Here is a 57,317-nt window from a genome sequence, read left to right as displayed (position 1 = left end):
GGTCCGCAGAGCCGCGTGCTCAAGGTCGGCGGCCTCACTTATAACCTCGATACGCTCACGGTCACCCGCGAGGGCAAGAGCATCCAGCTCAACCCCATCGGCCTGAAGCTCCTGCAGGCGTTGATGGAGGCGAGTCCGTCGGTGGTCACCCGGCAGGACCTCGAACAGCGCGTGTGGGGCGAAGAGCTCCCCGATTCCGACTCGCTGCGCGTGCACATCCACGGGCTGCGCGCGGCCATCGACAAGCCGTTCGACAAGCCGCTGATCCACACGCGTCACGGTATCGGATACCGCATGGTCGAGCCGGATGCGGTCCAGGCGTAAGCTCCGTTTCCGCCTGGTCGTCACGTTCACGCTGTTCGGCCTCGGGCTGAGCGCCCTGTTCGCGTTCGCGGCGATCAACATCCGCGCACGCGTCGAAGAGCAGCTGATCAACTCGGCCCTTCAGGACGAAGTCGACGCGCTCAACGAAAAGGTGCGCACGCGGCCGAATGAGGCGCCGCAGTTCGACATCCTCAAGGCCGCCACCTTCAGCGACCGCACGATATACAAAGCTCCGCTGGCGTGGCAGCCGCTCGATTCGGGCGTGCACGACATCTACGACACCGATCGTGACGGCAAGAGCCGGCACTACAAGGTGGCGGTGCGGCGTACCGACGGCATCATCAGCTTCCTGCAGTTCGACGTATCGCGCGACGAACTGGGCAAGCGCCAACTGCTGACCAGCGTGATCGCCGCGGTGTTTCTCTTCGGCCTGTTTTCGTTGGTGCTGGGCGTGTGGCTGTCGTCGCGCGTGCTGCGGCCGGTCACGGACCTGGCCCGGCGCCTGCGCGATTTCCGCCGGCTGGGCAAGGCGGAAACGCTGGCCCCGCATTTCGCCGACGACGAAGTGGGCGAACTGGCCGTGGCGCTCGACGAATACGCCACGCGTCTGACCTCGGTGGTGGAGCGCGATCGCGAATTCAACTCCGACGTGAGCCACGAACTGCGCACGCCGCTCGCGGTCATCGCCAGCACCACCGAGCTTCTGCAGGGCTCGCCCGACCTTACCGACAAGCTGCGCGAGCGACTGAAACGCATCGAACGCGCGTCGCGACAGGCCACCGAACTGATCGAAGCGCTGTTGCTGCTGTCGCGTGCGGAGCGTCGCGGGCCCACGCGCGGCGAGACCACCGATGTGGCGAAGGTGGCGGCCGACGTCATCGAGAGCCAGCGGCCGCAGATGGGCGGAAAGCCGATCGAGATCGAGCTGGTGTCGGACGGTAAGGTGACGGTCAACGCGCCCGCATCGGTGCTGTCGGTGGCGTTGACCAACCTGATCGGCAACGCCATTAAGTACACGATGGAAGGCAGCGTGACGGTACGTGTCGCCGACGGCCGCGTGGAAGTGATCGACACCGGCCCCGGCATCAAGCCGGAAGACGCCGAGAAGCTGTTCCAGCGGGGTATCCGCGGCGAGAGCGCCACCGGCGGCGGCGCCGGCCTTGGCCTGGCGATCGTCCGGCGCCTGTGCGACCTCTACGAATGGGACGTCGCCCTGCGTCCCCGCCCCGACATGGCCGGCGCGATCTCCACCATCGATTTCCGCTAGCAGTCTCCGACCGCGCTGTCGCTACCGAAGGGATGGGAGCCGACCGCATCGGCGATCGGGTGGCCGCCGGCATGGCTGCGATGACGTTCATGGCCTGGTTCGCCCGATGCCTCCTGAGGGTCCGTGGACACGGTCTGCTCCTGCCTCGCGATGGGACTGTGTCATCTGACCTGTCATGAAGCTTTCATTCTTGCCCCCGACCATGGGCCGCTTCCACGGCGCGTGATGGGCGGGACTCAGGGGAGTGTCGCCGCGGCGCGCCAGCGAACGTAAGGATGCACGCCCGTGCTCAAGCACACCGTTCTGGCCGCCGCCCTCGGCATGGCCATCGCTTCGTCTGCCTATGCGGACGACACCGGCAGCCCCGCCGTCGCCGATACCACGAACGCCAAGCGCGACAAGGCCCAGGATCTCGACGCCGTGTCCGTCATCGGCACCGGCGAAACCCGCCAGGTGCAGCGTCTGCGCACCGCGGACCAAAAGGTGCTGCCCCCGGGCACGAGCCTGCAGAAGGTGCTCAACCTGCTGCCGGGCGTGAACGCGCAATCGGTCGACGCGCTGGGCGCGAACGAGCAGTCCATGACGCTGAGCCTGCGTGGCTTCAGCGGCACGCGCCTGGGCTACACCCTCGACGGCATGCCGCTCGGTGACAGCGCCTACAACAACTACAATGGCCTCTCGATCAACCGTGCCCTTATCTCCGAAAACTTCGGCGGTGCCGAACTCTCCGAGGGCATCGGCAACCTCGGCACGCCGTCCACCAGCAACCTCGGCGGCACCATCGCCTACACCTCGAACGATCCGCTGAAGACGATGGGTGGCCGCGTCACCCAGAGCGTGGGCAGCGACGACAACCGGCGCACCTACGCGCGCTTCGACACGGGCCAGTACCACGGCTTCTCGATGTACCTCTCCGGCGCGCGCACCACGTCCGGGTTGTTCAACGACCAGCAGGCCTACGGCAAGTCGACCACCAAGCAGTTCAACGGCAAGGCCGTGTGGGACGGTGACTGGGCTCGCGTCACCGCGTTCGCCGACACCTCGCGCACCTCGCAGGCCGACTATTTCTACTTGTCGAAGGACGAACTGCGCCGCGGCCTCGGCTGGGACTGGGGCGGCTACGCGCCGGACTGGAACAAGGCCCTCTCGCGCGCCTACTGCAACGCCAACACGTTCAACGCGAAGCGCTGCGACAAGAGCGGTCCGGACCAGGATGCCGACGGTGCGTTCACCGGTGGACAGATCCTGCGCGACGACGATCTCTACTACCTCGCCGGTGACTTTTTTCCCAGCGACGCGGTGACGATCCACGCCCAGGTCTACCACCACGAGGATGCGGGCGAGGGTCACAACTGGAACAGCGGCACCTATTCGTACCCGGGCACGCCGCAGCAGTTGCCGATCATCTTCCGCAACACGCTGTACACCATCAACCGGACGGGCGCGATTCTCTCGGCGAGCTGGGAGATCGACAACCAGCGCATCGAAGGCGGTGTCTGGTACGAGCACAACATCTCCAGCGCCTCGCGCTACAGCAGCTACGTCACCGGCCCGCGTGACCTCAGCGGACGGATCGACACGCAGCCCGACCTGGGCGTGTTCGACCAGCGCACGGTGTGGAACACGCGCCAGGCCTATCTCCAGGACACGATCCGCTTTTTCGACGATCGCCTCACGGTGGACGTGGGCGTGAAGAGCCCGCACGTGACCTCGCAGGCCCAGGCCCTGCCGGGCGTGGCGGTGAAGCCAATCGCGGCCAACTCGAACAACCAGTTCGCCACCGGCAGCCTCAGCGCGAGCAAGGCCCTGCTGCCGCAGTTCGGCGTGCGCTACAAGATCGACAGCGCGCAGGAAGTGTTTACCAGCTTCGCCAAGAACATCGCGATGTTCCAGGGCGGCTTCAAGCTCGGGCCGCAGGCCGTCAGTCAGGCGGTGTGGAATTCGCAATCGACGCTGAAACCCGAGAAGTCGCGTAGCCTTGAAGCCGGCTATCGCATCGAGACCGGCGACATCGCCGCGTCGGCCGCGGTCTACGACGTTCGCTTCGACAACCGCCTGCTTCAGTACAACCCCTGCGACTCGCGCCAGCCCGTGGGTCCCACGTGCGGCAACCGCTTCTACAACGTGGGCGGCGTGAACAGCCACGGCGTGGAACTGACGCTCGTCTGGACGCCGGTCGAGGGCCTGCGCTGGTACAACTCCGCCTCGTTCAATCGCTCCACGTACGCCAGCGACTACGTGCAGGGCGGCAAGGTGGTGCCGACCGAAGGCAAGATCCAGACCGATACCCCGAAGAAACTCTTCGCGACGCAGCTGGACTGGACGCAGGGCCCGTGGTTCGCCTCGTTGCGCGGTAAGTACACCGGCAAGCGCTTCTATACCTACACCAACGACCAGGGCTTTGGCGGTTACACCACGTGGGACGTCTCGGCCGGATATGACTTCGGTGGGTTTGGCCTGGTGAAGGACGTTCGTCTGTCGCTCAACGTGACCAACCTCGGCGACAAGCGCTACGCGAGCAACCTCGACGCCAGCGCATTCCTCGCGAGTGACCCCTCCGGCACCGCGTATGTCTTCCACGCGTCGGCGCCTCGCCAGTACTTCGCTAACCTGGACGTGCGGTTCTGATGCGCGCGCTCGTCGGTGGACTGATGGCGCTGTGCCTGGTGGGCGGCGCCGCGGCGCAGTCCCTCGAGGTGCGCCGACCCGCCATCGCGACCTCGCCGCTGCCGCGCAGCGTCAAGGATGGCGACGTCACTTACGTCGATCACGGCCTGGTCGCCGCCGGGTCGGTGCCGGCAGGCACGGTGGATTTCCTTGGCGACACGCTCGGTTCGTTTTCGTCGTTGCAGATCGAGCCGGGCACGTGGAAACGCGAAGGCGATACCTACAGCGGCGTGCTGTGGACCCTGCCCGATCGCGGCCGCAACGACCCCGAACACCATCTGTTCTACGACTACCGGGGACGCCTGCACCGCTTCCGCTTCACGATGACACCGTCGTCGTCCGCCGGGCGCGCGGGCACCGTGACCCTGACGCCCGACGGCGGCCGTGCGCTGAGTGACTTCGACGGCAAGCCTTTCACGGGCGCGGAGCCGGGGCAGGGCACGCGTACCGAGCGGGGCATCGTGCTGCCGTCGCCCGGGAAGGGCATCGGTGCCGGCAAGATCTCGCTCGACGCGGAGTCGCTGCAGTTCACGCGCGATGGCGGGTTCTACATTGGCGACGAATACGCCGCCAACGTCTATCGTTTCGACCAGGATGGCCGGCTCATCGGCGTCGTGGTGCCCCCCAAGGCGGTGCGGCCGCTGACCCGGGATGGACAGCCCGATTTCACCTCGCTGCGTCCCCCGGCCACGGGCCGGCGCAACAACCAGGGCGTGGAGGGCATGGCGTTGTCGCCCGACGGTACACGGCTGTTCGTGGCGCTGCAGAGCGCGCTCCTGCAGGACAGCGTGCCCGGCGACGCGTCGGGGCGTACGCTGACCCGCGTGCTGGTCTACGACGTGAGCCGTGACGCCACCCCGGCGACCCCGGTGGGTGACTTCGTGGTGCCCTTGCCCGCCTACACGGGGGACGGTGCCGGCGGCTCGCCGGATCGTACGGCGGCGCAGAGCGAGATCCGCGTGCTGGACGGCCATCGCTTCCTCATGCTCGCCCGGGACGGTGCCGGCTGGGGCGCGGACAATGACCGTCCGATCGTGTTCAAGCAGGTGATGCTCGTGGATACCGATGGCGCGACCAACCTCGCCGGTACACCGTACGAGACCGACGTGCGTTCCATCCTCGACGGCCGGCATCTTCGTGCCGACATCCGTCCGGCCACCTCGGTGCCGTTCGTCAACCTGCTCGATCCGACCGACCTGGCCCGTGTCGGCCTCGCCCTGAAGGCGGGCGACAAGGGCCGGGCCGGTCTGTCGGAAAAATGGGAGGCGATGGATCTGCTGCCGGTACGGGATCCTGCCCATCCCGACGATTGGTTCCTGCTGGTAGGCAACGACAACGACTTTGTCGCGAAGCATTGCGTGATGGACGGCACGCGCTGCGACTCGCCGATCGACAACGACAACCGCGTGCTCGTCTACCGGCTTACCCTGCCGGGCATGCGTCCGGATTCCGCTTCCTCACCCTGAAGGGCCTTGCGCATGATGAAACGTACGATGCTTTCGCTGTTCACCGCGTCGCTGCTGTTCGGTGCCGCCGCCGCTAACGCCAATTCGCCGGCCTATGTCGACAGCAAGGAATACAAGGCGCTGATCGATCCCTCGCGTTTCGCCAGCAATCCCTCGTCGGCCGCCGCGACCCTGCTCAACGACCTGGGCACGCGCCTGTCGGCGCTGCAGTTCGACAAGACCGTGACGGGCAACTTCAGCGCGGGCGACCGCGACGTGCTGACCTACGTCGACACGCCGCACACGTGCCAGCTGATGGCGCGTGGCTATTCGGTGCGCGTGCGCAGCGGCGACGATAACGACATCCAGTTCAAGTTCCGTCACCCGGACGAAGAGCTGTCGTACTGGACCGATGTCTCGGGCGCCGGCAAGAACGCGTCGACCAAGCTGGAAACGGACGTGACCCCGGGAAGCCTCGTGCTGGCGCACTCGACCAGCCAGGATGCGACCACCACGCCGGGCACCGTCGCGGCGCTGATCAAGCAGTTCCCCGGTGCATCGGCGCTGTCGGACATCTCCAGCGCGTCGCTGTCGAATGTGGCGGGCGTGACGATCACCCAGCAGGAATACGATGGCCCGTCCGCCGACCTGGGCAAATCGGAAGCCGACTTCACGCTGACGCTGTGGTACGTCAACGGTGCCTCGACCCCGGCGCTTGCCGAGCTGTCGTTCCGCGTCAAGGCCGACTCGAGCGCCTACTTCACCACGCCGGTGCTGCAGCGTTCGCAGGTGCTGAACAAGGCGATCGGTTCGATCGGCAACAACTGGAACATCGCCAACGACGGGGGCAAGACCGCGTGGCTGTACAACTACCGTTCGTCGAGCTATCCGAACGGGTTCTGCAACTGATGGCATGACCCGTCGCAAGGCGCACTCCACCCTGGCGGGGTGGAGTGCGCCTTGCGCGCGATAGGTCATCGGTCAGACCGGCTCGAGCCAGCCCCAGCGATCCGCCGTCTTGCCATCGAACAGGCCGAAGAACAGCTCCTGCAGTCGGCGCGTCACTGGGCCGGCCTTGCCGCTGCCGATCTTCTTGCCGTCCACCGAGCGGATCGGCGTGACTTCCGCCGCCGTGCCGCACATGAGGATTTCGTCGGCGAGGTAGAGGTACTCGCGCGGCAGGTCGCGCTCGATCACTTCGATGCCGTCTTCGCGGGCCAGGGTGATGAGCGTGTGGCGCGTGATGCCGGTGAGGATCGATGCGCTCGCGGGCGTGGTATGCAGCGCACCGTCGAACACGAGGAACAGGTTCTCGCCCGCGCCTTCGCTCAGCAGGCCGGTGGAGGCCAGGGCGATGCCTTCGCCGAAGCCGAGGCGACGCGCCTCGCGGGCGATGAGCTGGCCCGAGAGGTAGTTGCCGCCGGCCTTGGCGCCGGCCGGGATCGTGTTGGGCGCGAAGCGCTGCCAGCTCGACACGCAGGCATCGATGCCGTTTTCCAGCGCCTCGGGGCCGAGGTAGGGGCCCATCTGCCACGCGGCCACGGCCGTGCTGATCGGGCATTCGGCCGAGAGGCCGAAACCGCCGAGGTCGCGGAACGACACCGGACGCAGGTAGGCTGCTTTCAGCCCATTTTTCTTGACCACCGCGCGGCAGGCTTCGGCCAGCTCGTCCACCGAGTAGCCGATGTCCATGTCGTAGATTTTCGCGGACAGGTAGAGGCGCTTGAGGTGGTCGGTGAGGCGGAAGATCGCCGCGCCGTCAGGCGTCTCGTAGCTGCGGATGCCCTCGAAGACCGAGGAGCCGTAGTGCAACGCGTGCGCCATCACGTGGACGGTGGCTTCGCGCCAGTGCTTGATCTGGCCGTTCTGCCAGATCCATTCGGGGTAGTTCTGCGACATGGGGACGCTCCACAAAGGACCGCCCATGATAACGGCTGGCGCCGGAGGGGACATGGCGCGTCGCGTCAGTACGGTGGCGGAGGGTCAGCCCGGCGGCCGCAGCCAGAGGCACCCGGATTCGCGCGTGACCCCGAAATGCGTCTGCTGCGTGGCTCCGGTGGTGCCAGCGACCACCTCGATGCCGGAGCGTTCGTCGCCGTCGACGGACAGCAGGGGCTGTTTTACGAGGCTCTCCATGCGCTTGAGGGTGTCGACCGCGCCGTTACGTCCGTAGCCGTTCCACAGCACCAGGGCGCCGACGCGATTGGCGTCGTGCGTGGCGAAGGCGCGAGAGAGCCCCACGCGGAGGTCTTCCAGATCGCTCGCGCAGAGCACGCCGGCGGGTGGCTCGGCCGCGGTCGCCACCGGCGAGGGCACGGCCGGCGTGGCGCCGAGCGCGGCGCAGGGCTGGTCGGTGAAGATCGGGTTGCCGTCCGCGCCGACGCAGCGATGGATCGCGTCCTGCGCCCAGGCGGGCAGCGGTGCGGCGAGCAGCAGGGCGAGGAGAAGAGGTTTCACGCGATGGCACGCGGGGCGACGACGGGGCGCCATCATCGCCGCCGCCGTGCCTGCGCCAGGTGACGGCCGCTCAGGAGGCGAGCCGCTCCAGCACCGCGGTGGTCGCGCGGGCACGGTTGATCGTATAGAAGTGCAGCCCCGGCGCCCCGCCGTCGAGCAGGCGGCGGCACAGTTCGGCCACCACGTCGGCGCCGAGTTCGCGGATCGAGGCGGCGTCGTCGCCGTGGGCCTGCATGCGCTTGACGATCCAACGCGGGATTTCGGCGCCGCACTGGTCGGAGAAACGGCGCAGCTGGCTGAAGTTCGCGATGGGCATGACGCCCGGCACGATCGGCAGGCTGACGCCGAGCCGGGTCACGTCGTCGACGAAGCGGAAGTAGGCATCGGAGTTGAAGAAATACTGGGTGATGGCTCCGTTCGCGCCGGCATCGCACTTGGCCTTGAAGTGGCGCAGGTCGGCGAGGGCGTTGTCGGCCTGGGGATGCGTTTCGGGGTAGGCCGCGACTTCGATGTGGAAGTGGTCGCCGCTATGTTCGCGGATGAACGCCACCAGTTCGGCCGCGTAACGGAAGTCGCCCGGCGAGGCCATGCCGGAGGGCAGGTCACCGCGCAGCGCCACGATCCGCCGGCAGCCGCGCTCGCGGTATTCGTCGAGCAGGGCCCGGATCTCGGCCTTGGTGCCGCCCATGCAGGAGAGGTGCGGCGCTACCGACAGCCCGTGTTCGTTGCGCAGCCTTTTGACCGTCTCGCCGGTGTAGCTGAGGGTAGATCCGCCGGCGCCGAAGGTGACCGAGACGTAGTCGGGCGCGTGCGCCTTGAGGCGCTCGGCGGCCTTGTCGAGCTGGTCGCGCTGTTCGTCGGTCTTGGGCGGAAAGAACTCGAAGCTGATGGCGGGCATGCGGGCATCTCGGCGAGGTTGTCCGCAGTATATATCTTTCCATCCAGATGGAAAGATGGGTAAAGTGGGCGATGCGGGTATCGGGGGCTTAGGTGTTCCTGCACGAAAAAGCGGTGGGCACTGAGGCGACGCCCCGGCCGCGTGGCCGGTCGGCCGCACGGTGCCCGGCCCCTCCGGGGCGCGGACCCCGGTGCGGGATGCTTCGACTCGGCATCCTGCCTCGGCGAAGCACGCCGGCCTTCCATGGCCGGCGCCCCTTCGGGGTCGTTTTCCGCACCGGGATCCTCGGGCACCTACCGCGGCCGACCGGCCACGCGGCCGGGGCGCATGAGCGACTCGGGGCCGTGTGGGGAAGAGCCGGGGTGCGGCGTCGCTCGCGCGGGTGCCTCGCCGTGGGCACCGGCCTGCGCCGGTGCGACGTTTCGTAGGAGTGTCGATGCATCGGGTCACGGTGCCGAACGGCGCGCGTTATTCGCTGCCGCGTGAGCCCAGGCGCATGCCGGTGCCCACGGCGAAGCGTACGACCGTCGCCTTGGTCCCCGGCGTCGCTTCTCTGCTCCAACACGTTGGCTTGTCGAAGGAACGTCCGCTACGAGGCGGGCGAGCGCGAGGATTGGGCGGCTCGCCTTCGCGCGGCCCTGCGATAAAAGAAAGGCGCCACGAAGGCGCCTCTCTCATAAACCACTAACGCAGCCGATCAATAACGATAATGGTCCGGCTTGTACGGACCTTCCACCGGCACGCCGATGTAGTCGGCCTGATCCTTCGTGAGGGTGGTGAGCTTCACGCCGATCTGGGCGAGGTGCAGGCGGGCGACTTCCTCGTCGAGCTTCTTCGGCAGGCGGTACACGGTCTTTTCGTATTTATCCTTGTTCGCCCACAGGTCGAGCTGGGCGAGCGTCTGGTTCGAGAAGCTGTTGGACATCACGAAGCTCGGATGGCCGTGGGCGCAACCGAGGTTCACCAGGCGGCCCTCGGCGAGCATGTAGATGCTGTGGCCGGTCGAGGTGAAGGTGTAGCGGTCGACCTGCGGCTTGATGGTTTCGCGGGTCGCGTCCTTCGAGGCATTCAGGCGGTCGATCTGGATCTCGTTGTCGAAGTGGCCGATGTTGCAGACGAGGGCGTTGTTCTTCATCTTCGCCATGTGCTCCAGCGTGATGATGTCCTTGTTGCCCGTGGTGGTGACATAAATGTCGGCCATGCCCAGGGTGTCTTCCACGGTGGTGACCTGGAAACCTTCCATCGCCGCCTGCAGGGCGTTGATCGGGTCGATTTCGGTCACGATCACGCGGGCGCCGAAGCCCTTGAGCGAATGCGCGCAGCCCTTGCCCACGTCACCGTAGCCGCAGACCACGGCGACCTTGCCGGCGACCATGAGATCGGTGGCGCGCTTGATGCCGTCAGCCAGCGATTCGCGGCAGCCGTAGAGGTTGTCGAATTTGCTCTTGGTGACCGAGTCGTTGACGTTGATCGCCGGCACGAGCAGCTTGCCGGCTTCGGCGAGCTGGTAGAGGCGGTGCACGCCGGTGGTGGTCTCTTCGGAGACGCCCTTCCACTCGGCGGCCACCTTCTTGAACCAGCCCGGACGGGCGGCGGCGGTCTTCTTTACGAGGTCCTTGATGACCTGCTCTTCGTGGTTGCCGCTGGGGGTGTTGACCCAGTCGCTGCCGTCTTCGAGTTCGACGCCCTTGTGGATGAACAGGGTGGCGTCGCCGCCGTCATCGACGATCAGCTGCGGGCCGAGATCGCCCGGGTGGCTGAGCATGTCGAGCGTGCACTCCCAGTACTCCTCCAGCGACTCGCCCTTCCAGGCGAACACCGGCAGCTCGCCCGCGGCGAGGGCGGCGGCGACGTCGTCCTGGGTCGAGAAGATGTTGCACGAGGCCCAGCGCACCGACGCGCCCAGCTCACGCAGGGTCTCGGCGAGCACGGCGGTTTCCTTGGTCACGTGCAGCGATCCGGACAGGCGCACGCCCTTGAGGGGCTTGTCCTTGGCGTAGCGGGCGCGGATCTGCATCAGGCCCGGCATTTCCTCTTCGGCCATGCGAATGCGGCGGCGGCCGAGATCGGCGAGCGAGATGTCGCGGACCTTGTAGTCCTGGAAAGCGGGATCTTTGGTGACGGCGTTCATGGCGTAGCTCCGGATATTCACGGGGGCGCCGTTGTGCGGAAAGCCGCGCCGAGCCTGGCCTTTGGGGCGAAACCCCTCCGGTCGCAGCGCCCCTCGGCGGGCGAAACGGATCGGCATTGTATCGCGGAATCGGGATGGGGAGATGAATGGGGCTGGGGGCGGGGTTGGGAGTTGGGACGTGGGGGCGCCATTCCGGCGGGCGTCTGAGGGGACGGGAAGCGCGACAAATACCGCGCGCCCGCGTGACGCATCCCGCCCCCTCGCGCCACCGCCGCGCCCCACGCCCCCACTTCCCACCCCCCGCCCCCGCTTTTTTCGCTACCCTCGACCTCCCCCCTGTCCCACACCGAGAGGCACGATGGACCCCGCCCAGTCACGCGATCCCGAATTCCTCCCCCACGATGGCCCCCTTCGCGAAGACGTGCGCCGGCTCGGCGCCCTCGTGGGCCAGATGCTGGCCGAGCAGGGCGGGCAGGCCTTTTTCGAGCGCGTGGAGAACGTGCGTACCACCGCCATCCAGCGCCGTCGTACCGGTGCGGCCGTGGACGCGCTGGCCGGGCACCTGACCGGACTCGACGCCACTGACGCCGAGGCGCTGGCGAGGGCGTTCGCCACCTACTTCCAGGCAGTGAACGTCGCCGAGCGGGTGCATCGCATCCGCCGTCGCCGCGACTACCAGCGAGAGGGTGGCGCGGCGCAACCGGAGTCCCTGGCGGCCGTGCTGGCGGAGCTCAAGCGGGAGGGCGTGACGCGCGACGAGATCGTCGCCCTGTTGCGCCGTCTCGACGTGGAGCCGGTGTTTACCGCGCACCCCACCGAGGCCGTGCGCCGCTCGCTGCTGGAGAAAGAGCAGGAGATCGTGCGTGCCCTGGTGGACGAGTTCGATCCCTCCCGCACGCCCCAGGAGCGGCGTGACGACGACGCGCGCATCCTGATGGCGTTGTCCGCGGGCTGGCAGACGGCCGAGGCTTCGCCCGTGCGGCCGAGCGTCTCCGACGAATTCGATCACGTGGGCTTTTACGTGTCGCGGCCGATCTACCGGGTGTTGCCCGCGCTGTACGAATCGCTGCAGCAGGCGCTCGACGAAACCTACGGCGACGGCGTGGCGCCGCCACGCGTGCTGCGCTTCGCGACCTGGGTGGGCGGCGACATGGACGGCAACCCCAACGTCAATGCGCAGACCATCGCATCGACGCTAAGTGCGCAGCGCAGCCTGGTACTGGAGCGCTATATCGAGGACGTGGATGCGCTCGGCCGTCTGCTCAGCCAGACCGACGATCGCGTGACGCTGGATGCGGACCTCCGGGCGCGCCTGGCGGCGTATCGGGACGCGCTGCCGGAGGCGGCGCAGCGGATTCGTCCGCGCCACGCCGACATGCCGTATCGCGCTTTCCTGGTTTTCGTCGCTGCCCGGCTGGAGGCCACGCTGACCGACGCGTCCAACGGCTACCGTTCGGCGGACGAGTTCATCGACGACCTGGCGAAGGTCGAGGCGAGCCTGCTCGGCCACGGCGGACGTCACGCCGGTGCCTATGCCGTGACGCGCCTGCTCTGGCGTGCGCGCACGTTCGGTTTCCATCTCGCGCGCCTTGACGTGCGCCAGGATGCACGCGTGCACGACGAGGCACTGGCGGCGTTGCTCGGCGATCCGGGTTGGGCCGATCGCGACGCGGCGTCGCGGGTGAAAACCTTGCGTCCCTATGCGGCGGGCGAGCGCAGCTTCGTGTCGGGCGACGACCACGACGCGGCGGGCCTGTTGCGCGAGGTGTTCGCGACGCTGGCGGATTCGCGCAAGCGCTACGGTGCCGAGGCGACCGGTCTCTACATCATCAGCATGGCGGAAACCGCCGCCGACGTGCTTGCCGTGCTGGCGCTGGCGCGGCGGGGCGGCCTGCTGGACGACGGGCGCGTACCGCTCGACGTCGCACCGCTGTTCGAGACCATCGACGACCTCAAGGGCGGCGCGGAGACGTTGCGCCAGCTGCTCGACGATCCGGTCTATCGGGCGCACCTTGCCTCGCGCGGCGACCGCCAGTGGATCATGCTGGGCTATTCAGACAGCGGCAAGGATGGCGGTACGGTGGCGTCCAAGTGGAGTCTCCAGCGGGCGCAGGTCGAACTGCTGGAGGTCGCGTCGACCGCGGGCATCCGGGTGGCGTTCTTCCACGGCCGCGGCGGGTCGGCGAGCCGTGGCGGGTCGCGGATCACGCCCGCGCTGATGGCCTCGCCCCGCGGCTCGGTGGCCGGCGTGCTGCGGGTGACCGAGCAGGGCGAGGTGATCCATCGCAAATACGGTATTCGTGCGCTCGCCGTGCGCAACCTCGAGCAGACACTGGGCGCGGCGATGCGCGCGTCGCTGCGTCCCCGCGTGGCGGAAGCGCGCGAGTCGGGCTGGAAAGACGTGATGGCGCGGTTGTCCGACGAGAGCCGCAAGGCGTATCGGGGCCTGGTCGATCGCGAAGGTTTCGTCGACTACTTCCGGGGGGCGACACCGATCGACGTGATCGAGCGGATGACGCTGGGCTCCCGACCCGCGCGCCGTCGCAGCATGAAGGGGGTGGAAGACCTGCGCGCGATTCCCTGGGTGTTCTCGTGGACGCAATGCCGCGCGGTGCTCACCGGCTGGTACGGGCTCGGGGCCGGGCTGGACGTGCTGGCGACGGAAGGGCGGGAAGACGTGGTGTTGCAGATGGCGCGCGACTGGCCGTTCTTCGCCACGATGCTCGACGACGTGGAAATGGTGCTCGCCAAGGCCGACATCCATATCGCGGAAGCGTTTTCGCGACTGGCTGGGCCGTTGCACGAACGCTTCTTTCCCCTGGTGCGCGACGAGTTCGAGCGCACGGTACGTTGGGTGCTCAAGCTCAAGGGCGCCACCGAACTGCTGGCCGGCGAACCGCGCCTGGCGACGTCGATCCGCCTGCGCAATCCGTACGTCGATCCGATGAGCCTGCTGCAAGTCGACCTGTTGCGGCGCTGGCGCGCGTCGGGTGGCAAGGACGACACGCTGCTTCGCGCCCTGGTGGCGTGCGTAAACGGCGTATCGCAGGGCCTGCAGAACACCGGTTGACTCACCCAAGCGCCTGGCGATGGACACCGGCCTAGGCCGGTGCCTACGGCGAGGCATGCGGTTTTCGCGGGGTGTCCACAGCGCGCACTGCGCCGGACCGCTCACCCCTCCAGCGATTCCCATCGGGCGAACGCCGCGTCCAGCTCGGCCTGCAACCGCGCGAGTTCTTCGTTGGCTTTCGTCATCGTCGCGGCGTCCTGCTGGAAATACTTCGGGTCGGTCATCGCCGCGGTGCGCCTGGCGATCTCGTTTTCGAGTTCTTCCAGCTTCGCCGGTAGCAGTTCGAGTTCGCGCTGTTCCTTGAACGACAGTTTCTTCTTCGCCGGCGCCGGCGCGGCCACCACCGCGGGTGCCGCCGGTTTGCCCGGCGTGGCTGCCGCGCGGGGCTGGACGGCGGGTTTCTGCCGCAACCAGTCGCTATACCCACCGACATACTCGCCGATGGCTCCGTCGCCTTCGAGCACCAGCGTGCTGGTAACAACGTTGTCGATGAAGTCGCGATCGTGCGAAACGAGCAGCAGCGTGCCGGTGTATTCGCCGAGCAGTTCTTCCAGCAGCTCCAGCGTCTCGACGTCGAGATCGTTCGTCGGTTCGTCCATCACCAGCAGGTTGGATGGCTGGGCGAACAGCTTGGCAAGAAGCAGGCGGTTGCGCTCGCCGCCGGACAGGCGGGTGATCGGCGCGCGGGCACGTTCTGGCGAGAACAGGAAGTCCTGAAGGTAGCCGATGATGTGTTTGCGCTGTCCGTTGAGCTCGATGTATTCGCGGCCCTCGGCCACGTTGTCCAGCGCATTCATCGAATCGTCGAGCGCGATGCGGTGCTGGTCGAAATACGCCACCTGCAGGCCGGTACCGAGGGTGACCTCGCCCTCCTGCGGCGGCAACTGGCCGAGCAGGATCTTCAGCAGCGTCGACTTGCCCGCACCGTTGGGCCCCATGATGCCGACGCGGTCGCCGCGCATGATCGTGGTGGTGAAGTCGCGGATCAGCGTGCGGCCGCCATACGCCTGGGTGATGTGCTCGGCATCGATCACCTTGCGTCCCGACGCCTGCGCGTTCGCCAGGTTCATCTTTGCGTTGCCGGACACCTCGCGCCGTTCCGAACGTTCGTTGCGCATGGCCTTGAGCGCGCGCACGCGGCCTTCGTTGCGCGTGCGCCGGGCCTTGATGCCCTGGCGGATCCACACTTCTTCCTGGGCGAGCTTGCGGTCGAAGTGCGCGTTGGCCTGGGCTTCGGCGTGCAGGCGTTCTTCGCGGCGGCGCAGGTAGTTGTCGTAGTCCCCGGGCCAACTGGTGAGCTGGCCGCGGTCGACCTCGACGATGCGCGTGGCGAGCGAGCGCAGGAAGCTGCGATCGTGGGTGATGAACACGATGGCGCCGCTGAAGTTCTTGAGGAACCCCTCGAGCCACGCGATCGCCTCGATGTCGAGGTGGTTGGTGGGCTCGTCGAGCAGGAGCAGGTTGGGGTCGCGGACCAGCGCCTGGCCGAGCAGCACGCGACGCTTCATGCCGCCGGAAAGGTCGGCGAAGTCGGCGTGGGCCGGCAACTCGAGCCGCTCGATCACCTGCTGCACGCGCGAGTCGAGATCCCACGCGTTCTGCGCTTCGATTTTCGCCTGCACATCGCCCAGGCCGTCCATGTCGCCTTCGTCGAGCAGGTGATGGTAGCGGGCGAGCAGTTGGCCCAGTTCGCCCAGGCCATCGGCCACCACGTCGAACACGCTGCCGGCGGTGTCCTGAGGCACTTCCTGGGTGAGGCGGGCGATGCGGGTGCCCCCTTGCAGGCGAATCTCGCCGTCGTCGGGGTGCAGTTCACCCGCGATGAGCTTGAGCAGCGTGGACTTGCCCGCGCCGTTTCGCCCGACCACGCAGACGCGCTCGCCGGTGTCGAGGGAGAGTTGGACCTGTTCGAGCAGGAGTGGGCCGCCGACGCTGTAGTCGACGTTGAGCAATTGAATGAGCGACATACGGGCATTGTAATGCCCGTTCGTGCCTTTACGGCGTCAGACGGTGTCGATCCGGTAGCGCGTGTGCTGTCGCCACACCTGGCCGGGCCGGAGGATGGCGCCTTCGGCCTCCGTCGTGTTCATCTGGTTGGGAAACGCCTGCGCCTCCAGCGCGAAGCCCGCGAACGGGCCGTAGGCGTCGCCACGCCGGGCCGGCTGGCCGGTGAGCTTCTGGCCGCTGTAGAACTGCAACCCGGGCCGGTCGGTGTCGATCGTGAGGCGACGGCCGCTCAGCGGCTCGGTCACCACCGCGACGGTGCGCGGGGTATCGACGGGGCCCGGTCGGGCCACGTAGCAGTGGTCGAAACCGCCCACCAGGCGCAATTGAGGATCGGGCCAGTGCAGGCGCGAGCCGATCGGCGCGGCCTCGCGGAAGTCGAAGGCCGACCCCGCCACGGCCTGTCGGCCGATGGGGATGGCCCCGGCGTCGATCGCGAGGAATTCGTCGGCATCGATCCGGATCACGTGGTCGCGGATGTCCGGACGTCGGTCGCTGAGGTTGAAATAGGGGTGCGCGGTGAGGCTGAGGGGCGTGGGCGCGTCGGTCGTGGCAGCGTAGCGCAGGTCCAGCGTGCCGTCGTCGTCCAGCCGCACCCGCAACTCCACCCGCACTTCGCCGGGGAAGCCGCCGTCGCCCTCGGGCGACACCAGTCGGAGCACGAGCGTCTCACCCTCGGGCTCGACCTCCCAGCGTTGCAGGTGGAAGCCGTTGACCCCGCCGTGGAGGTGGTTGCCGTGGTCGTTGCGGTCGACCTTGTAATCCACCCCATCGAGGGTGAAACGCCCGCTGCGGATGCGGTTGGCCCAGCGGCCCACGATGCTGCCCATGTAGGCGTCCGAGGCGAGGTATTGTGCGGCGTCGGCATGGCCGAGCACGACCTCGCCGACGCGGCCATGCCGGTCCGGGGCCTGCCAGGACAACAGCGTGCCGCCCAGGTCGGAGAGGTCGACCTGGGCGCCATGGGCGCTGCGCAGGGTCCAGCGATGCAGGGTGCGGCCGTCGGGCGACTGGCCCCAGGCGGTGGCGGCGGAAATGGGCATGGGAACGGGACGGTCAGAAGGGAGTACGGGAAAGGACAGGCGTGGGACGGCGGCACGAGGCCGAGACGGGCGGGGAACTCACGGGTCGCGATGCTCCGCCGTGGCCGCGTCGGCCGTGCGATGCCTGTCCAGGTATTGCCGCGGCGTGCAGTCGTATTCGCGCCGGAAGACCGCGTACATGTATTGCAGCGACGTGAACCCGCATCGCACGGCGATGTCGGCGAGGGGCGCGTCCGAGTCGGCGATCAGCTGGCAGGCGGTGTCGAGCTTGTGCTGGAGGATGGCCTGGTGCACCGTCTGCTTCAGCTCACGCTTGAAGTGCTCTTCGAGCACCGTGCGCGACACCCCCACGTAGTCGGCCACCTGCTCGGTCTTGATGCCCAGGCAGCCGTACTGGCGGATGTAATGGCTGGCGCGCATCACGTGGGGGCTGCGCAGCGGTTGATAACGGCTGGAAGCCTGCACGTTGATGCCCACCGGCGGCACGAGCACGCGTGTGGTGGAGCAATCCACCCCGCGCAGCATCTGGTGCAGCAGGTGCGCCGCGGTGCGGCCCATCTCCTCCGCGCCCTGGATCACCGAGGTCAGGGGAATCCGGGTGAGCAGCTGGGCCATGGGGTCGTTGTCGATGCCCACGATGGCTACCTGCTCGGGCACCGCGATGCCGCCGATCACGCAGGCCTGCAGCAGCTGCCGGGCGCGGGCGTCGGTGACGGCGATGATGCCGATGGGCTTGGGCAGGGCGGTAAGCCAGGCGACGAGTTCTTCCACGGCGGCGCCCCAGCCGCCCGCGGTGGTCGAGTGGCCTTCGTGCACCACGCCCTCCACCGATTCCTGTCCGACGATCGCCAGGAAGGCCCGTTCGCGCTCCTGTGCCCAACGGCTTCCCGGATGGCTCGGGATGCCGAAGAAGGCGAAACGGCTCAGGCCTTGCTCGATCAGGTGGTCGTAGGCCAGGCGAACCAGGCGCGTGTTGTCGGTGGCGATGTACGGCACGCCCGCGGGGTAGTGCGAGGGATCGTGGTAGGAGCCCCCGACCGCCACCACGGGGATGTGCAGGTCGCTCAGGGCGGCCTGGGCCTCGGGGTCGTCGAAGTCGGCGATGACCCCGTCGCCCTTGAAGTGATGGATGTCACGCATGCGGCTGCGGAAATCCTCTTCCATGAAGAGGTCCCATTCCACCCGCGTGCTGTTCAGGTAATGCCCGATGCCAGCGATGACCTGGCGGTCATAGACCTTGTTGGCGTTGAACAGCAGGGCGATGCGGTGCGGTGACATACCGGGGAAAACTAGCAGGATTGCAGGCCGGGCGACATGACGCAGCGCGGCATTGAAAACCCCTCGCGGGGCGAGGGAAATCGCAATTGCGCCCGGAACGCGCGCTGGGGAGGATCGTCGGGCTTAGCCCGCCCGTTTCGTTCGTCAAGGAATCGTTATGTCGTATTTCTCCCGCATCCCGAAGATCGCCTACGAAGGCCCCGGCAGCGACAACCCGCTGGCCTTCCGCCACTACGACGCCCAGCGCGTGGTGCTGGGCAAGACCATGGCCGAGCACCTGCGCCTGGCCACGTGCTATTGGCACACCTTCGTCTGGCCGGGTTCGGACGTGTTCGGCGCCGGTACCTTCGAGCGTCCCTGGCAGCAGGGCGGCGAGCCGATGGCGCGGGCCCGCGAGAAGGCCGACGCGGCGTTCGATTTCTTCACCCGCCTGGGCACGCCGTTCTATACGTTCCATGACACCGACGTGGCGCCCGAAGGCCACGGCCTGGCGGACTACCGCGCGAACTTCGCGGCGATGGTCGACGTGCTCGAGCGCAAGCAGGCCGACACCGGCGTGAAGCTGCTCTGGGGCACGGCCAACCTCTTCAGCCACCCGCGTTACGCCGCCGGCGCCGCCACCAGCCCGCAGCCGGAGGTATTCGCCTACGCCGCGACCCAGGTGCGCCACGCGATGGAGGCCACCCACCGCCTGGGTGGCGCCAACTACGTGCTGTGGGGCGGCCGCGAAGGCTACGACACCTTGCTCAACACCGACCTCAAGCGCGAGCGCGCGCAGATGGGCCGGTTCTTCCAGATGGTGGTCGAGCACAAGCATAAGCTCGGCTTCAAGGGCACGATCCTCATCGAGCCCAAGCCGCAGGAGCCGACCAAGCACCAGTACGACTACGACACGGCCACGGTGTACAGCTTCCTCAAGGAGTTCGGTCTCGAGAACGAGGTCAAGACCAACCTCGAAGCCAACCATGCGACGCTGGCCGGTCATTCGTTTCACCACGAGGTGGCCACCTCGATCGCGCTGGGCGTGTTCGGTTCGATCGACGCCAACCGCGGCGACCCGCAGAACGGCTGGGACACCGACCAGTTCCCGAACAGTGTCGAGGAAATGACCCTGGTGATCTACGAGATCCTCCGTGCGGGCGGCTTCACCACGGGCGGGTTCAACTTCGACACCAAGGTGCGTCGTCAGAGCCATGCCGCCGACGATCTCTTCCACGGCCACATCGGTGCGATCGACACGCTGGCGCTCGGCCTCGACCGCGCGGCCCGGATGATCGAAAAAGACACCCTCGCCGACCTCAAGGCGAAGCGCTACGCGGGCTGGGACGCCGAGCTGGGTACGAAGATTCTCCAAGGGGGCTTCAGCCTCGCCTCGCTCGCCGACGAAGCGGTGTCGCGCGATCTGCAGCCCTCGCACGTGTCGGGCCAGCAGGAGTTGCTCGAAAACATCGTCAACCGCTATATCTATGGGTGATATGGCACACGACATGGACGCATCGGCCCGGCTTTACCTCGGCATCGACCTCGGCACGTCGTCCGTCAAGGCCGTGCTGATCGACGCCACCGGCGCGGTGCGTGCCAGCGCATCGCGTCCCTTGTCGGTGTCGCATCCGCGTCCGCGCTGGTCCGAGCAGGATCCCCACGCGTGGTGGTCGGCCACCGAGGGCGCCGTGACGGACGTCCTCAAGGACATCGATGCCCGCCGCGTGGCGGCCATCGGCCTGTCCGGCCAGATGCACGGCGCCACCCTGCTGGATGCGGACGACCGCGTGTTGCGGCCGGCCATCCTGTGGAACGATGGGCGCTCGGACGTCGAATGCGCCGAACTCGAGCGCGTGCCGGGCTTGCGCGACATCACCGGCAACCTCGCCATGCCGGGCTTCACCGCGCCCAAGCTGGCCTGGGTGCGCAAGCACGAGCCGGCGGTGTTCGCGAAGATCGCCAAGGTGTTGCTGCCGAAGGACTACCTGCGGCTGAGGCTCACCGGCGACTACATGACCGATCCGTCCGATGCGGCGGGTACGTTATGGCTCGACGTGCGTCGTCGACAGTGGAGCGACGCGATGCTCGAAGCCACGGGGCTGGAACGCATGCACATGCCCCTGCTGTTCGAGGGGAGCCACCCCGCGGGGCGGCTGCGTCCCGAACTCGCCGCGCGGTGGGGCATGGACACCGTGCCGGTCGCCGCGGGCGGCGGTGACAACGCGGCAGGCGCCGTGGGCGTCGGCATCGTGCGCCACGGCCAGGCCATGCTGTCGCTGGGCACCTCGGGCGTGTATTTCGCGGTGTCGGACGGCTTCCGCGCGAGCCCCGAGACGGCGGTGCACAGTTTCTGCCACGCGTTGCCGGACACCTGGCACCTGATGTCGGTGATGCTCAACGCGGCCAGCTGCCTCGATTTCACCGCGCGGCTCACCGGCTACGCCGACGTACCCGCGTTGTTGGCCGATGCGCAAGCCAAAGGGCTGCGCGAAAACGGCCCGATGTTCCTGCCTTACCTTACCGGTGAGCGCACGCCGCACAACGATGCCCACGCCCGCGGATCGTTCACGAACCTCGGCCCGGACACCGAGCGCGCCGACCTCGCCAACGCCGCGCTCGAAGGCGTGGGGCTGGGCCTGCTCGACGGCCTTCTCGCGGTGGAAGGCACGGGGCTGGTCGCCGACGAGATCACCGTCATCGGCGGCGGCTCGCGCAGCGCCTACTGGACGCAGATGCTGGCGGACATCCTCGGCAAGCGGCTGGTGTTGCGCAGCGGGGGCGAAGTGGGCCCGGCACTGGGTGCGGCACGGCTGGCCCGTCTCGCGGTGGAGCCCGATGCGTCGCTCGACGTGGTCTGTCCGATGCCCGAGGTGACCGCCATCCGCGAGCCCGATGCAGCGCGTCATGCTTATTTCCTGCAAACGCGCCACCCTCTGTTCCGCCTCACCTACGAGCGGATGAAACCGCTCTATTCCCACGCCGCCCAGAGCGACGCTTTCCGCCCTGCCTGAACGGGCGAACCCTACGCATGGAGAAGAGCATGAAACAGAAGACCCTACCGATGATGCTGGCCGTGTCGATGGCCCTCGCCGGGGTATTCGCCGCGCCCCAGGCGCACGCGAGCAAGGACAAGCCCGTGATCGGCTTCTCCATCGACGACCTGCGCGTGGAACGCTGGACCCGCGACCGCGAGTACTTCAAGGCGGCGGCCGAAAAGGCCGGTGCCACCGTGTCGGTGCAGTCGGCCGATGCCAACGAACAGAAGCAGATCCAGCAGATCGAAAACCTGATCTCGCGCAAGGTCGACGTTATCGTCATCGTGCCGTTCAACGCCAAAACCCTCACCACGGTCGTGGCCGAAGCGAAGAAGGCGGGCATCAAGGTGATCTCCTACGATCGCCTGATCCTCAACGCCGACGTCGATGCCTACATCTCGTTCGACAACGAGAAGGTCGGCCAGATGCAGGCCCAGGGCGTGGTCGACGCCACCGGCGGCAAGGGCAACTATTTCCTGCTCGGCGGCGCGCCCACCGACAACAACGCGAAGATCCTGCGCGACGGCCAGATGAAGGTGCTCGACCCGCTGGTCAAGAGCGGCGCGGTGAAGATCGTCGGCCAGCAGTGGACCAACGAGTGGCTCGCGTCCAACGCGCAGTCGATCATCGAGAATGCCCTTACCGCCAATAAGAACAATATCCAGGGCATCGTCGCCTCCAACGACGGCACCGCCGGCGGCGCCATCGCCGCGCTGCAAGGCCAGAAGCTGGCCGGCAAGGTCGCGGTGTCCGGACAGGATGCCGATCTGGCGGCCATCAAGCGGATCAAGGCCGGTACGCAGACCATGACGGTCTACAAGCCGATCAAGACCATCGCCACCGACGCGGCCAACCTCGCCGTGCAGTTCGCCAAGGGCGAGGCGCCGAAGTTCACCTCCAAGATGAACAACGGCAAGAAGGACGTCGACACCATCCTGCTCACCCCGACCGCGCTTACCAAGCAGAACGTCGACCTCGTGGTGAAGGACGGCTTCTACACCCAGGCCCAGGTCGGCAACTGACCCGTAGGCGCGCCATGCGCGCGATGCCCACCCATCGCGCGCACGGCGCGCTCCTACCGTTTTGCGGGAAACACGAAGGTGAGTGAATACCTCTTCGAGATGCGCGACATCGTCAAGGAATTCTCCGGCGTGCGCGCGCTCAACGGCATCAGTCTCGCGGTCCGGCCCGGCGAATGCGTGGGCCTGTGCGGCGAGAACGGAGCCGGCAAGTCCACCCTGATGAAGGTGCTGTCCGGTGTCTATCCGCACGGCACGTGGGAGGGCGAGATCCTGTTCGACGGCAAGCCGCTGAAGGCGGCTTCCGTGCGGGACAGCGAAGCCGCCGGCATCGTGATCATCCACCAGGAACTGATGCTCGTGCCGCAGCTGTCGGTGGCCGAGAACATCTTCCTGGGCAACGAGAGCACGAAGTTCGGTGGCGTGATGGATTACGACACCATGTATGCCAAGGCCGAGGCCCTGCTGGCGCGGCTGAAGCTGAAAGACGTCAACGTGGCCGCGCCGGTGATGAACTACGGGGGCGGCTATCAGCAGCTGTTCGAGATCGCCAAGGCGCTGGCGAAGAATGCGCGGCTGCTGATCCTCGACGAGCCGTCGTCGTCGCTGACCTCGGCCGAAACGGACATCCTCCTGTCGATCATCGAAGACCTCAAGCGCGAAGGCGTGGCCTGCGTCTACATCTCGCACAAGCTCGACGAAGTGGCACGGGTCTGCGACACCGTCACCGTCATCCGTGACGGCAAGCACATCGTCACCCGGCCGATGGCGGAGATGACCACGCATTCCATCATTACGGCGATGGTCGGGCGCGAGATCGAAAACCTGTTCCCCCGGGTCGAGCACGCCATCGGCGAGGTCATCTTCGAGGCACGCCACGTTACCTGCTGGGACGTCACCAACCCCGAACGCAAGCGTGTCGACGACATCTCGTTCCAGCTGCGCAAGGGCGAGATCCTGGGCATCGCGGGCCTGGTCGGCGCGGGCCGCACCGAACTGGTCTCGGCCATCTTCGGCGCTTACCCAGGGCGTTCGGAGGCCGAGCTGCTGCTCGAAGGCAAGCCGATCCGGGTGAAGAACCCCGAGCAGGCGATCAAGGCCGGGCTGTCGCTGGTGCCGGAAGATCGCAAACGCCAGGGCATCGTGCCCCTGCTGGGCGTCGGCGACAACATCACCCTCGCCACGCTGTCGCACTACGCGCGCGGGGGCACCATCGACCGCCAGGCGGAGCTGCAAACCGTCGATACCGAGATCAAGCGGCTTCGGGTGAAGACGGCGAGCCCGGAGCTCGCCATCGTCGGCCTGTCCGGCGGCAACCAGCAAAAAGCCGTGCTGACCAAGATGCTCCTGCCCAACCCGAAGGTGCTGATCCTCGACGAGCCCACCCGTGGCGTCGACGTTGGCTCCAAGTACGACATCTACACGCTGATGTTCGAACTGGTCGGTCGCGGCGTGTCCATCATCATGGTGTCGTCGGAGATGCCCGAAGTGCTGGGCGTGAGCGACCGGGTGCTCGTCGTCGGCGAGGGACGCCTGCGCGGCGACTTCCAGAACGTCGGGCTCACCCAGGAGCAGGTCCTCGCCGCCGCCATCTCGCACGCGGCCGAAGGGCCGGCCCACGCCGCCTGATCCCCATTCCACGCGTCACCAGGGAAGTTGTTCCGATGCACTCGCAGAAAATCCAGCAGCTGTTCGTCCGCTACAAGATTCTCGCCCTGCTCATCGCCGTGGCGCTGATCTGGGTGTTCTTCCACGTGAAGACCGACCAGGCCTTCATCACGCCGAACAACCTGTCGAACCTTTTCCGGCAGATGGCGATCACCGGCATGCTCGCCTGCGGCATGGTGTTCATCATCATCGCCGGCGAGATCGACCTGTCGATCGGCTCGCAGCTGGGCCTGCTCGGCGGCGTGGTGGCGATCCTCACCGTGAACATGGGCTGGGGCACGTGGCCGTCGATCGGCGCCGTGCTGGTGCTGGGCCTGATGATCGGCGCGTTCAACGGCTTCGTGGTGACGCGCATGCGGGTGCCCTCGTTCATCGTGGGCCTGGGCGGCATGCTCGCCTTCCGCGGCATCGTGCTCTACGTGACCGGCAGCTCCACCATCGCGCCGGCGCCCGACGATCTCATCGCGCTGGGCCAGGGCTTCGTGCCGCCCACGCTCTCGCGCTGGATCGGCGGCGTGATCTTCCTCGCGCTGATCGGCATCACAGTGCGCCGTCGCGTGCGGCGCGGCAAGCTGGGCCTGCAACAGGGATCGGTCTGGGTCGACGTCGCCCGGCTGGTAGCCATCGGCGTGGTCATGGCCGGTTTCATCCGCATGCTCAACGACGCCAACGGCATTCCCATCCCTGTGATGATCCTGCTGGCGCTGCTGGCCGTGTTCACCTACGTGTCGACGCAGACCGTGTTCGGCCGCCACGTGTACGCGGTGGGCGGCAACATGGAGGCGACGCGCCTGTCCGGCGTCAACGTGGGACGGGTCAAGCTGGTCGTCTTCGCGATCATGGGCCTCATGTGTGCGTTCGCCGGCATCATCACCGTGGCGCGCACGGGCTCGGGGTCGCCGTCGGCGGGCACGGGCGGCGAACTGGACGCGATCTCGGCCTGCTTCATCGGTGGCACGTCGATGCGCGGCGGTTCGGGCACCGTCTACGGCGCGCTGATCGGCGCCCTCGTGATGGCGAGCCTCGACAGCGGCATGCAACTGATGGACGTCGACAACTCCTGGCAGATGATCATCAAGGGCGTGATCCTCGTGCTGGCGGTGTGGGTAGATGTGTTGTCGGGGTCGAACCGGAACGGCTGATCGGTGGAGAGCGGCGTCGCCGCTCCGGTGGTTCGCGCGCTGGGCGTGCTTCTGCCCGACGATCGTGACGTGCGGCAGGTGTGGTGGGGCTATCGCCGAGGCGATGGGCTCCCACCCTGTCGGCCGCTATGCGGCCGTGACCTTCCTACGGGGGACGGGAACCGATCGCGTCGGTGATCCGTGCCCGCCTTTTTCCCCGCGTCGATACCCTCAACGCCCCGACAGCGACTTCGCCATCTGCAGGTGCGCCTTCAGGGACGGCAGCGTCTTCTTCGCGAACGCCTTCATCTCCTCGTTCGATCCTTTTTCGATCTCCGCCGAGAACTGGGCGACCGCTTCCTCGTGGTCGGCCACCATGATCTTCAGGTACGCCTTGTCGAAGTCGCTGCCGCTCATGCGGCTGAGCGCATCGATCTGCTTGTCGGTCTCCGGCGCCACCTGGGTCGCGCGCTGGTAGGTCTTGTCGCCGTCCTTGAGGGTGGCGAGTTCGTCGTTCACCTTGCTGTGCTCGTCGACCATCTTCTGGGCGTACGCTTTCACCTTCGAGGACTGCGCCCGCTGCACCGCGAGCTTGCTCAGTTCGACCTCGCCCAGGCCGGTCATGCCGGCGTTCTTGAAGAAGAACGCATCGGTGGGCGTGCCGCCGTGCGTATCCTTGGCCTGCGCATGGGCGGCCAACGGGGCGGCGGCGATCAGCAGGCTGGCGATGAAGGGGGTAAGGGCTCGTGACATGGTGTGCTCTCCGATGGAACCAGCGCACGGTGTCTCACGGGGGGCATGAAGCGGTCGTGACCTTGTGTCGGCGCCTCCAACGAAAACGGGCGCCCGAAGGCGCCCGTTCGATCCGTCGCGACGAATCGGCCGCTTACTTGCGGGCGGCCTTGCCGCCGAGGCCGGCGGCGTCGCGGAGGAGTTCGGCCTTGTCGGTCTTCTCCCACGAGAACGCGGTGTAGGTGCTGCCGTCGGCAGCCTTGACCTCGTAAGGCTTGCGGCCGAAGTGACCGTAGGACGCGGTCGGCTGGTAGATCGGGTGCACCAGGTCGAGCATCTTGATGATGCCGTACGGGCGCAGGTCGAAGTGCTTGCGGATCAGCTTCTCGATCTGCGCGTCGGGAATCTTGCCGGTGCCGAAGGTGGTGACCGAGATCGAGGTCGGCTCGGCCACGCCGATGGCGTAGCTCACCTGGATTTCGCAACGGTCGGCGAGGCCGGCCGCCACGATGTTCTTGGCGACGTAACGCGCGGCGTAGGCGGCCGAGCGGTCGACCTTGGAGGGATCCTTGCCCGAGAACGCGCCGCCACCGTGACGGGCCCAGCCGCCGTAGGTGTCGACGATGATCTTGCGGCCGGTCAGGCCGCAGTCGCCCACGGGACCGCCGATCACGAACTTGCCGGTCGGGTTGATGTGGAACTTGGTGTCCTTGTGCAGCAGCTTCGCCGGCAGCACGGGCTTGAGGATCAGCTCACGCACGCCTTCGACGAGATCTTTCTGCTTCACGCCCGGGTCGTGCTGGGTCGACAGCACCACGGCGTCGATGGCCACGGCTTCGCCGGCCTCGTCGTAACGCAGCGTGACCTGGCTCTTCGCGTCCGGGCGCAGCCACGGCAGCGGCGAGTTCTTCTTCTTGCGGACCTTGGCCTGCTGCTCCACGAGGCGATGGCTCAGGTGGATCGCCGCCGGCATGAACTCGGCCGTTTCGTTGGTGGCGTAGCCGAACATCAGGCCCTGGTCACCGGCGCCCTGTTCTTCGGGCTTCTTGCGGTCGACGCCCTGGTTGATATCGGGCGACTGCTTGCCGATGAGGTTGAGCACGCCGCAGGTGGCGCCGTCGAAACCGACGTCGGAGGAGTCGTAGCCGATGTCGAGGATCACCTTGCGGGTGAGGGCTTCGAGGTCGATCCACGCGCTGGTGGTGATCTCGCCCGCAACGATGGCGACGCCGGTCTTCACCAGCGTCTCGCAGGCCACGCGAGCGCGGGGGTCCTGCGCCAGGATGGCATCGAGGACGGCGTCGGAGATCTGGTCGGCGATCTTGTCCGGATGGCCTTCGGAGACCGACTCGGAGGTGAAGAGGTAGTTGCTCATCGGGGGGATATATCCTTCTTTACGGATAAAGAGATAAATAGAGGCGCGCCATGATACACGCCCCGGCGCCGGTTTGCAGCGCCAAGGGTAGCGGGCGGGGGTGACGATTGCATGGAGGTTCAGGGGGGGGGAGTGGGGGCGGGCGGTGCGCGATGGAGACGGGGGGCGGGAAGTGGGGCGCAGGCCCGGCGTGCGGTTGAGGGAGCTGTCACGGGCGGGGTGGCCTTTCGCGAGAGCGGGCGGCGGCGTCTTTCGCGACGTTCGCCCACCGAGCCGCTCAGCCCAGGATCACCGTCACCTGCGCAACACCACCAGCCCCCTCAACCGAGCGCCGGATCTGCGCCCCCACTTCCCGCCCCCCACCCCCCAGCCATCACCCCACCACGCCCACCCGCTCCCTCCCGAGCCGCCCGCGCCACAGCCACCATCCCCGTCAGCGCCTCGGTCACCTCCGGCCAGCCGCGGGTCTTGAGGCCGCAGTCGGGGTTGATCCACAGCTGGTCCGGCCGCAGCACCTGGAGCGCACGGGCGACCAGGTCGGCCATCTCGGCCTGGGTCGGTACGCGCGGCGAATGGATGTCGTAGACGCCGGGGCCGATGCCGTTGGGGTAGCGGAAGCGGGTGAAGGCGTCGAGCAGTTCCATCCGCGAGCGGCTGGTCTCGATCGAGATCACGTCGGCGTCCATCGCGGCCACGGCGTCGATGATGTCGTTGAACTCCGAGTAGCACATGTGCGTATGCACCTGGGTGGCATCGCTCACGCCCCCGGCGGCGATGCGAAAGGCGTCGACGGCCCAGTCGAGGTAAGTCGCCCATGCGTCGCGGCGCAGCGGCAGGCCTTCGCGCAACGCCGGCTCGTCGATCTGGATGATGCCGATGCCGGCTTTTTCCAGGTCGTGCACCTCGTCGCGCAGGGCGAGCGCGATCTGCCGGCAGACGTCCGCGCGGGGCACGTCGTCGCGCACGAACGACCACTGCAACATCGTGACCGGGCCGGTGAGCATGCCTTTCATCGGCTTGTCGGTGAGCGATTGCGCGAAGGCCGACCACGCCACGGTCATCGGCGCGGGACGGGCGACATCGCCGTAGATGATCGGCGGCTTGACGCAGCGTGAGCCGTAGCTCTGCACCCAGCCCAGCGCGGTAAACGCGTAGCCGTCCAGCTGCTCGCCGAAGTATTCGACCATGTCGTTGCGCTCGGGCTCGCCGTGCACGAGCACGTCCAGCCCCACGGTTTCCTGGAAGCGAACGGCGTGGCGGATGGCGTCGCGCAGCAGGGCCGCATAGGCGGCGTCGTTGAGGTGGCCGGCGCGGTGGGCGGCGCGGGCGCTGCGCAGCGAGCGGGTTTGCGGAAACGAACCGATGGTGGTGGTGGGCAGGTCGGGCAAGCCGAAGCGCTCGCGCTGCACGGCCGAACGGTGGGCATAGGCCGAGCGACGCTGGGCGAATTGCGGCGTGAGGCCGCGCACGCGGGCCCGGACATCCGCGCGTACCACCTCGGGCGAGGCCTGCCGCGCGGCGAGGGTTTCGCGTTGCCGATCGAGGACGCGGATCGCGGTCGCGTCGCCGGTGCCGGCATCCGCGTAACACCGTAACTCGCCGATCTTCTGCCGCGCGAACGACAGCCACGATGCGATGTGCGACGGCAGCCGCGTTTCTTCCTCGGCGTCGAACGGCACATGCAGCAGCGAGCACGACGTGGACAACCACAGGCGATCCGCGGACACGCGTTCGAGCAGCCGGGCGACGCGTGGCTGGAGGATGCCGGGATCGCTCAGCCACACGTTGCGGCCGTCGATGATCCCGGCGGACAGCACGCGATCGGACGGCAGCGCGTCGAGCACGCGCTCAAGCTGTCCGGGTGCGCGGGCGAGGTCCACGTGCAGCCCCGCGACCGGCAATGCGCCGGCGAGGGCGAGGTTGTCGTCCAGCGCGCCGAAGTAGGTCGCCAACAGCACGCGCACGCGGCCCTGTGCGGCGATCGCGTCGTAGGTGCGGCGCAGCGCAGCGCGCGTGGCCTCGTCCAGGTCGAGCACCAGCACGGGCTCGTCCACCTGTACCCAGTCCGCGCCCGCGTCCGCCAACGCGTCGAGCAGGCCGAGCCAGGCGGGCAGCAGGGCGTCGAGGAGGTCGAGTGCCGCGCTGCCGTCCACCGTCTTGGCCAGGCGCAGGAAGCTCACCGGGCCCAGCAGCACCGGGCGGGCCCGGTGGCCGGCGTCCACCGCCTCGCGGAACTCCCCGACGAGCTTCCCGGGACGGGCGGCGAAGACCTGGCCGGCGACGAGTTCGGGGACGATGTAGTGGTAGTTGGTATCGAACCACTTGGTCATTTCCAGGGCATGCAGGTCGACGCCGCTGTCCTGGTGTCCGCGTGCCATGGCGAAGTAGGCCGCCAGCGGGTCGCGCGCCTGCAGGGTGCGGTAGCGATCGGGAATCGCGTCGACCGCGACGGCCGCGTCGAGCACGTGGTCGTACAACGAGAAGTCGTTCACGGGCACGCTGTCGGCGCCCGCGTCGCAGGCGAGCTTCCAGTGGCGCCGGCGCAGGCTGGCGGCGACCGCGAGCAGGTCGTCGGTGGTGGTGTCTCCCTTCCAGTGGCTCTCCAGCGCGCGCTTGAGTTCGCGGCGCCGGCCGATCCGGGGAAACCCGAGGTACGTAACGTGTGGCATGAGTGGACATCCTCTTCAGTGGCAAAGAGGAGGGAAGGGCGGCAAGCCGCGTGCCACCCGGCGCGAGCCCGGCGGCGTGGTGCTGACCGTCGACCTTCGCCCCCGCGGGCGAACCGGTGCCGCCCCGGCGGGAGCGGACCCAGGTCGGACGGAGAGACGTCGCTCCCCGGCTGGCGGCAGGTCTTCGGGCTCGTGGATGTGGCATCGTCGATGCCGCCTCGACCGTCGCTTCCCGAAAGCGCGGACGCTTTCAGTGCGTTTGACGGGCTCGTCTCCACATACCGCTGCGGGGCAGCGCCGGATTCCCACCGGCTTCCCTCTTAGCTTTATCTTTGTATTCGAATACGAAGATAAAGACCGCTGGCGACCCGGAAATTAGTCGTCCGCACGGCGGAAGTCAAATGCGCCACCATGGGGGGCATGAAGCCAGGCCATGTCGTGATCGCAACGGTGGGATCGCAGGGCGATCTCTTTCCCTTCCTTGCCGTGGGCCGGGAGCTCGTCCGCCGTGGCCACCAGGTGACGGTCGGCGCGCACGGCATGCACCAGCAGGCGGTGGCCGCCGCCGGGCTGGAGTTCATCAACGCCACGGGCATCGCCGAGCCCGATGACAAGGCAGCGTTCGCCGCGCGCGCTTTCCATCCCGTGCGGGGGCCACGCTTCGTCGTGCGCGACCTCGCCGCGGTCGACGTGGCGGCGAGCTACGCGGCGTTGGCGCCGGTCTGCGCCGGGGCAGACGCCATCGTCACCACCACGCTGGCATTCGCGGGTCAGATCCTCGGCGAGACCCGGCCATTGGCCTGGCTGTCGGCGGTGCTGTCGCCTTCGGTGTTCCTTTCCGCCGACGATCCGCCGGCGACCGGCGTGGCGTGGTTCGATCGCTACGTGCGCGCGTCGTCGCGCCGGGGGGCGTGGCTGCAACGCGCCGCACGCGTGGCGACGCGCTCGTGGACGGCGCCGGTGCGTGCGTTCCGCCAAGCGCTCGGCCTGCCGCTGGTGTCCGCGTGGGGCGATCCGTTCCATCGCGGCCAGCACGCGCCCGGCGGTGTGCTGGCGATGTATTCGCCGTTGCTTGGGGCATTGCCTGGCGATGCCCCGCCGCAGGCCCTGCTCACCGGCTGGTGCCGTTACGCACCGGACAGCGGGCGCCTCGACGAGGCGTTGCGCGCCTTCCTCGACGCGGGCACGCCACCGGTGGTGTTTACCCTCGGGTCGGCGGCCGTGCATGCGGGTGAGCTCTTTCTCCGCGAGAGCATCCAGGCCGCGCGGTCGCTGGGCACGCGCGCCGTCTTGCTCACCGGTTCCCCCGCGCTGCGCGAACGGCTGGGCCGATTGCCCGAGGGCATGCTCGCGGTCGACTACGCGCCTCACGGCGCGCTGTTCGAGCGCGGTGCCGCCGTGGTGCATCACGGCGGCATCGGCACCACGCACGAAGCCCTGCGTGCGGGCCGGCCGGCGCTGGTCGTGCCGCACGGCTTCGACCAGTTCGACAACGCCGAACGCGTGGCCCGCCTGGGCGTCGGTGCGTCGCTGCGCGCCGGGCGCTATCGGGCCGGCCGGGCGGCCGCGCTGCTCGGGCGACTCATCGACGACCGGCGTGTGGCGGGGCGCGCCGCCCAGGTCAGCGCGACGCTACGCGCCGAACAAGGCACTTCCCGTACGGCGGACATGATCGAAGACGCCATCGAGCGCCGTCGTCAATCGAACCCTTCCACCGGATGGGGCACGTAGGCGTTCTCCAGCGTCGCGATCTCCTCGTCGGTCAGCGCCAGGTCCAGCGCCGCGACCGCGTCATCGAGATGATGCGGCTTGGACGCGCCCACGATCGGCGCCGTTACACCCCGTCGCTGTGCGACCCAGGCCAGGGCCACCTGCGCGCGCGGCACGCCACGTGCGTCGGCCACGGCCTTCACCGCCTCGACGATGGCGCGGTCGGAGGCTTCCGTGGACCGGTAGAGCGTGCCGCCGAACACGTCGTTGTCCTGGCGGAAACTGGTTTGGTCCCAGTCGCGCGTGAGGCGGCCACGCGCGAGCGGGCTCCACGGGATCACCGCGATGCCCTGGTCGATGCAGAAGGGGATCATCTCGCGCTCTTCCTCGCGCTGAAGGAGGTTGTAGTGATCCTGCATGCTGACGAACCCGGTCCAACCGTGAAGGCGCGAGGTATATACCATCTTGGCGAATTGCCACGCGTGCATCGACGATGCGCCGAGGTAACGCGCCTTGCCTGACTTGACCACGTCGTGGAGCGCCTCGAGGGTTTCTTCGATCGGCGTCGCGGGGTCGAAACGGTGGATCTGCAGCAGGTCGACGTAATCGGTGCCCAGCCGCGACAGCGAATCGTCCACAGAATGGAAGATGGCCTTGCGCGACAGGCCGCCCTGGTTCGCGCCCTTGCCCCAGCGGAAGAAGGTCTTGGTCGCGATCACCACCTCGTCGCGGCGGGCGAAATCCTTCAGCGCCCGCCCGAGGATCTCCTCCGACGTGCCGTCGGAATACGCGTTGGCGGTGTCGAACGTGTTGATGCCCAGGTCCAGCGCCTTGCGGAGGAAGGGGCGGCTCTTCGCTTCGTCGAGCGTCCACGCGTGGTTGCCGCGTTCGGGCGCGCCGTAGGTCATGCAGCCCAGCACGAGCGGTGATATCTCCAGGCCCGTATTGCCGAGTCGGACGTATCGCATGGCATCGCTCCTTTCCAAAAATAAATGACGCCCATGGCATGGCGGCGTACACGGCGCCTATACCTGCCATGGCTATCGTTGGCAGCTTAGCGCGACCCGGCGCCACGTGCTGTGAGTCGCACGTCCTGCCGGAGAACACGATGTCGAGGATCATTCCATCACGCCGCCCACCGCGGATCACCGGAGCGGCGATCGCCTTGCTTGGCCTGGCGCTTGCCGCGGGCGGTGCGTGGCTCGTGGCCTTGGGCGGATCGTTCTACTACCTGGTCGCCGGTGCCGCCGTTTGCCTCACCGGTGTCCTGCTGTGGCGCGGATCGGGACGCGCGCTGTGGCTTTACGCGGTGACGCTGCTAGGTACCGTTGCGTGGGCGCTGTACGAGGTGGGCTTCAACGGCTGGTCGCTCGAGCCGCGCCTGTTCGTGCCGACGGTGCTCGGCATCTACCTGCTCATGCCGTGGGTACGGCGCCGCCTCACGCCGGAGCGCGCCGGCGCGATCGCGGTTGTTGTCGCGCTGCTGGCCTGCGTGGGCGTGGGCGTGGCGGGATTCATGCACCCGGTGGGCGTGCAGGGCGAAGCCGCCCAGCGCAACCTGCCCGACGGCGTGGACCGTTCGGTGGCTGACGGCGACTGGGCGTTCTATGGCCGCACGCCCAAGGGCGACCGTTTTTCGCCGCTGGACCAGATCAACGTCGACAACGTCAGGAACCTCAAGCTCGCCTGGACGGCGCGCACCGGCGATACCATGCGTCCGGGTGAGGACAAGGGCGGCACCGATGCCGGCCACGAGTTCAATTTCGAAGACACGCCGATCAAGGTCGGCGATACGCTCTACGTGTGCACCGGACACAGCTGGGTCGTGGCGCTGGATGCCGCCACAGGCAAGACCAGGTGGACGTTCGATCCCAAGGCGAAGACCGATGCCGACGTCTACCTCGCGTGTCGCGGCGTCGCGTATTACGAAGCGCCCGCCGGCACGGCCACCGATTGCCCGCGACGCATCCTCGCGCCCGTGCTCGACGCACGCTTGATGGCCCTCAACGCGGACACCGGCAAGCCCTGCGACGACTTTGGCGAACACGGATTCATCTCGCTGACGCAATACCTCGGCCACGTGCCGGCGGGCTTCCATTTCGTGACCTCGCCGCCCCTGGTGCTGAAGGACCGCGCCATCCTCGGCGGCTGGGTCTACGACAACCAGGCGGAGAACGAGCCGTCGGGCGCCGTGCGCGCGTTCGATCCGCTCACCGGCAAGCTCATCTGGGCATGGGACGTCGGTCACGATCCGCAGAACTGGCATCCGGGTCCAGACGACCAGCTCACGCGCGGCACGCCGAACGCGTGGGGCGTGTACACGGCCGACCCGGACCTGGGGATGGTGTACCTGCCGATGGGCAACGCCACGCCGGATTATTTCGGCGGACATCGTCGTCCGTTCGACGAAACCTATTCCAGTTCCACTGTCGCGCTGGACATCGAGACGGGCGCGCCGAAGTGGGTGTTCCAGAACACGCATCACGATCTGTGGGACATGGACGTGCCGACCGGTCCGTCGCTCGTCGACCTGCCGGCGCCGGACGGGACGATTCCCGCGCTGGTGCAGACGACCAAGCGTGGCGAGTTCTTCGTACTCGATCGTCGCACGGGTACGCCGGTGACCAAGGTGGAGGAGAAGCCGGTGCCGCAGGGCGCGGTGGCGGGCGACCACACGTCGCCGACCCAGCCGTACTCCACCGGCATGCCATCCTTGACGCCTGCGGACCTCACCGAACAGCACCTGTGGGGTGCGACGCCGTTCGATCAGCTCATGTGTCGTATCCAGTTCCGCAAGGCGGTGTACAAGGGCCAGTTCACGCCGCCGCAGTTGACCGACACCATCGTGTATCCCGCGTTCGACGGCGTGATCGACTGGCATGGCGCGTCGATCGATCCGTTCAACAAGCTGATCATCGCCAACGCGAACTACATCCCGTTCATGGTCAGCCTGGCACCGCGCGGTCCCGCGGAGGCGAAGGGGTTGGTGACGCCGTGGAACGGGCAGGGCAACGAGCCGCCGGTCGGCGGCGGTCTCGCGCCGCAGTACGGAACGCCCTACGTCGGCAAGGTGAAGCCGTGGCTGAATCCGCTCGGCGTGCCGTGCAATCCGCCGCCGTGGGGCACGCTGGCGGCGATCGACCTGGTGACGCACCAGCTGGTCTGGGAGCACCCGCTGGGTACGACGCGCGACACCGGTCCGTTCGGCACGCACGTCAACGCGCCGTTGCCGACGGGCATATTCAACATCGGCGGCAACATGACCACGCGCGGTGGGCTGATCTTCATCGGCGCCACGGCGGACGACTATCTGCGCGCGATCGACGAGCGCACGGGCAAGGAGCTGTGGAAAGCGCGGCTGCCCGCGGGTGGGCAGGCCAATCCGATGTCGTATTCGATCCACGGCAAGCAATACGTGGTGATCGCCGCGGGCGGGCACAGCGGATTGGGGACGCGGTCGGGGGATTACGTCATGGCGTACGCGCTGCCATAACGGGCGAGCCGTGGGCGGCGCGGTCGCGACGACCGGTCGCCCGGCGGTGGATCCCGCGCTCGGCCAGCCTGACCCTATCGCGTCGCGGGCGCCTTCCCTGCGATCGATCCGCTGCCGACGGGCACGCGGACGGAGGCGCGAACCGTCGATGTGGGTCCGGTCGCTTGGGACGCTTGAAAGCATCGCCACCGCCCCGACGTTACCGTCCAGCCGTTGCTACGCCATCCGACCCGGCGTAGCATCCGCCCCCTGAAACCGGAGCCACCCATGTCGCCGTGCAAGCACGCATTGATCCGTCTGCCATCGATCGCCCCCTGGGCGCGTCGCGGGTGCGCGCGCGCCGTGGAGGGCGGTGCCTCGTCGTAGGACGGGCCCGGCCATGAACACCTCAAAGCACCCGCAAGGGTGCTTTTTTTTGCCTTTCCCATCCGGAGCCACGTGCCATGAAGAACCGCCGCGACCCCCGATCCTGACCCGTTCCGCTCACGCCAGGGGCGACGGGAGGGCCTCGGGGAATGCCTCGCTCGTCACGCCAAAAACGCATCGAGCCCCTGGCGATCCTTGAAGGAACCGTTTCACCATGACCACCCGAGACAGCATCCCCGTTGGCCGTTGGCGCAACCTCGGCATCATCGCCCACGTCGACGCCGGCAAGACCACGCTGACCGAACGCCTGCTTTACAAGACGGGCGCGATCCACCGCACCGGTGAAGTGCACGACGGCGCGACCACCACCGATCACATGGAACTGGAGCGCGAGCGTGGCATCACGATCGGCGCCGCGGCCGTGCGCGCGAACTGGACGCCCGAGGGCGGCCTGCCGCATCGGCTCACGCTCATCGACACGCCGGGCCACATCGATTTCGCCATCGAGGTGGAGCGTTCGCTGCGCGTGCTCGACGGTGCCGTGGTGGTGTTCTCCGGCGTGGCCGGCGTGCAGCCGCAATCGGAAACCGTGTGGCACCAGGCCCGTCGCCACGGCGTGCCGCTGATGGCGTTCGTCAACAAGATGGACCGGCCCGGCGCGGACTTCGATGCGACCGTCGCGCAGATGCGCGACCGGCTCGGGGCGAATCCGTGGGTGGTCGCTTCGCCGGTGATGGAAGGCGAACACATCGTGGGCCTGGTCGACCTCGTGGCCGAACGCATCTGGCGCTTCGACGACGCGGGCATGCCGACCGTGCGCGCATGGAACGACGACGAGCGGGCGGCCCACGCGCCCGCCCGCGCCGACCTCGTGGCCGCCGTCGCCGACCGCGACGAGGCGCTGGCCGAGCGGTGGCTCGCCGAGTTGCCGATCGACGCGATCGCGCTCGCGGCCGCGTTGCGTCGCGGCACGCTGGCCGGCCTCGGGCAGCCCGTGTTGCCGGGATCCGCGTTCCGCCACGTCGGCATCGAGCCGTTGCTCGACGCGTTCGTGGCTTATCTGCCGTCGCCGGCGGATCGGCCCGCCGTGCCCGGGCATACCGACGCGGGCGATATCGCCGTCGCGCCGGACGCGGCGGCGCCGCTCGCCGCGCTCGTGTTCAAGGTGGTCAACCAGGCACATGGTCCCCTCGCGTTCGTTCGCGTGTACGCCGGCCGCCTGCACGTCGGCGACGCGGTGTGGCGCAGCGGCACCGACCGCGTGCAGCGGATCGGGCGGCTGGCCGTGGTGCGCGCGGACGACACCGACGCGGTAGAGGTCGCCGAGGCGGGCGACATCGTCGCCATCGCGGGCTGGAAAGACGTCGCGACGGGCGAGACGCTGTCCGATGCTCATCACCGGGTGCGCCTGGAAACCATCCACGCCCAGCCGGCGGTGCTTTCGTGGCGGCTGTCGCCGGAAAAATCGGCCGACCTGCTCAAGCTCGGCAACGGGCTCGCGCGCCTGGCGCAGGAGGATCCGTCCTTCCGCGTGGGCACCGATCCGGACACGGGCGAGACGCTGGTCTGGGGCATGGGCGAACTCCACCTGGAGGTGATGGTGGAACGCCTGCGCCGCGAGTGGGGCGTGCAGGTGCGCACCGGTTCGCCGCGCGTGGCGTACCAGGAAACGCCAGCACGCGCGTCCGGTCCGGTCGAGGGCAAGCTCGCCAAGCAGACCGGCGGCAGCGGCCAGTACGCCCGCGTGGTGCTGTCGGTGTCGCCGGTCGACGGCGAGGCCAACCGCTACGAGGACCGTACGACCGGTGGCGTGATCCCGAAGCCGTTCCAGCCGGCGGTGGAGAAAGGCGCGCGCGCGGCGCTGCTGGAAGGGCCTCGCGGCTATCCGGTGGTGGGCACGCAGGTGATCGTGCTCGACGGCCAGGCGCACGCGGTCGACTCCAGCGAGGGCGCGTTCCACCGTGCCGCGCAGATGGCGGTGAAGGCGGCCCTCGAGGCGACCGGCACCGTGCTGCTCGAACCGGTGATGCGCGTGTCGGTGAGCGCACCGGGTACGGCGGTGGGCGACGTATTGGGCGACCTGCAGCGACGGGGCGGCCAGATCGTCAACCTGACCGACCGGCAGGAGCGCACCGAGGTTGAAGCCGACGTGCCGCTGGCACGGCTCGACGGCTACAGCACGGCGTTGCGTTCGCTGAGCCAGGGGCGTGCGTCGGCCAGCGTTGCGTTTCACGCCTATCGTCCCGCCGCGTGACCCGCGGCAGCGCCCCGCACGTGATCGATCCGGTCACGTGCGGGGCGCATCCATGCGTTAGGCTTGCGCCATGATCGCCTACCCCGATGCCCTTTCGCTGCTCATCGCGGCCACGCCACGGCTCGCGGCGGAACACGTGGCGCTCGAGGTCGCGACAGGCCGTGTCCTCGCCGCCGACATCGTCAGCCCGCTCGCGTTGCCGGGTTTCGACAACGCGGCCATGGACGGTTACGCCTTGCGGATGCCGGCCGCGGGGCGCCCCGCCGGCCACGCCGCGACCGTGGCCGCCATGCATGCGGCCGGCGACGGTACGGCGGCCTACCCCGGGGCCGAGGCGTGCGAGATCGCCACGGGAGCGCGCCTGCCCGAGGGATTCGATACCGTCGTGCCGGTCGAGCGCTGCGCGCGCGAGGGCGACGTCGTGCGCCTGTTGCGCGACGAAACCCCCGGCCTGAACATCCGGCGCGCGGGCAGCGACGTCGCCGTGGGCGAGGCGGTGCTGCACGCCGGCCGGCGTATCGACACCGCGGCCGTCATGCTGCTGGCCGCGGTGGGCATCGCCCAGGTCGAGGTCATGCGTCGCCCCCGCGTCGCGGTGATCACGACCGGCACCGAACTGCACGCGGACGGTCCGCTGCCCGAGGGGGGCATCCACGATTCCAACGGCCCGTATCTCGCGGCCAGCCTGGCCCGTTGGGGCGCCTCGATCGTCGCGCGTTCGCGCGTGCCCGACACGGGCGGCGCCTTCCATGCGGCGGTGCGCGCGGCGCAAGCGGCCGACGCCGACCTCATCGTCACCACGGGGGCGGTGTCGGCGGGCCGCTTCGATTTCGTGCCGACCGCGCTGGCCTCGCTCGGCGCGCGCGAACTCTTCCACAAGGTGGCGATCCGCCCAGCGAAGCCGTTGATGGCGGCGCGCTTCGACGGCGGCCCGCTCGTGGTCTGCCTGCCCGGCAACCCGATCGCCGTGGCCACCGGCTATCGCTTCTTCGTGGGACCGGTGTTGCGTGCGATGGCGGGCATGCCGCCGGAGCGGCCGCGCCGCGTGCGCCTGGTCGAGGCGCCGCCGGTGCGCGAAGGTCTGCATCATTTCCAGTTCGGCGCATGGGACACGGTGGACGACGAGCGCGTGGCGCGGCTATTGCCCGCGCAGGCCGCGTATCGCATCGCGCCGTTCACCCGCGCCGACCTGTGGCTGACGTCGTCCGACACGTTCGGCGACCACGCGGACGCATGGCCGCTCGATCCCGCCGACGCGCCGTGATCGGTGGCCTCATCCTTGCCGGTGGCCTGTCCTCGCGCATGGGGCGCGACAAGGCCTTGCTGACCATCGACGGCGAAACGCTGCTCGCGCGTAGCGCGCGCGTCCTGCGCGATGCCGGTGCCGAGCGCGTCGTGGTGAGTGGACCGCGACCCGGCGGTATTCCCGATCGCTATCCGCGGAGCGGGCCGCTGGGTGGCCTCGCCAGCGCGGCACCGTCGCTGGCCGACGGGCGCTGGCTCATCGTGCCGGTGGACATGCCGCGGTTGCATCCGGGGTTGCTGAGATCGCTGCTGGTCGGCGGCGCGCGTGCCACCCGCTTCGCGGGGCACCCGTTGCCGATGATGCTGTGTCTGGACGACGCGGTGCGAGCCATGCTCGACACGCTCATGCGCCAGGACGACCCCCGCCGCCGGTCCCCCTCGGCCTTGCAGGCGGCCCTCGGCGCGCATGAACTTCCGCTCGACGGCCTGGACACGGACGCGCTGGTCAACTGCAACACGCCTGACGAATGGAACGAGGTGACCGCATGAGGGTGCAACTGGAGAACGACGCGATCCGCGTGCGGATCGACGAGGATGAACTGGCCGAACTGCTCGACGACGTCGCGCTGCTCGGCTCCACCGCCTTCGGCAGCGTGTTCACCATGCGCTATGCCATCGATGCGACCGACGGCGCCTGTGTGCTGAACGGCACCGCACACGACTGGTGCCTGGAGGTGCCACGCGAGCGGCTGCGCGAACTCAAGGCACGGTTGCCGAGCAAGGACGGCCTCACGTTCGACCTTCCCGGCTCCAGCACGGCGGCAACGCGGGTGCTGCTCGACGTCGACGTGAAGGACAGCCTGCGCCGCCGCAGGTCGTGAGCCGCCGGGTCAGCCCGTGGCCGCGTCCGCCAGCCGCTCCGGGTGGCTGTAGATGTTGAAGCGGCCCGGTCGCGCGAAGCCCACGAGGGTGAGGCCGCAGGATTCGGCCAGGTGCACGGCGAGCGCGGTGGGTGCCGAGATCGCCACCAGCAGCGGCATGCCGGCCGCGGCCGCCTTGGTCACCATCTCGTAGCTGGCGCGGCTGGTGATCACCGCGAAACCATCGCGTGTCGTCAGGCCTTCGCTCGCCATCGCGCCGATGAGCTTGTCCAGCGCGTTATGCCTGCCCACGTCTTCGCGCACGCGCACGATCGCGCCTTCCGCCGTCGCCCATGCGGCGGCGTGCACCGAGCCGGTGAAGGCGTTGATCGGCTGCCGTTCGCGCAAGTCCCGCAGGGCGCGTTCGATGGCGGCATGCGACACGACGGGACCCGCTGCGACGGGTGCCGGGTGGCGTATCACGTCCTCGAGTTCGCGCGAACCGCAGATGCCGCAGCCGCTTCGTCCCGGCAGCAGGCGATCCGCAGGAGGGGCGTCGCCTGCACCCGGCCCGGTGCGACGCACGTCGACCCGCACCCCTTCGAGCATCTCGTGCACCTCGATGGCGGCGATTTCGCGCACCGACGGCACCAGCCCCTCGGTGAGCGCGAAACCCCGGGCGAAATCCTCGATGTCCAGGGGCGACGCCATCATGACCGCGAAGGAGGCGCCATCGACATGCATGGCGACGGGCACCTCCTCGGCGAGCCGGTCGAGGTCCTCGGTGGCACGGCCGCCCTCCACCCGCCACACCGGCCGCGTGACGCAGCCGGGGGGCGGCGCGTCGCCGTCACGCATGCGGGGTGCCGCGGCGCGGGCCGCCGTCGGCGGGCGCGGTCGAGGCGGCAATGCGTACCGGTACGGATTTGTAGGTGGGGGTGCCCGAATGGCTGTCGTGGTTTTCCAGGGCGATGAGTGCGTTGCCTTCGGGGAAATACATGGCCATCGAGCCTTCGACGATATCGTAGGCCACCGCGGTGAACCCGCGCACCGCGCGCTGGCGACCGTCGGCCACGTTGGCGCCGGTGGCGAAGATATCGATGCGATCGCCATGCTTTAACCCGCGAGCGGCGAGGTCGTTCGCGTTCATGAAGACGACGTCGCGCCGGCCGGTCACGCCGCGGTAGCGATCGTTGAGTCCGTAGATGGTGGTGTTGTACTGGTCGTGCGAACGGATGGTGGTAAGCATCAGCTCGTCGCCCGGCGTGTCCATGTCGTCGTTGGAAAACGGCGACACGAGGAAGTGCGCACGGCGCTCGGGCGTGGCCCAATCGCGTTCGCTGGCCGCGACGCGCAGGCGGAAGCCGCCCGGACGGCGCACGCGTTCGTTGAAGTCGAAGAAGATCGGAAACACCTTCTCGATATCGTTGCGGATGAGGTCGTAGTCGCCGACGAGCCGGTCCCAGTCCACCCGGGTTGTCGGCAGCGTGGCCTTGGCGATGCCGGCGATGATCCAGGGTTCCGACCGCAGGTGCTCGGACGCGGGTTTGAGCGTGCCGGCCGAGGCATGCACCATCGACATGGAGTCTTCCACGGTGACCGACTGCGGCCCGGTGGCCTGCTCGTCGAGTTCGGTACGGCCCAGGCACGGCAGGATGAACGTCTCTTTCGCCAGCAGCAGGTGCGAGCGGTTGAGCTTGGTGGCCACGTGCACGGCGAGGTCGAGCTTGCGCATGGCCTCGAACGTCTCTTCCGTGTCGGGCATCGCCACGGCAAGGTTGCCGCCCAGGGCGACCATCGCCTTGGAACGACCCTCGCGGATCGCGAGCACGGCGGCCACCGCGTCATGGCCGTGCGCGGTGGGCGGCACGAAGCCGTAGGTGCGGCGGATGCCTTCGTTGAGATCGGCGTTGGGTTTCTCGGTGATGCCCACCGTGCGGTCGCCCTGCACGTTGCTGTGGCCGCGCAGCGGGCAGATGCCCGCGCCCTGTCGACCCATGTTGCCGCGGAGCAGTAGCAGGTTGGCGATCTGCTGCACGTTCTCGGTGCCGTGCTTGTGCTGGGTGATGCCCATGCCGTAGCAGACGATGACGCGACTCGCCTTTGCGTAGATGCCGGCGATCATCTCGATGGTGTCGCGCGACAGCCCCGAATGCCGCTCGATGGCATCCCATCCGGTCTGGCGCAGGTCGTCGGCGAGCGCCTCGAAACCGAGCGTGTTGTCGCGGATGAACTCATGGTCGAGCACGGGCGTGGCGCCGGCCGCGCGCGCGTCGTCGTCCGCGGCGAGCAGCGCTTTCATCATGCCCTTGAGCGCGGGCACGTCGCCGCCGATCTTCACCTGGCAATAGGTCGACGCGATGCGCGTGGATTTGCCCGTGAGCATCTCGGACGGATGCTGCGGCGAGGTGAAGCGTTCCAGGCCGCGCTCGGACAGCGGGTTCATCACCACGATGGGCACGCCGCGCAGCGAGGCCTCGCGCAGCGTGGACAGCATGCGCGGATGGTTGGTGCCGGGGTTGTGGCCGATGCAGAAGATCGCGTCGCAGTGATCGAAATCCTCCAGCAGCACCGTGCCCTTGCCCGACCCGATCGACTTCGGCAGGCCGACGCTGGTGGCCTCGTGGCACATGTTCGAGCAGTCGGGGAAGTTGTTGGTGCCGTATTCACGCACGAACAATTGGTAGAGGAAGGCCGCTTCGTTCGACGCGCGGCCGGAGGTGTAGAACTCCGCCATGTTCGGGTCGGGAAGGGCGCGCAACGACTGGCCGATGCGGCGGAATGCCTCGTCCCACGGCACCGCCTGGAACGTGTCGCTCGCCGCGTCGTAGGCCATGGGGTGGGTGAGGCGGCCCAGGCCCTCGAGCGCGTAGTCGCTGAGTTGCCACAAGGCGCTGACCGGGTTTTTCGCGAAGAACTCCGGGCGTACCCGCTTGGCGGTGGCCTCCCACGAGACGGCCTTGGCGCCGTTCTCGCAGAATTCGAACGAGGAGGTTTCCTTCGGGTCGGGCCATGCGCAGCCGGGGCAATCGAAGCCCTGGGGCTGGTTCACCCGGTGCAGGGCCATGGATTCGCGGGCGACAGCCATCTGCCCGCCCAGGGCCTTGGCCACGGCGCGTAACGCGCCCCAGCCGCCGGCCGGGGCGTCGTAGTCGTCGATGCCGGGAACTTCGGTTTCGCTCATGGCCCGCTCTCGTGGATGACTTTGCCCGCCATTCTACGCCTGGCCGGCGTGAAACCCGGTGCGTCCGGCCCTCGCCCCAGCCGCCGTGGCATTCACGGTATCGCAGGTTCTTGCGATATTTTTACGCCATCGGTCGCGCGATATCGTCCGTTTTTACGAGGCCGTCCCTATCGTTCCGGGCTCCCCACCCACCACCCCGGGCGTCGAAAGACCCGGGCCAGGAGCCCTCGTGAAACGCACCCTATGGCCGATCCTGCTCGCTGCACTTGCCGCCGCCCCGTCGCTGCGTGCCCAGGACGCACCCGTGTGCACCGACCGCCCCACCAAGGCAAACGCGCCCTGCGTCGTACCGCAGGGGCGCTGGCAGTTGGAGGCCGACGTGGGCAGCGTCACCCGCGACGTGCGAGGTGGCCTGTCGACGCAGACGGTGTATCCGCTTAACCCCACGCTGAAGTACGGGCTTGGCGGCGCGAGCGACATCGAAGTGAGCTGGGCACCTCGCGTGCGCGTGACGACGCGTGGGGACGGTGCCCGCACGCAACGCACGGGACACGGGGATCTCCTGCTGCGCGTCAAGACACGGCTGCATGTCGGCGATGCGGTGTCGGTGGCTGTCATCCCGTTCGTGAAGGCGCCGACCGCGAGCACCGGATTCGGCAACGACCGCTGGGAAGGGGGCGTGGCGCTGCCGGTGAGCGTGAATCTACCGCGCGGCTTCGCCCTCACGTTCGGCCCGCAACTGGACGTGCTGGCGGATGCCGACGGCAGCGGGCACCACGCGGCGCTGTCGAACCTCGTGAACCTGTCGCATCCGCTGGGCGAACGGCTGACCCTGGCGGTGGAGTACTGGCGACAGGACAACGCCGATCCGCAGGGCACGGTGCGGCAGGCGTCGGCGGACGTCGCGTTGATCGTCGCCGCCACGCACAACCTGCAACTGGACGTCGGGGCCAACCTGGGCCTCAACGACCGCACGCCCGACAGGCAGTTCTACGCCGGCATCGCGTATCGCTGGTGAATCGCGGCGTCAGGCGGCCAGCGACGTACCGGCGGCCAGCGCGTCGAAGTAGTCGCGGGTGAGGCGCCGCTGCGTGGCGGCGTCTTCCGCGCGGTTGACCACGTCGCGGAACGCGGCGTTCTTGGGGCGGTCTTTCGCGTACCAGCCCAGGTGCTTTCGGGCGATTCGCACGCCCATCTCCTCGCCGTAGAACGCGTAGAGCTGGTCGAGGTGATCGAGCAGGATCGTGCCCACGTCGGCGGGCGTGGGCTCGGGGAGGTAGCCACCCGTGGCGAGGTGATGGGCGATCTCGCGGAAGATCCACGGGCGTCCTTGCGCACCACGGCCGACCATGACGGCGTCGGCCCCGGTGAGGGCGAGCACCTCGCGCGCCCTGTCCGGGGTGGTGATATCGCCGTTGGCGAGCACGGGGATCGCTACGCTCGCCTTGACGGCGGCAATGGTCTCGTATTCGGCCTCGCCTTCGTATTTGTCCGCGCGCGTGCGGCCGTGCACGGCGAGCGCCGCGATGCCGGCATCCTCGGCGATGCGCGCGATGGTCAGCGCGTTGCGGTGTTCCCGGTCCCAGCCGGTGCGGATCTTCAGCGTCACCGGCACGTCGACCGCCTTGACCACCGCGTGGAGGATGCGGCCCACCAGGGGCTCATCCTGCAGCAGCGCGGAACCCGACCACACGTTGCAGACCTTTTTCGCCGGGCAACCCATGTTGATGTCGACGATCTGCGCCCCGTTGTCGGCGTTGTAGCGCGCGGCGTCGGCGAGCATGCCCGGGTCGTAGCCCGCGATCTGCACGCTGACCGGTTCGGGTTCGCCGTGGTGATCCATGCGTCGCAGCGACTTGCGCGTGTGCCACAGCCTCGGGTCGGCGGTGGTCATCTCGGACACGGCCAGACCCGCCCCCATGCGCTTGCACAGGAGGCGAAAGGGCTTGTCGGTGACGCCGGCCATGGGCGCGAGCACCACGGCGGGCGCAAGGGTGTAGGGGCCGATGCGCATCGACGCATTTTACACCCAGGGATTTGCTACAAAGGGGCCGTTCCGCCCGGATCCTTGCCCGGACCCCGCGGGGCACCGCTAATGTCACAGGCACGCACCGACCAGGAGCAGGACATGCGCAACGACAGGATATCCATCGCGATCGTCGCGGGCCTGGGGCTGGCATGGGCCGCCGCGGTGGCGAAAGCGCCGGAGGCTCGCCCGTCCGAGGCCCTGGTCAAGGCGACCCGCGTGGACGCCCTCAGCGGCGATCCCTGCCCGGTGCAGCGCCAGCGCTCGACCTTCTGCCGGATGTTCCATCCGCTCAGCGGCTGACCGACTCCACCGCGGCAGCCGCGTTCACCTGCCGCATGCCGTGGGTGACGGTGCTGGTATCCAGCAGCACGTCGTGCACGCGCCGCGCATCGAGCCGCGGCGACACGGCCAGCAGCAGGGCGACGATGCCGGTCACGTGGGCGGTCGCCATCGACGAGCCCGACGTGAAGTCATAACCGCCCCCAGGCTGCGTGGTGAGGATGTCGTTGCCCGGCGCGCTCAGCACGCCCGGCGGCGCCGGCGTGGCACTCGCCGAGCGCACCACGATCACGCCGGGCGCATCGTCGGGAAACCCATGCGCGTCGCCGTCGGGCGGCAGGGCGGCGACCACGATGCGGCCCTGCGCGAGCAGATGGGAGAGCAGCTTGTCCAGCAACGGGTCGGCCGGCCCACCCAGGCTGAGGTTGACGATGCGGGCATCGGTATCGCCCACGGCACCGAGCGCCTTGGCCAGCGTGAACGAGTTGCAGCGGGCGCCGGCGTTGGGTTCCGGGTACCAGCAGGCTTTGTAGACGTCGAGCGAGGCTTTGGGCGCCATGCCCACCATGCCCTGGTGATTGTCGCCGACCGCGGCGATCACGCCGGCCACTTCGGTGCCGTGGCGGTCTGCGGCGAAGGCGGGATCGTCCGCGGCCACGGCGTCGCCGGTCACCGTCACGTGGCCCTTGAGGTCGGGATGGGCGGTGTCGGCGCCGGTGTCGACGACGGCGATCCTTACCCCGTCCCCCTGCGTCACCGCGTGGGCGACCGCGGCCTGGGTGTCGACGAAGCCGTGCTGGAGGTCGGTGTAGGGGTCGTTGTAGCGGTGGGGGGCCTCGGTCCCCGGACTGGCGTAGACCGTGTAGTCCTGCAGCGGCTGGGCCAGTTGCACCCGGGCATCGCGCGCGAGCGCCGCGAGCAGCGTGTCGCGATCGACGCCAGCCGGCGGGCGAAGCACGATGCAGTAGAGCCCGAGCGCGCGGATGGGCCAGCCGCCCATTTCGTTCCAGCCATAGCGCTTGCGCAGGTCGGCGAGCAGCGAGCGGGCGCGCTGCCCCGCGCTGTACGTCGACGGCGGGGTGTAGCCGATGAGGCTGGAGCCGGGGTGCGTGGTCGCCGGGGCGAGCGGGTTGTCCACGGCGAGCACGATGTCGCGGGCACTGTCCATGCCCGCCACGCCCGCCACGCCCGCCGAGACCGCATCGGTCGGCGCGGGCCGCGCCGCGACCGTCGCGGCCATGCCGGCCAGGCACGCGGCCAGCAGGGTGGTTAAACGGATCATGGCGTGCCCGTGGCCGGTTCGGCGAAACGTATCCCAGCGTCGTGCAGGCGCTGGATCACGTCGGCCTGTCGCGCCGTGGCGTCGTCGGACACCACGGTGTAGGCGCCGACCGCGTTCGGTCCGCCGACCACGCTCAGGTGCTGGTCGCGCAGCAGGCGATCCCAGGCCTCCACGCTCATCCCTTTCTCGGGCACCACGTGCACCGCCCCGGCCGGGGTGGGCGCCGACGGTGCGCTGAGCGTGCGATAGCTGGCCGGGGCGCGGTCGCCGGTCCACAGCTTGATGCCGAGCACGCCGATGCCGATGGCCTGTACCAGCACGGCCGCGGCGAGCAGGCGCACCACCCACGAGGCGCTCGCGGTCCGGCGCGCGGGCGCGCGTTGCGGATCGTCGGCGTCGAGCCGGGCCATCAGGCGGCGCAGGCCCCGCTCCGGATCGGGTTCGACCATGGGATCGAGTGCGATGGCCCGGTGCAGGCTTTCCTGCAGCTCGTATTCCTGGCGGCAGTCCGCGCAGCCGGCGAGGTGTTCGGCGAACCAGGTCTTCTGCGCGGGGCCGGCGCTGTCCTGGAGGACCCAGGGCATGGCTTCCCAGGCGCGGGCGCAACCCGTGCCGTCCGGGATGGGGCGGGTCATGGCAGTTTCTCCTTGGGCTGGACGGTTTCCCCGGCCAGGCCCGGTAACAGGTTGCGCAGTTTCACCCGTGCATGGAACAGGCGCGCCTTCACCGTCCCGACGGGGCACTGCATGATCGCCGCCACCTCGTCGAGGCTGTGGCCGATGCCGTAGACCAGCTCCACCACCACGCGCTGTTCGGACGAGAGCCGGTCGAGGCCGCGGCCGAGCCAGTCGCGCATCTCGCGGTCTTCGTCGGGATCGTGCGAGGGCGTGCGGTCTTCGGGAAGGCTGTCTTCGTCGACCGGCTCGCTGCCGTGCTGGCGCAGCGACTTCAGGCCGCAGCGGTAGGCGATGCCCATGATCCAGGTCGACACACGCGAATCGCCCTGGAAAGTGGCGGCCTTCTGCCAGACGATCCAGAAGCAGTCGTTGATGACCTCTTCGATGATGTCGGCCCGGCGGGTGAGCCTGTTGAGGAAGCGGGTCAGCCGTCCGTGGTACGCGCGGTACATCGTCGCGAGCGCGGCGCGGTCGCCGGCAGCCATGCGCTGCAACAGGATGCGGTCGGTGGGTTCGGTGTCGGCCTGGCTCATGATGCGGGTCACGGCATGGTTCTCGGACTCGTGAGTACCGTCGCGCGGGGAAAAAGTTGCTGTGGATACCGTCAGAGCCCGAGGGCGATCGTGGCCAGCCAGGGCGAGGGCCGCCGCTCGAAGGGGAGGCGGTCCCGGTGGGCGGCCACCCGGACCAGGTCCACGCGCCACGGGCCGGACGTCCAGGCGAGCCCGGCGTGGCCGTAAGTGTAATAGGTGGCGCCCGTCCCCACCTGGCGTCCGTCGTGATCGTAGTAGGGATCGACGATATAGCGGGACACCCCGGCACCGCCGGCGAGGGACAGGTGTCGCCCCAGCGGCCAGCGCAGGCCGACGTCGAGCGCGCCGCGTGGGCTGCCCCCGCCATGCACGCGCTCCGCCGCGCTCAGCCCGACCGTGAGCACGTCACGGAAGATCAGGGTGCCGCCGACCTCCACCCGGTCGTAGATGCGCCAGGACGGGTCGTCGGCGTAGCGGTAGTACGTGGTCGACGCCTGCACCTGCCAGTCGTCGTCGAGCCGCCAGGCGCGGGCACCCTGGAGCAGCGTCTCGGCGAGGCGCCCGACCGGGCGGGTCTGGTAGCTGGCCGAGCCGCTGAGCGACCAGCCCGAGGGGGCGATCCACGCGACCGCGCCCTGCGCGACGGGCCCCGGGCCGGACACCGGCACGCCCCGGTCGACCAGCTGCGAACTGACCGCCACCGTGCCGGTCCAGTCCGCGGCGCGGGCTGCGAAGGGCGCGGCCGCGAGAGCCGCGCACAGCACGAAGGCACGACGCATGGTCGTGCCTTCGTGGAGGGTTCGCGGGGGCCGGGTCGCAGCCGTCATGAGGGTCGTGTTCGGCCCGATGGCAGGTTCACTTCAGGGTTGCCAGGTACGACAGCAGGTCGTCGAGGTCTTTGGCATGATCCAGGCCATCGTATTTCATTTTGGTGCCGGGCAAGGCCTGCTTCGCCGGTTGCGAGAGATAACCGTGAAGCGCTTCCGCATTCCAGGTCCGGCCGCTCTGGAGCATGGCGTCCGAATAGGCAAAGCCGGCGACCGACCCGGCCTTGCGGCCGACGATGCCGAAGAGGCTCGGGCCTTTCTTGTTCGTGCCCTCCTTGACGCTGTGGCATTCGGCGCATTCGGACTTGAACACGTTCTTGCCGGCGGTGACGTCGCCGGCATGGGTGGCCGGCGTGGCCAGCAGCCAGCCGAGGAAGGCGCCCGCGGCGACGAGGCGCGCGGGCAGGGAGCGGGTGGGTAACGTCGTCACGCGGGGATCCTTCGTTGCCTGGGGGAGGGAGTCAGAACGCGAGGTTGGCGGTGATCACGAAGCCGTTGATGTCCGCCGCGTTGGCGCCGCGCACGCCCGGTGGCGCGCCGAAGATGTTCGAGCTGCGGCCGTTGAAGCGAAGCGTGCGGAACCACGTGGCGGCAAGCTTGAGGTTGCCCTTGCTGATCCAGGCGTCGTCCTTGCCGAAGGGCGCCCAGAAGAGCGTGAGGTAGTTGGTCGTCGCGTCCGGATCGGGCAGCACCGGGGAATAGCGCGCCGGATCGTCCGAGCCGGTGCCGCGCAGGTGTGACACGGTGACGCCGTAGGTCTGCATGAAGGTGTAGGTGGCCGAGAGGATCTCGTCGCGCGCGTATCCGCGTGCCGACGCCAGCGAGCCGGGCACGAGCGGGTTGGCCGGGCGGCTGCCGTAGCGGCGATGCTCGTAGATGTTGACGTAGCTGGCCTGGAGGATGTGTTCGCGGTTGCCCAGGTACTGGTAGGTGAGGTCGTAGCCGTAGTCGTCGAGCCGGTCGGCCGGCGCGGCGCGCGGGAGCCGGCGCTGGCTGGTGAGGGCGACGACGCCCGCGGAGACGAACTGCCGGCGCATGTCCTTCATGTAGGCGAAACGGACATAGCCGGTATCGCTGAGGTGACCCGGGTCGGAGCCGGGGCGGAAGCCGATCGCGTCCTGCCCGGCCAGCGAGAGGGAGCGGTAGGTGCCCGCCTCGGCGTACCACACCGTGTCGTAGACACCGTATAGCGAGGCGCCGATCACGTGGTTGGCCAGCGCGTTCGGCGCCGCCGGATTCAGCAGCGTGCCGGTGCGGCCGCCTTGCAGCAGATCGGAGAACGCCGGAAGCGCGCCGATCGGATCCTGAAAGCCCGGGTTGTTGTTCACCGTGACGCCGAGCAGGGCGCTCTTGCCGCCGATGGTGAGTTCCTTTGCCACGTAGCGCAGGTCCACGTCGCCGAGCTGGGTGTTGTACTTGCCCGGGCCGGTACGCGCGGCCACCACCTTGACGACGCCGCCCACGTTGTCGGTGAGGCGGCCGGCGAGAAACAGGTCGCCCTCGGTCAGGGCGGTGCTGTTGTTGCCCTTGGCCGGCACGAGGTGGGTCTCGGTCAGCTGCAACGACACGGGAATCGTCCTGCCCTTGCCGTCGGTGTCGGTGTAGCCGCCGAGCTTGAATCGCATGCCGTAGGGCGTGAGCGCAGGACCGTAGGAACCCGCGTGGCAATCCGCGCACGAGGCGCCGGTCTGCCGGGCGAACACGGGAATCGCGCGCGCACCCTGGCTCGCCAGCGAAAGCAGCAGGGCCAGCGTGACGCCCCAGCCGGCGAGGCCGGGGCGTCGCCCGCATCGGCCAAAGGAAAACACTCGCATGGGTTCGACTCCTCGTGTCGATGGAAAGGACGTGGCCGTCATGGCCACATGCGGCGGAGCACGCCGTCGCGCCGCACCAGGTGATGCCAGAGCGCGGCACCCGCGTGCAGGCCGGCCACCGCCAGCAGCACCCATGCGACGCGCACGTGCCAGGCTTGCAGTCGATCGGCGAGATCGTCGTCGGGTGCCACGATGGGTGGGACGGCGACACCGAAGAAGTGGATGGGCTGGTCGGCCGCGCTGGCCAATGCCCAGCCCAGCAGAGGCATCGCCAGCAGCAGCGCGTAGAGCAGCAGGTGGGTGAAGCCAGCGCCCACGCGCAGCCACGCCGGCATGGGCACGCCCGGCGCATGCCTGAGCGACAGCCGCAGCACGATGCGCAGGGCCAGCAACGCGAGCACGAGCAGCCCCAGATGACGATGGATATCGAGCAACACGCCGCGCAGGGCGCGTCCGCCGAGGTCGTCGCGGACCAGCGCCACGCCGGCGGCGGTCGCCACCAGCAGCGCCATGAGCCAGTGCAACCAGCGTATCGGTCTCGGATACGGCGTGGCGATGCCGCGAGTGTGATGAGCCATGCGATGCGAACCCTTGGGTGATGCCCCCGCCGACGTCCGCCGGGGTCGTCCTGCCCCATGAGTGCCGCGCAGGCATGCAAAAGGTTGTGCGTCGCGCACGCAACCTTTGCGAAGGGATCGCGGCACTCAGCTTCGACGGTCGCCGGCGCGGCCACGCGGGACCTGCCCCATGGAGATCGAACGCATCCAGCTCGAGACGCACGGCGATCGCCGCGGCATGCTCGTGTCGCTGGAGCCCAGCCACAACGTGCCCTTCGACATCCGGCGTGTGTATTACATCTTCGCCACGCGCGAGGGCGTGCGTCGGGGGCAGCACGCCCATCGCCGACTGACGCAGATGGCGGTGGCGGTGCGCGGCGCCGTCACGGTGATGCTCGACGACGGCCACGGTCCGGTCGAGACGCGACTGTGCGACCCGGCGCAGGGTCTGCTGATCGGCCGCATGGTATGGCGCGAGCTGTACGACTTCACCGACGACTGCGTGCTGATGGTGCTGGCCGATCATGCGTACGATCCGGCGGACTACATCGCCGACTACGATCAGTTCCTGCGCGAGTCGCGCACCGTGGCCTACGCGGAGGGCGTGGTCGCATGGCCGGGGCGCTGACGGATGCCCCCGCCGTGACGGTGCCGTTCCTCAGCCTCGGCGACGTCAATGCGCGTCACGCCGATGAGCTCAAGGCCGCCGTGGGCCGTGTCATCGACTCGGGCCGGTACGTGCTGGGCGACGAGCTGGCCGCGTTCGAGCGCGAGTTCGCCGCGTGGTGCGGGGTCCGCCATGCGCTCGGCGTGGGCAACGGCCTGGATGCGCTCTCGCTGATCCTGCGCGCGTACCGCGACCTGGGCGACTTCGCCGCGGGCGACGAGGTGATCGTGCCCGCGAACACGTTCATCGCGAGCTTTCTCGCCATCAGCGAGGCGGGCCTGAGGCCGGTGCCGGTCGAACCGGACGAGGCCACGTTCAATCTCCATCCGGTGAACGTGGAGGCGGCGATCGGGCCGCGCACGCGGGCCATCCTCGCCGTGCACCTTTACGGTCAGCTGGCCGACATGGCGGCCCTGGGCGACATCGCCGCGCGTCATGGCCTGCGCCTGATCGAAGACGCCGCCCAGGCGCACGGGGCGTCGCGGGACGGTATCCGTGCCGGCGCGTTCGGCGACGCCGCGGGCTTCAGCTTCTTTCCGTCGAAAAACCTCGGCGCCCTGGGCGACGGCGGCGCGGTGGTCACGGCCGACGATCGCCTCGCCCGGCGCGTGGCCGCCCTACGCAACTATGGCTCGGAGGTGAAGTACGAGCATCTCTACCGGGGCGTGAACTCACGGCTGGACGAGATCCAGGCGGCCATGCTGCGCGTGAAGCTGCGTCACGTGGACGACGACACCACGGCGCGTCGCGCCGTGGCACGGCGCTACCTGCGCGCCATCCGTCATCCGCTTATCGTGCTGCCGCACGTGGAGGAGGGCGAGGCGCACGCGTGGCATCTGTTCGTGGTGCGCAGCGCGCATCGCGACGCCCTGCAGCGCCACCTGCGCGACCTGGGCGTGCAGACGCTCGTGCACTACCCGGTGCCGCCGCATCGGCAGCCCGCCTACGCGGGCGAGTCGACGCTCGACCTGCCGATCGCCGATCGCCTGCACCGCGAAGTGCTGAGCCTGCCGATGAGCCCGACGTTGGACAGCGCCGCCATCGGCCACGTCATCGATGCGTGCCTGTCGTTCGGGGCCGGTCGATGAATATCGCGCGCGCCGGCGCCTGGTCCGCCCTGGGCACGGCCGCGCGCCTGGGTGCGGCGCTGGTGGTGGTCAAGCTCGTGGCATGGCTCGCCGGCCCGGTGGGCGTGGGCCGCCTGGGCCAGTTCATGAGCCTGATGTCGCTGCTCGCGGTGTTCGCGGGCGGGGGCATCCATGCCGGCGTGGTCAAGTACGTGGCCCAGTACCGGCACGATCCGGCCCGGTTGTCGCGCCTGCTGTCTTCCGCCCTGGCTTACGCCATCGCGGCCTCGTGCCTGATGGGCTGCCTGGCGCTGCTGTTCAGTCGGCCGCTGGCCGAGGCTTTGCTGGGCGACGCCGGTTACGAGGGCCTGATCCGCGTGCTCGCCATGGCGCTCGTCGGCATAGCCCTGGTCAATTACCTGCTCGCGGTGATCAACGGTTTCATGGACGTGCGCCGACTCGCGCTCATCCAGGTCGCGGGCTCGCTGCTGAGCGTGGCGCTGGCGCTCGGCCTCGCCCACGCGTGGGGCGTGTATGGTGCCCTGCTTGCCCTCGTCCTGGGCCAACTGCTCTGGCTGGTGGTCGGGTTGCCGGCGTGGTGGCGCAGCCCCTACTTCGACCCGTCGATGCTGCGCGCCCGCTTCGACGCGCGGATGACGCGCCGGCTCGCGGCGTTCTCGGCGATGTCGCTCACGTCCGCCTTGCTGCCGCCGCTGGTGAACATCGCGGTCCGCGATCACCTGGCCACGTCGTTCGGGTGGGACCAGGTCGGCTACTGGCAGGCCGTGACCCGCGTCTCCGACGCCTACCTGCTTTTCGTCACCAGCGTCATCAACGTCTATTACCTGCCCCGGCTCGCGGGGACGACCGACCCGGCGGCGATCGGTTATGAACTGCGGCAGGCGTGGCGCTGGCTGATGCCCGCCGTGGTCGCGATGGCGCTGGCCATCTACGTACTGCGCGACATCGTCACGCGCCTGCTTTTCAGCGGCGATTTCGCCGCGGCGAACGACCTGTACGCCCCACAGCTGTGCGGTGACGTGATCAAGATCGCCGCGTTCGTGATGTCCTACCTGATGCTCGCCAAAGCGATGACGAGGCTCTATGTGGTCTCCGAGTGCGCTTTCGCGCTCAGCTACCTGGTGCTGGTCCACGTAGGCGCCGCACGCTTCGGCCTGGTCGGGGCGATGTATGCGTTCGTGGTGAACTATCTGGCGTACCTGGCCTTCAACGCGGTCGTGGTGCGCCGTTACCTCGCAGGGGGCGCCCGATGACCGGTCATGCGACCGACGAGACGCCGATGGTGTCGATTCTGATTCCCGCCTATAACCACGAGGACTTCGTCGAGCGTTGCCTCGACAGCGTGCTGGAGGATCCGTACCCGGCGAAGGAGGTGGTCATCATCGACGACGGCTCCACGGACAAGACGGCCGAACGCATCGCCGGATGGATCGCCCGCCACGGACACGAGGTGCGCTGCGAATTCGTGCAGCGCGATAACCGGGGCATCGCGACCACGCTCAACGAGCTGGCAGCCCGGGCGCGCGGCGAGCTGCTGCGCATCGGTGCGAGCGACGACTACTTCCTGCCTGGGAGCCTGCGGACGCTGGTCGATTACCTCAGGGCGCACCCGCGCAAGGGCGCGGTCATCGGCGATTCGATCGTCATCGATCGCGAGGGGCGAACCCTCCATGCCAGCGGCATGTGCGACCTGCATCGGGCCGACAAGCGAGACTACCTCAGCGACCTGGGCATCCGCCGTGCCGTGATCTCGCGCTGGGCGATCGGCGGGCCGGTGACCCTGCTGCGGCGAAGCGAGCTGGAAACCGTGGCGCGCTGGACCGAGGGCCTGCGCATCGACGACTGGGACCTGTTCCTTCGCCTCGCCGCACGCGACGCCATCGGCTTTATCGACGTGCGCGTGTGCGCCTACCGTCTGCACGGACGCAACGTGAGCAAGACACGCCACCGGGCCACGCGCATCCTGCACCTGGAGGAATCGCGCCAGGTCGCGATGCACCGCCTGGCCTTGTTCGACGAACCCTATCGCACGTTGTTGCGGGCGCAGATCCATTACATCGGGGCGAAGATCGCGTTTCTTCAGTCACAGTATCGCGACGTCGTGCTGCGCCTCGCCTGCTACGCGCTGCTGCGCCTGCGTTGGCGCCTGCGACTTCCCGGCCTGCCCGCGCGCGCCGAACGCGCATGAGCCCGATCCTGCAACGGCCCGGCGCGTACGTCGCGCTGCCGATGGTCCTGGCTTGCGCCGTGACGTGGCTCACCTACGATCTTCCGGCCGGATACGCGAGCGGCGTACTGTGGCTTGTCACCGCGGCGATCGGGGTACTGCTCTTGGACATCCGATCGTCCGATCGGCTGCCGTCGCGTGCGGCATGCCGTGCCCGCGACTACGTGGGCACCCGCGAGGGTTTCGTCGGTCTCGCGTTCGGCCTCGGCGTGCTGGGCTTCTGCCTGCTCGACATCGCGCTTTTTCCGCCCGCGCTGCTGCACGATCCCGGTGCGTACGCGACCATGACCGGCGGCCACGAACATGTGCGCCGGATCGCCGACCTGTGCTGGACGCTTCCCGTCATCGGCATGCTCTGCACGCGTCGGCGCGGCCTGCGTTACGGACTCGTCGCGGCGGGATTGCTCTTTCCGGTGCTCGTGATCGATCGCAACCGGATCTTCGCGTCGCTGTTCTCGATCGCGCTGGTGACGATGCTGCGCCGTGACGCGCGTCGTCCGCTGCCATGGAAAGCGGTGACCGCGCTCGGCGCGCTCGGCGCGGCGGCGTTTTCGGTGCTCGGCCTGGTGCGCTCCGGTTCGGTCGCCACCGTCCTGCTGCCGTTCGGGTCGCTTTACAGGGCTTCGCCGGCCGGCGTCCAGTGGTTGCTGCTCTATCTCACGGCCGGCCCCTACAACTTCGCGTCGATGTTGGCCAAGGGCTATCGCGACCCGTCGATCCTGTGGGGCCAGCTCGTGCCCGGCGGCGGTGTCCCCGCGCCGCTGCCACTGGACGCGTCCAACGTCAACGTCGGCACGGAGTTCCTTCCGTTCCTGCTCGCGGGCGGCCCATGGCTGGCCGTGCTCGGCATCGCGCTGCTTTACGCCCTGATGCGCTGGAGCGTGCGTCGCCTGCACGGCGGGCCGTCGCTGTTCGCATGGCTCATTTTCCTGCGCATGGCCTACGTCTGCGCGATGGCGCCGTTCGCGCCCCAGGCGTTCATCTGGATGAACTTCGGTTTCATCGCGTTGTGCCTGCTGATGCAACTGGTCGCCGCGTGGCTACCCGATCGCCGCCGCGATCCCGCTTTCCCTTGACGAGTCGACCCTGATGCAAAGCGACGAGATCTACCTCATCGACCTGTGGCGCGTCGTGCGACGCCGTTGGCTGTGGATGGCCGGCGTCGCGGTCGCGACGTGCACCGCCACCTTCGCCTGGCTGCACGTGGCCCGCCACCAGTGGGAGGCGTTGGCCACCGTGCAGGTGGGGCAGGTGGGTACCGCCCCGTCGGGCATGGATCCGAAAGTGGAGCCGTTCGCCCGGGTGCTGCAACGCCTTCAGAGCGTCGGCTTCCAGGCCGAGGTGCTCCGGCGCATGGGCGTCGCGAAAGACAGCGACGCCGGCCGCCTCTATATCGCGAGCCTGGCCCTCGAACCCGATCCCTACGCCAACCTCATCCGCCTGCGCGTGCGGGCCTACTCGCCGGCCGAGGCGCGTCGCGCCGCGACGGCGACGGTGGACCGCCTCGTGGCGATCCACGCGGCGATCAGCCAGGCGCAGCTCGCGGTCACCCGGGCCCGCTCCGCCGACATCGACCAGACCCTGGCGTCCGCGCAGGGCGACAGGGATCGCATCGCCCACGACCTGCAGGGCGCGTCGCACGCCGATGCGATGGTGGCGAACGTCGCGCTGGCCGACACCGACGCGGGCATCCGCACCCTGAAGCAGATCCGCGGCGATTTCGACGCGCGCATGACGCCGTCCTATACGTTTCCCACGTCGATGCCCTGGCCGGTGACCGTCTCCGACCATGCGGTCGCCCCGGCGCAGAAGCCGCTGATGATCATCGGCGTGCTGGTCGGCCTGGTGCTCGGCGTCGTGGCGGCCACCGCCGCCGATGCCCGGGCCCGTTCAACCAAACGCGCTCCGGCGGGCACCTACGCGACACAGGCCCGGCACGGCGGATAACGACATGAACCTGCGGCACCCCATCGCGGCACCGACCCGGCTTGAGGATCGGCTGGCGCAGACACAGCAGGCCTTCGACAGCGTAGCCGCGGA

General features: G+C 68.6%; 47 protein-coding genes and 2 riboswitches (2 of these 49 cut by a window edge). Of the genes, 26 read left to right on the top strand and 21 right to left on the bottom strand.

Annotated features, from left to right (window positions below; genetic code table 11):
* From PI246_RS09435 to PI246_RS09415, 5 genes are all read left to right on the top strand, one after another.
* Positions 1–324, top strand: partial view of a response regulator transcription factor gene (locus PI246_RS09435; protein WP_320551007.1) — the final stretch only. 363 nt of this gene lie to the left of the window's left edge; 324 of the gene's 687 nt are visible here — the last part of the coding sequence; its start codon lies off the left edge, out of view; the stop codon is at positions 322–324.
* The gene (locus PI246_RS09430) at positions 308–1,591 is read left to right on the top strand and encodes a sensor histidine kinase (RefSeq protein WP_320551006.1); all 1,284 of its coding nucleotides are present in this window, start codon (positions 308–310) and stop codon (positions 1,589–1,591) included. The genes PI246_RS09435 and PI246_RS09430 overlap by 17 nt, the downstream gene beginning before the upstream one ends.
* A gap of 321 nt (positions 1,592–1,912) precedes the next feature.
* Positions 1,913–4,219: a TonB-dependent receptor gene (locus tag PI246_RS09425; RefSeq protein ID WP_320551225.1), complete on the top strand. Its 2,307-nt coding sequence runs from the start codon at positions 1,913–1,915 to the stop codon at positions 4,217–4,219.
* Positions 4,219–5,724 (top strand): esterase-like activity of phytase family protein, encoded by a 1,506-nt coding sequence (locus tag PI246_RS09420; RefSeq protein WP_320551005.1) that lies wholly within the window; start codon positions 4,219–4,221, stop codon positions 5,722–5,724. Before PI246_RS09425 ends, PI246_RS09420 begins: the two co-directional genes overlap by 1 nt.
* Positions 5,725–5,736: 12 nt before the next feature.
* Positions 5,737–6,612: a hypothetical protein gene (locus PI246_RS09415; RefSeq protein WP_320551004.1), complete on the top strand. Its 876-nt coding sequence runs from the start codon at positions 5,737–5,739 to the stop codon at positions 6,610–6,612.
* 72 nt (positions 6,613–6,684) lie between these two features.
* Here the strand turns inward: PI246_RS09415 and PI246_RS09410 are convergent, their stop codons facing one another.
* The 4 genes from PI246_RS09410 to ahcY form a co-directional block, all read right to left on the bottom strand.
* Positions 6,685–7,602 (bottom strand): branched-chain amino acid transaminase, encoded by a 918-nt coding sequence (locus PI246_RS09410; RefSeq protein WP_320551003.1) that lies wholly within the window; start codon positions 7,600–7,602, stop codon positions 6,685–6,687.
* Positions 7,603–7,686: 84 nt separating this feature from the next.
* Positions 7,687–8,160, bottom strand: coding sequence for a DUF4124 domain-containing protein (locus PI246_RS09405; protein WP_320551002.1), 474 nt, complete (start codon positions 8,158–8,160; stop codon positions 7,687–7,689).
* 70 nt (positions 8,161–8,230) lie between these two features.
* On the bottom strand, positions 8,231–9,058 hold the full coding sequence (gene metF, locus PI246_RS09400; RefSeq protein WP_320551001.1) for a methylenetetrahydrofolate reductase [NAD(P)H]: 828 nt from the start codon (positions 9,056–9,058) through the stop codon (positions 8,231–8,233).
* Positions 9,059–9,755: 697 nt separating this feature from the next.
* Positions 9,756–11,189, bottom strand: coding sequence for an adenosylhomocysteinase (ahcY, locus tag PI246_RS09395; protein WP_320551000.1), 1,434 nt, complete (start codon positions 11,187–11,189; stop codon positions 9,756–9,758).
* A gap of 16 nt (positions 11,190–11,205) precedes the next feature.
* Positions 11,206–11,290: riboswitch (S-adenosyl-L-homocysteine riboswitch) on the bottom strand.
* 257 nt (positions 11,291–11,547) lie between these two features.
* On the opposite strand from ahcY, the gene ppc reads away from it, so the two are divergent.
* On the top strand, positions 11,548–14,259 hold the full coding sequence (gene ppc / locus PI246_RS09390) for a phosphoenolpyruvate carboxylase (protein ID WP_320550999.1): 2,712 nt from the start codon (positions 11,548–11,550) through the stop codon (positions 14,257–14,259).
* A gap of 101 nt (positions 14,260–14,360) precedes the next feature.
* On the opposite strand, the gene PI246_RS09385 is transcribed toward ppc, so the two are convergent.
* From PI246_RS09385 to PI246_RS09375, 3 genes are all read right to left on the bottom strand, one after another.
* Complete coding sequence (locus tag PI246_RS09385) at positions 14,361–16,226, bottom strand: ATP-binding cassette domain-containing protein (RefSeq protein WP_320550998.1); 1,866 nt, start codon at positions 16,224–16,226, stop codon at positions 14,361–14,363.
* A gap of 36 nt (positions 16,227–16,262) precedes the next feature.
* Entirely contained in the window at positions 16,263–17,306 is a 1,044-nt protein-coding gene (locus PI246_RS09380) for an aldose epimerase family protein (RefSeq protein ID WP_320550997.1), read from the bottom strand.
* Positions 17,307–17,384: 78 nt separating this feature from the next.
* Positions 17,385–18,584 (bottom strand): XylR family transcriptional regulator, encoded by a 1,200-nt coding sequence (locus tag PI246_RS09375; RefSeq protein WP_320550996.1) that lies wholly within the window; start codon positions 18,582–18,584, stop codon positions 17,385–17,387.
* A gap of 157 nt (positions 18,585–18,741) precedes the next feature.
* Between PI246_RS09375 and xylA the strand changes: the two genes are divergently transcribed.
* The 5 genes from xylA to PI246_RS09350 all read left to right on the top strand — a co-directional run bounded on the left by xylA (position 18,742) and on the right by PI246_RS09350 (position 25,430).
* A complete protein-coding gene (gene xylA, locus PI246_RS09370; RefSeq protein WP_320550995.1) occupies positions 18,742–20,058 on the top strand; it encodes a xylose isomerase in 1,317 nt (438 codons plus the stop codon).
* Between the two features lie 13 nt (positions 20,059–20,071).
* Positions 20,072–21,577, top strand: a complete 1,506-nt coding sequence (xylB, locus tag PI246_RS09365; RefSeq protein ID WP_320550994.1) for a xylulokinase — start codon at positions 20,072–20,074, stop codon at positions 21,575–21,577.
* A gap of 29 nt (positions 21,578–21,606) precedes the next feature.
* Positions 21,607–22,623 carry a D-xylose ABC transporter substrate-binding protein gene (gene xylF / locus PI246_RS09360; RefSeq protein WP_320550993.1) on the top strand — a complete coding sequence of 339 codons (1,017 nt, stop codon included), beginning with the start codon at positions 21,607–21,609 and terminating at the stop codon, positions 22,621–22,623.
* Positions 22,624–22,701: 78 nt separating this feature from the next.
* Complete coding sequence (locus PI246_RS09355) at positions 22,702–24,249, top strand: xylose ABC transporter ATP-binding protein (RefSeq protein WP_320550992.1); 1,548 nt, start codon at positions 22,702–22,704, stop codon at positions 24,247–24,249.
* Positions 24,250–24,284: 35 nt separating this feature from the next.
* Positions 24,285–25,430 carry a sugar ABC transporter permease gene (locus tag PI246_RS09350; protein ID WP_320550991.1) on the top strand — a complete coding sequence of 382 codons (1,146 nt, stop codon included), beginning with the start codon at positions 24,285–24,287 and terminating at the stop codon, positions 25,428–25,430.
* A 210-nt stretch (positions 25,431–25,640) separates the two neighbouring features.
* On the opposite strand, the gene PI246_RS09345 is transcribed toward PI246_RS09350, so the two are convergent.
* The 3 genes from PI246_RS09345 to metE form a co-directional block, all read right to left on the bottom strand.
* On the bottom strand, positions 25,641–26,162 hold the full coding sequence (locus PI246_RS09345; protein WP_320550990.1) for a DUF4142 domain-containing protein: 522 nt from the start codon (positions 26,160–26,162) through the stop codon (positions 25,641–25,643).
* Between the two features lie 133 nt (positions 26,163–26,295).
* Entirely contained in the window at positions 26,296–27,516 is a 1,221-nt protein-coding gene (gene metK / locus PI246_RS09340; RefSeq protein WP_320550989.1) for a methionine adenosyltransferase, read from the bottom strand.
* A 320-nt stretch (positions 27,517–27,836) separates the two neighbouring features.
* Positions 27,837–30,185, bottom strand: a complete 2,349-nt coding sequence (gene metE, locus PI246_RS09335; protein ID WP_320550988.1) for a 5-methyltetrahydropteroyltriglutamate--homocysteine S-methyltransferase — start codon at positions 30,183–30,185, stop codon at positions 27,837–27,839.
* A gap of 158 nt (positions 30,186–30,343) precedes the next feature.
* A riboswitch (cobalamin riboswitch) is annotated at positions 30,344–30,562 on the bottom strand.
* 43 nt (positions 30,563–30,605) lie between these two features.
* On the opposite strand from metE, the gene PI246_RS09330 reads away from it, so the two are divergent.
* Entirely contained in the window at positions 30,606–31,916 is a 1,311-nt protein-coding gene (locus tag PI246_RS09330) for a glycosyltransferase (protein WP_320550987.1), read from the top strand.
* On the opposite strand, the gene PI246_RS09325 is transcribed toward PI246_RS09330, so the two are convergent.
* The gene (locus PI246_RS09325) at positions 31,883–32,863 is read right to left on the bottom strand and encodes an aldo/keto reductase (RefSeq protein WP_320550986.1); all 981 of its coding nucleotides are present in this window, start codon (positions 32,861–32,863) and stop codon (positions 31,883–31,885) included. The genes PI246_RS09330 and PI246_RS09325 overlap by 34 nt on opposite strands.
* Positions 32,864–33,003: 140 nt before the next feature.
* Here PI246_RS09325 and PI246_RS09320 point away from each other — a divergent pair, with 140 nt between their 5' ends.
* From PI246_RS09320 to PI246_RS09300, 5 genes are all read left to right on the top strand, one after another.
* Positions 33,004–35,388, top strand: coding sequence for a membrane-bound PQQ-dependent dehydrogenase, glucose/quinate/shikimate family (locus PI246_RS09320; protein WP_320550985.1), 2,385 nt, complete (start codon positions 33,004–33,006; stop codon positions 35,386–35,388).
* Positions 35,389–35,968: 580 nt separating this feature from the next.
* Positions 35,969–38,008 carry an elongation factor G gene (fusA, locus tag PI246_RS09315; protein ID WP_320550984.1) on the top strand — a complete coding sequence of 680 codons (2,040 nt, stop codon included), beginning with the start codon at positions 35,969–35,971 and terminating at the stop codon, positions 38,006–38,008.
* Positions 38,009–38,078: 70 nt separating this feature from the next.
* On the top strand, positions 38,079–39,272 hold the full coding sequence (locus PI246_RS09310) for a molybdopterin molybdotransferase MoeA (protein WP_320550983.1): 1,194 nt from the start codon (positions 38,079–38,081) through the stop codon (positions 39,270–39,272).
* Entirely contained in the window at positions 39,242–39,802 is a 561-nt protein-coding gene (gene mobA, locus PI246_RS09305; protein WP_320550982.1) for a molybdenum cofactor guanylyltransferase, read from the top strand. Before PI246_RS09310 ends, mobA begins: the two co-directional genes overlap by 31 nt.
* Positions 39,799–40,134, top strand: a complete 336-nt coding sequence (locus PI246_RS09300) for a hypothetical protein (RefSeq protein WP_320550981.1) — start codon at positions 39,799–39,801, stop codon at positions 40,132–40,134. The genes mobA and PI246_RS09300 overlap by 4 nt, the downstream gene beginning before the upstream one ends.
* A gap of 9 nt (positions 40,135–40,143) precedes the next feature.
* Here PI246_RS09300 and fdhD read toward each other — a convergent pair whose 3' ends face one another.
* Complete coding sequence (gene fdhD, locus PI246_RS09295; RefSeq protein ID WP_320550980.1) at positions 40,144–40,971, bottom strand: formate dehydrogenase accessory sulfurtransferase FdhD; 828 nt, start codon at positions 40,969–40,971, stop codon at positions 40,144–40,146.
* Positions 40,964–43,297, bottom strand: a complete 2,334-nt coding sequence (locus PI246_RS09290) for an FdhF/YdeP family oxidoreductase (RefSeq protein WP_320550979.1) — start codon at positions 43,295–43,297, stop codon at positions 40,964–40,966. The genes fdhD and PI246_RS09290 overlap by 8 nt, the downstream gene beginning before the upstream one ends.
* A 229-nt stretch (positions 43,298–43,526) precedes the next feature.
* Here PI246_RS09290 and PI246_RS09285 point away from each other — a divergent pair, with 229 nt between their 5' ends.
* Positions 43,527–44,315 (top strand): transporter, encoded by a 789-nt coding sequence (locus PI246_RS09285; RefSeq protein ID WP_320550978.1) that lies wholly within the window; start codon positions 43,527–43,529, stop codon positions 44,313–44,315.
* Positions 44,316–44,324: 9 nt separating this feature from the next.
* On the opposite strand, the gene dusB is transcribed toward PI246_RS09285, so the two are convergent.
* On the bottom strand, positions 44,325–45,311 hold the full coding sequence (dusB, locus tag PI246_RS09280) for a tRNA dihydrouridine synthase DusB (protein WP_320550977.1): 987 nt from the start codon (positions 45,309–45,311) through the stop codon (positions 44,325–44,327).
* 81 nt (positions 45,312–45,392) lie between these two features.
* Here dusB and PI246_RS09275 point away from each other — a divergent pair, with 81 nt between their 5' ends.
* The gene (locus PI246_RS09275) at positions 45,393–45,626 is read left to right on the top strand and encodes a hypothetical protein (protein WP_320550976.1); all 234 of its coding nucleotides are present in this window, start codon (positions 45,393–45,395) and stop codon (positions 45,624–45,626) included.
* Here PI246_RS09275 and PI246_RS09270 read toward each other — a convergent pair.
* The 7 genes from PI246_RS09270 to PI246_RS09240 all read right to left on the bottom strand — a co-directional run bounded on the left by PI246_RS09270 (position 45,616) and on the right by PI246_RS09240 (position 51,316).
* Entirely contained in the window at positions 45,616–46,887 is a 1,272-nt protein-coding gene (locus PI246_RS09270; RefSeq protein ID WP_320550975.1) for a S8 family serine peptidase, read from the bottom strand. The two genes, PI246_RS09275 and PI246_RS09270, sit on opposite strands and share 11 nt — an antisense overlap.
* Positions 46,884–47,522: an anti-sigma factor family protein gene (locus PI246_RS09265; protein WP_320550974.1), complete on the bottom strand. Its 639-nt coding sequence runs from the start codon at positions 47,520–47,522 to the stop codon at positions 46,884–46,886. The genes PI246_RS09270 and PI246_RS09265 overlap by 4 nt, the downstream gene beginning before the upstream one ends.
* The gene (locus PI246_RS09260; RefSeq protein ID WP_320551224.1) at positions 47,519–48,097 is read right to left on the bottom strand and encodes an RNA polymerase sigma factor; all 579 of its coding nucleotides are present in this window, start codon (positions 48,095–48,097) and stop codon (positions 47,519–47,521) included. The genes PI246_RS09265 and PI246_RS09260 overlap by 4 nt, the downstream gene beginning before the upstream one ends.
* Before the next feature lie 71 nt (positions 48,098–48,168).
* On the bottom strand, positions 48,169–48,876 hold the full coding sequence (locus PI246_RS09255; protein WP_320550973.1) for a TorF family putative porin: 708 nt from the start codon (positions 48,874–48,876) through the stop codon (positions 48,169–48,171).
* A 76-nt stretch (positions 48,877–48,952) separates the two neighbouring features.
* Positions 48,953–49,354 (bottom strand): c-type cytochrome, encoded by a 402-nt coding sequence (locus PI246_RS09250; protein ID WP_407069795.1) that lies wholly within the window; start codon positions 49,352–49,354, stop codon positions 48,953–48,955.
* A gap of 31 nt (positions 49,355–49,385) precedes the next feature.
* Entirely contained in the window at positions 49,386–50,738 is a 1,353-nt protein-coding gene (locus PI246_RS09245) for a cytochrome C (RefSeq protein WP_320550972.1), read from the bottom strand.
* 38 nt (positions 50,739–50,776) lie between these two features.
* Positions 50,777–51,316: a cytochrome b gene (locus PI246_RS09240; RefSeq protein ID WP_320550971.1), complete on the bottom strand. Its 540-nt coding sequence runs from the start codon at positions 51,314–51,316 to the stop codon at positions 50,777–50,779.
* 169 nt (positions 51,317–51,485) lie between these two features.
* On the opposite strand from PI246_RS09240, the gene PI246_RS09235 reads away from it, so the two are divergent.
* The 7 genes in view from PI246_RS09235 to PI246_RS09205 are tightly spaced (at most 13 nt apart) and all read left to right on the top strand, a layout consistent with a single transcriptional unit that may run on beyond the window.
* Positions 51,486–51,923 (top strand): sugar 3,4-ketoisomerase, encoded by a 438-nt coding sequence (locus tag PI246_RS09235; RefSeq protein WP_320550970.1) that lies wholly within the window; start codon positions 51,486–51,488, stop codon positions 51,921–51,923.
* The gene (locus PI246_RS09230) at positions 51,908–53,050 is read left to right on the top strand and encodes a DegT/DnrJ/EryC1/StrS family aminotransferase (RefSeq protein WP_320550969.1); all 1,143 of its coding nucleotides are present in this window, start codon (positions 51,908–51,910) and stop codon (positions 53,048–53,050) included. The genes PI246_RS09235 and PI246_RS09230 overlap by 16 nt, the downstream gene beginning before the upstream one ends.
* The gene (locus tag PI246_RS09225; protein WP_320550968.1) at positions 53,047–54,303 is read left to right on the top strand and encodes an O-antigen translocase; all 1,257 of its coding nucleotides are present in this window, start codon (positions 53,047–53,049) and stop codon (positions 54,301–54,303) included. Before PI246_RS09230 ends, PI246_RS09225 begins: the two co-directional genes overlap by 4 nt.
* Positions 54,300–55,238, top strand: coding sequence for a glycosyltransferase (locus PI246_RS09220; RefSeq protein ID WP_320550967.1), 939 nt, complete (start codon positions 54,300–54,302; stop codon positions 55,236–55,238). The genes PI246_RS09225 and PI246_RS09220 overlap by 4 nt, the downstream gene beginning before the upstream one ends.
* Positions 55,235–56,353 carry a hypothetical protein gene (locus PI246_RS09215; protein ID WP_320550966.1) on the top strand — a complete coding sequence of 373 codons (1,119 nt, stop codon included), beginning with the start codon at positions 55,235–55,237 and terminating at the stop codon, positions 56,351–56,353. The genes PI246_RS09220 and PI246_RS09215 overlap by 4 nt, the downstream gene beginning before the upstream one ends.
* 13 nt (positions 56,354–56,366) lie before the next feature.
* A complete protein-coding gene (locus PI246_RS09210; protein ID WP_320550965.1) occupies positions 56,367–57,224 on the top strand; it encodes a Wzz/FepE/Etk N-terminal domain-containing protein in 858 nt (285 codons plus the stop codon).
* A 4-nt stretch (positions 57,225–57,228) separates the two neighbouring features.
* On the top strand, positions 57,229–57,317 hold the 5' portion of the coding sequence (locus PI246_RS09205) for a class I SAM-dependent methyltransferase (protein ID WP_320550964.1). 748 nt of this gene lie beyond the right edge of the window; 89 of the gene's 837 nt are visible here — the first part of the coding sequence; it begins with the start codon at positions 57,229–57,231; its stop codon lies beyond the right edge, outside the window.

Origin of the sequence: Luteibacter sahnii, from assembly GCF_034063545.1 — a bacterium.
In the GTDB taxonomy this organism is placed as follows: Bacteria; Pseudomonadota; Gammaproteobacteria; order Xanthomonadales; family Rhodanobacteraceae; genus Luteibacter; species Luteibacter sahnii.
Note: the sequence above shows the minus strand (reverse complement) of the source record. Positions and strands in the feature narration are given on the sequence as shown.

Excerpts from the sequence above, each read along its gene's own strand:
- PI246_RS09430 (WP_320551006.1), top strand. The coding sequence starts at position 308 with ATGCGGTCCAGGCGTAAGCTCCGTTTCCGCCTGGTCGTCACGTTCACG.
- PI246_RS09425 (WP_320551225.1), top strand. The coding sequence starts at position 1,913 with ATGGCCATCGCTTCGTCTGCCTATGCGGACGACACCGGCAGCCCCGCC.
- PI246_RS09420 (WP_320551005.1), top strand. The coding sequence starts at position 4,219 with ATGCGCGCGCTCGTCGGTGGACTGATGGCGCTGTGCCTGGTGGGCGGC.
- PI246_RS09415 (WP_320551004.1), top strand. The coding sequence starts at position 5,737 with ATGATGAAACGTACGATGCTTTCGCTGTTCACCGCGTCGCTGCTGTTC.
- PI246_RS09410 (WP_320551003.1), bottom strand. The coding sequence starts at position 7,602 with ATGTCGCAGAACTACCCCGAATGGATCTGGCAGAACGGCCAGATCAAG.
- metF (WP_320551001.1), bottom strand. The coding sequence starts at position 9,058 with ATGCCCGCCATCAGCTTCGAGTTCTTTCCGCCCAAGACCGACGAACAG.
- ahcY (WP_320551000.1), bottom strand. The coding sequence starts at position 11,189 with ATGAACGCCGTCACCAAAGATCCCGCTTTCCAGGACTACAAGGTCCGC.
- ppc (WP_320550999.1), top strand. The coding sequence starts at position 11,548 with ATGGACCCCGCCCAGTCACGCGATCCCGAATTCCTCCCCCACGATGGC.
- PI246_RS09385 (WP_320550998.1), bottom strand. The coding sequence starts at position 16,226 with ATGTCGCTCATTCAATTGCTCAACGTCGACTACAGCGTCGGCGGCCCA.
- PI246_RS09380 (WP_320550997.1), bottom strand. The coding sequence starts at position 17,306 with ATGCCCATTTCCGCCGCCACCGCCTGGGGCCAGTCGCCCGACGGCCGC.
- PI246_RS09375 (WP_320550996.1), bottom strand. The coding sequence starts at position 18,584 with ATGTCACCGCACCGCATCGCCCTGCTGTTCAACGCCAACAAGGTCTAT.
- xylA (WP_320550995.1), top strand. The coding sequence starts at position 18,742 with ATGTCGTATTTCTCCCGCATCCCGAAGATCGCCTACGAAGGCCCCGGC.
- xylB (WP_320550994.1), top strand. The coding sequence starts at position 20,072 with ATGGACGCATCGGCCCGGCTTTACCTCGGCATCGACCTCGGCACGTCG.
- xylF (WP_320550993.1), top strand. The coding sequence starts at position 21,607 with ATGAAACAGAAGACCCTACCGATGATGCTGGCCGTGTCGATGGCCCTC.
- PI246_RS09350 (WP_320550991.1), top strand. The coding sequence starts at position 24,285 with ATGCACTCGCAGAAAATCCAGCAGCTGTTCGTCCGCTACAAGATTCTC.
- PI246_RS09345 (WP_320550990.1), bottom strand. The coding sequence starts at position 26,162 with ATGTCACGAGCCCTTACCCCCTTCATCGCCAGCCTGCTGATCGCCGCC.
- metK (WP_320550989.1), bottom strand. The coding sequence starts at position 27,516 with ATGAGCAACTACCTCTTCACCTCCGAGTCGGTCTCCGAAGGCCATCCG.
- metE (WP_320550988.1), bottom strand. The coding sequence starts at position 30,185 with ATGCCACACGTTACGTACCTCGGGTTTCCCCGGATCGGCCGGCGCCGC.
- PI246_RS09330 (WP_320550987.1), top strand. The coding sequence starts at position 30,606 with ATGAAGCCAGGCCATGTCGTGATCGCAACGGTGGGATCGCAGGGCGAT.
- PI246_RS09325 (WP_320550986.1), bottom strand. The coding sequence starts at position 32,863 with ATGCGATACGTCCGACTCGGCAATACGGGCCTGGAGATATCACCGCTC.
- PI246_RS09320 (WP_320550985.1), top strand. The coding sequence starts at position 33,004 with ATGTCGAGGATCATTCCATCACGCCGCCCACCGCGGATCACCGGAGCG.
- fusA (WP_320550984.1), top strand. The coding sequence starts at position 35,969 with ATGACCACCCGAGACAGCATCCCCGTTGGCCGTTGGCGCAACCTCGGC.
- PI246_RS09310 (WP_320550983.1), top strand. The coding sequence starts at position 38,079 with ATGATCGCCTACCCCGATGCCCTTTCGCTGCTCATCGCGGCCACGCCA.
- mobA (WP_320550982.1), top strand. The coding sequence starts at position 39,242 with ATGGCCGCTCGATCCCGCCGACGCGCCGTGATCGGTGGCCTCATCCTT.
- PI246_RS09300 (WP_320550981.1), top strand. The coding sequence starts at position 39,799 with ATGAGGGTGCAACTGGAGAACGACGCGATCCGCGTGCGGATCGACGAG.
- fdhD (WP_320550980.1), bottom strand. The coding sequence starts at position 40,971 with ATGCGTGACGGCGACGCGCCGCCCCCCGGCTGCGTCACGCGGCCGGTG.
- PI246_RS09290 (WP_320550979.1), bottom strand. The coding sequence starts at position 43,297 with ATGAGCGAAACCGAAGTTCCCGGCATCGACGACTACGACGCCCCGGCC.
- dusB (WP_320550977.1), bottom strand. The coding sequence starts at position 45,311 with ATGCGCATCGGCCCCTACACCCTTGCGCCCGCCGTGGTGCTCGCGCCC.
- PI246_RS09275 (WP_320550976.1), top strand. The coding sequence starts at position 45,393 with ATGTCACAGGCACGCACCGACCAGGAGCAGGACATGCGCAACGACAGG.
- PI246_RS09270 (WP_320550975.1), bottom strand. The coding sequence starts at position 46,887 with ATGATCCGTTTAACCACCCTGCTGGCCGCGTGCCTGGCCGGCATGGCC.
- PI246_RS09265 (WP_320550974.1), bottom strand. The coding sequence starts at position 47,522 with ATGACCCGCCCCATCCCGGACGGCACGGGTTGCGCCCGCGCCTGGGAA.
- PI246_RS09260 (WP_320551224.1), bottom strand. The coding sequence starts at position 48,097 with ATGAGCCAGGCCGACACCGAACCCACCGACCGCATCCTGTTGCAGCGC.
- PI246_RS09255 (WP_320550973.1), bottom strand. The coding sequence starts at position 48,876 with ATGCGTCGTGCCTTCGTGCTGTGCGCGGCTCTCGCGGCCGCGCCCTTC.
- PI246_RS09245 (WP_320550972.1), bottom strand. The coding sequence starts at position 50,738 with ATGCGAGTGTTTTCCTTTGGCCGATGCGGGCGACGCCCCGGCCTCGCC.
- PI246_RS09240 (WP_320550971.1), bottom strand. The coding sequence starts at position 51,316 with ATGGCTCATCACACTCGCGGCATCGCCACGCCGTATCCGAGACCGATA.
- PI246_RS09235 (WP_320550970.1), top strand. The coding sequence starts at position 51,486 with ATGGAGATCGAACGCATCCAGCTCGAGACGCACGGCGATCGCCGCGGC.
- PI246_RS09230 (WP_320550969.1), top strand. The coding sequence starts at position 51,908 with ATGGCCGGGGCGCTGACGGATGCCCCCGCCGTGACGGTGCCGTTCCTC.
- PI246_RS09225 (WP_320550968.1), top strand. The coding sequence starts at position 53,047 with ATGAATATCGCGCGCGCCGGCGCCTGGTCCGCCCTGGGCACGGCCGCG.
- PI246_RS09220 (WP_320550967.1), top strand. The coding sequence starts at position 54,300 with ATGACCGGTCATGCGACCGACGAGACGCCGATGGTGTCGATTCTGATT.
- PI246_RS09215 (WP_320550966.1), top strand. The coding sequence starts at position 55,235 with ATGAGCCCGATCCTGCAACGGCCCGGCGCGTACGTCGCGCTGCCGATG.
- PI246_RS09210 (WP_320550965.1), top strand. The coding sequence starts at position 56,367 with ATGCAAAGCGACGAGATCTACCTCATCGACCTGTGGCGCGTCGTGCGA.